This is a genomic window from Mesorhizobium sp. KR1-2 (assembly GCF_040045035.1).
Taxonomy (GTDB): Bacteria; Pseudomonadota; Alphaproteobacteria; order Rhizobiales; family Rhizobiaceae; genus Pseudaminobacter.
In genome coordinates, this window is sequence record NZ_JBDZDS010000013.1 from 1 (window position 1) to 57,671 (window position 57,671).

General features: G+C 61.5%; 45 protein-coding genes and 10 pseudogenes (1 of these 55 running past the window's edge). 34 read left to right on the forward strand and 21 right to left on the reverse strand.

Translation table 11 applies throughout. The features are described 5' to 3' along the window. A pseudogene (locus tag ABLE85_RS21765) lies at positions 1 to 914 on the forward strand (IS5 family transposase); the annotation flags it as partial. A gap of 187 nt (positions 915 to 1,101) precedes the next feature. Here ABLE85_RS21765 and ABLE85_RS21770 read toward each other — a convergent pair. After that, positions 1,102 to 2,592, reverse strand: coding sequence for an FAD-binding oxidoreductase (locus ABLE85_RS21770; protein ID WP_348794811.1), 1,491 nt, complete (start codon positions 2,590 to 2,592; stop codon positions 1,102 to 1,104). Between the two features lie 316 nt (positions 2,593 to 2,908). On the opposite strand from ABLE85_RS21770, the pseudogene ABLE85_RS21775 reads away from it, so the two are divergent. Then, a pseudogene (locus ABLE85_RS21775) lies at positions 2,909 to 3,241 on the forward strand (DDE-type integrase/transposase/recombinase); the annotation flags it as partial. A gap of 239 nt (positions 3,242 to 3,480) precedes the next feature. On the opposite strand, the pseudogene ABLE85_RS21780 reads toward ABLE85_RS21775, so the two are convergent. Continuing rightward, positions 3,481 to 3,786: pseudogene (locus ABLE85_RS21780) on the reverse strand (transposase); the annotation flags it as partial. Positions 3,787 to 3,792: 6 nt separating this feature from the next. Here ABLE85_RS21780 and ABLE85_RS21785 point away from each other — a divergent pair. The 6 genes from ABLE85_RS21785 to ABLE85_RS21810 are packed head-to-tail and all read left to right on the forward strand — an operon-like array spanning position 3,793 to position 9,599. Continuing rightward, positions 3,793 to 4,605: a MurR/RpiR family transcriptional regulator gene (locus ABLE85_RS21785; protein WP_348794812.1), complete on the forward strand. Its 813-nt coding sequence runs from the start codon at positions 3,793 to 3,795 to the stop codon at positions 4,603 to 4,605. Between the two features lie 37 nt (positions 4,606 to 4,642). Next, positions 4,643 to 5,674 (forward strand): amino acid ABC transporter substrate-binding protein, encoded by a 1,032-nt coding sequence (locus tag ABLE85_RS21790; RefSeq protein ID WP_348794813.1) that lies wholly within the window; start codon positions 4,643 to 4,645, stop codon positions 5,672 to 5,674. 19 nt (positions 5,675 to 5,693) lie between these two features. Next, on the forward strand, positions 5,694 to 6,839 hold the full coding sequence (locus ABLE85_RS21795; RefSeq protein ID WP_348794814.1) for an ABC transporter permease subunit: 1,146 nt from the start codon (positions 5,694 to 5,696) through the stop codon (positions 6,837 to 6,839). A gap of 2 nt (positions 6,840 to 6,841) precedes the next feature. Next, positions 6,842 to 7,906 carry an amino acid ABC transporter permease gene (locus ABLE85_RS21800; RefSeq protein WP_348794815.1) on the forward strand — a complete coding sequence of 355 codons (1,065 nt, stop codon included), beginning with the start codon at positions 6,842 to 6,844 and terminating at the stop codon, positions 7,904 to 7,906. Then, the gene (locus tag ABLE85_RS21805; RefSeq protein WP_348794816.1) at positions 7,893 to 8,648 is read left to right on the forward strand and encodes an amino acid ABC transporter ATP-binding protein; all 756 of its coding nucleotides are present in this window, start codon (positions 7,893 to 7,895) and stop codon (positions 8,646 to 8,648) included. The genes ABLE85_RS21800 and ABLE85_RS21805 overlap by 14 nt, the downstream gene beginning before the upstream one ends. A gap of 6 nt (positions 8,649 to 8,654) precedes the next feature. Beyond that, positions 8,655 to 9,599: an isoaspartyl peptidase/L-asparaginase gene (locus tag ABLE85_RS21810; RefSeq protein ID WP_348794817.1), complete on the forward strand. Its 945-nt coding sequence runs from the start codon at positions 8,655 to 8,657 to the stop codon at positions 9,597 to 9,599. Positions 9,600 to 10,081: 482 nt separating this feature from the next. Here ABLE85_RS21810 and ABLE85_RS21815 read toward each other — a convergent pair whose 3' ends face one another. Together ABLE85_RS21815 and ABLE85_RS21820 are read right to left on the reverse strand one after the other, a co-directional pair. Next, positions 10,082 to 10,864, reverse strand: coding sequence for an IS5 family transposase (locus ABLE85_RS21815; RefSeq protein WP_348794818.1), 783 nt, complete (start codon positions 10,862 to 10,864; stop codon positions 10,082 to 10,084). Next, complete coding sequence (locus tag ABLE85_RS21820; RefSeq protein WP_348794819.1) at positions 10,854 to 11,765, reverse strand: phosphotransferase; 912 nt, start codon at positions 11,763 to 11,765, stop codon at positions 10,854 to 10,856. Before ABLE85_RS21820 ends, ABLE85_RS21815 begins: the two co-directional genes overlap by 11 nt. A gap of 83 nt (positions 11,766 to 11,848) precedes the next feature. Here ABLE85_RS21820 and ABLE85_RS21825 point away from each other — a divergent pair, with 83 nt between their 5' ends. Beyond that, on the forward strand, positions 11,849 to 12,163 hold the full coding sequence (locus ABLE85_RS21825) for a hypothetical protein (protein WP_348794820.1): 315 nt from the start codon (positions 11,849 to 11,851) through the stop codon (positions 12,161 to 12,163). Positions 12,164 to 12,436: 273 nt separating this feature from the next. On the opposite strand, the gene ABLE85_RS21830 is transcribed toward ABLE85_RS21825, so the two are convergent. The 3 genes from ABLE85_RS21830 to ABLE85_RS21840 form a co-directional block, all read right to left on the reverse strand. Next, on the reverse strand, positions 12,437 to 14,137 hold the full coding sequence (locus ABLE85_RS21830; protein ID WP_348794821.1) for an ABC transporter ATP-binding protein: 1,701 nt from the start codon (positions 14,135 to 14,137) through the stop codon (positions 12,437 to 12,439). 173 nt (positions 14,138 to 14,310) lie between these two features. After that, a complete protein-coding gene (locus tag ABLE85_RS21835; RefSeq protein WP_348794822.1) occupies positions 14,311 to 15,075 on the reverse strand; it encodes a slipin family protein in 765 nt (254 codons plus the stop codon). Positions 15,076 to 15,080: 5 nt separating this feature from the next. Then, positions 15,081 to 16,481: a nodulation protein NfeD gene (locus tag ABLE85_RS21840; RefSeq protein WP_348794823.1), complete on the reverse strand. Its 1,401-nt coding sequence runs from the start codon at positions 16,479 to 16,481 to the stop codon at positions 15,081 to 15,083. Between the two features lie 288 nt (positions 16,482 to 16,769). Here ABLE85_RS21840 and ABLE85_RS21845 point away from each other — a divergent pair, with 288 nt between their 5' ends. The 3 genes from ABLE85_RS21845 to ABLE85_RS21855 all read left to right on the forward strand — a co-directional run bounded on the left by ABLE85_RS21845 (position 16,770) and on the right by ABLE85_RS21855 (position 17,649). Next, positions 16,770 to 16,988 carry a YadA-like family protein gene (locus ABLE85_RS21845; protein WP_348794824.1) on the forward strand — a complete coding sequence of 73 codons (219 nt, stop codon included), beginning with the start codon at positions 16,770 to 16,772 and terminating at the stop codon, positions 16,986 to 16,988. Positions 16,989 to 17,071: 83 nt separating this feature from the next. Continuing rightward, the gene (locus tag ABLE85_RS21850; protein ID WP_348794825.1) at positions 17,072 to 17,350 is read left to right on the forward strand and encodes a type II toxin-antitoxin system RelE/ParE family toxin; all 279 of its coding nucleotides are present in this window, start codon (positions 17,072 to 17,074) and stop codon (positions 17,348 to 17,350) included. 11 nt (positions 17,351 to 17,361) lie between these two features. After that, positions 17,362 to 17,649 (forward strand): HigA family addiction module antitoxin, encoded by a 288-nt coding sequence (locus ABLE85_RS21855; RefSeq protein ID WP_348794826.1) that lies wholly within the window; start codon positions 17,362 to 17,364, stop codon positions 17,647 to 17,649. Between the two features lie 151 nt (positions 17,650 to 17,800). Here ABLE85_RS21855 and ABLE85_RS21860 read toward each other — a convergent pair. Next, positions 17,801 to 18,498 (reverse strand): IS6 family transposase gene (locus ABLE85_RS21860; RefSeq protein ID WP_348794827.1). Its coding sequence is split into 2 segments (ribosomal slippage): positions 17,801 to 18,249 and positions 18,249 to 18,498, totalling 699 coding nucleotides; the frame shifts between segments, so codons are not numbered across the junction. A gap of 65 nt (positions 18,499 to 18,563) precedes the next feature. Between ABLE85_RS21860 and ABLE85_RS21865 the strand changes: the two are divergent. After that, a pseudogene (locus tag ABLE85_RS21865) lies at positions 18,564 to 19,076 on the forward strand (tyrosine-type recombinase/integrase); the annotation flags it as partial. Positions 19,077 to 19,103: 27 nt separating this feature from the next. Here the strand turns inward: ABLE85_RS21865 and ABLE85_RS21870 are convergent. From ABLE85_RS21870 to ABLE85_RS21895, 6 genes and pseudogenes are all read right to left on the reverse strand, one after another. Next, positions 19,104 to 19,586 (reverse strand): RES family NAD+ phosphorylase, encoded by a 483-nt coding sequence (locus ABLE85_RS21870; protein WP_348794828.1) that lies wholly within the window; start codon positions 19,584 to 19,586, stop codon positions 19,104 to 19,106. Continuing rightward, positions 19,583 to 20,014: a DUF2384 domain-containing protein gene (locus ABLE85_RS21875; protein WP_348794903.1), complete on the reverse strand. Its 432-nt coding sequence runs from the start codon at positions 20,012 to 20,014 to the stop codon at positions 19,583 to 19,585. The genes ABLE85_RS21870 and ABLE85_RS21875 overlap by 4 nt, the downstream gene beginning before the upstream one ends. Positions 20,015 to 20,117: 103 nt before the next feature. Beyond that, entirely contained in the window at positions 20,118 to 21,344 is a 1,227-nt protein-coding gene (repC, locus tag ABLE85_RS21880; protein WP_348794829.1) for a plasmid replication protein RepC, read from the reverse strand. Between the two features lie 33 nt (positions 21,345 to 21,377). Next, positions 21,378 to 22,421, reverse strand: a pseudogene (repB, locus tag ABLE85_RS21885) (plasmid partitioning protein RepB). Continuing rightward, positions 22,421 to 22,840: pseudogene (locus ABLE85_RS21890) on the reverse strand (plasmid partitioning protein RepA); the annotation flags it as partial. The pseudogenes repB and ABLE85_RS21890, both read right to left, overlap by 1 nt. Positions 22,841 to 22,842: 2 nt before the next feature. Then, positions 22,843 to 23,133: pseudogene (locus tag ABLE85_RS21895) on the reverse strand (arylsulfatase); the annotation flags it as partial. Positions 23,134 to 23,658: 525 nt separating this feature from the next. On the opposite strand from ABLE85_RS21895, the gene ABLE85_RS21900 reads away from it, so the two are divergent. Together ABLE85_RS21900 and ABLE85_RS21905 are read left to right on the forward strand one after the other, a co-directional pair. Next, complete coding sequence (locus ABLE85_RS21900) at positions 23,659 to 26,241, forward strand: caspase family protein (RefSeq protein ID WP_348794904.1); 2,583 nt, start codon at positions 23,659 to 23,661, stop codon at positions 26,239 to 26,241. Between the two features lie 422 nt (positions 26,242 to 26,663). Further along, a complete protein-coding gene (locus tag ABLE85_RS21905; RefSeq protein WP_348794830.1) occupies positions 26,664 to 27,902 on the forward strand; it encodes a hypothetical protein in 1,239 nt (412 codons plus the stop codon). Here ABLE85_RS21905 and ABLE85_RS21910 read toward each other — a convergent pair. Beyond that, positions 27,869 to 29,470 carry a hypothetical protein gene (locus tag ABLE85_RS21910; RefSeq protein WP_348794831.1) on the reverse strand — a complete coding sequence of 534 codons (1,602 nt, stop codon included), beginning with the start codon at positions 29,468 to 29,470 and terminating at the stop codon, positions 27,869 to 27,871. The two genes, ABLE85_RS21905 and ABLE85_RS21910, sit on opposite strands and share 34 nt — an antisense overlap. Positions 29,471 to 29,623: 153 nt before the next feature. On the opposite strand from ABLE85_RS21910, the gene ABLE85_RS21915 reads away from it, so the two are divergent. The 6 genes from ABLE85_RS21915 to ABLE85_RS21940 all read left to right on the forward strand — a co-directional run bounded on the left by ABLE85_RS21915 (position 29,624) and on the right by ABLE85_RS21940 (position 39,561). Beyond that, positions 29,624 to 30,214 (forward strand): hypothetical protein, encoded by a 591-nt coding sequence (locus ABLE85_RS21915; protein ID WP_348794832.1) that lies wholly within the window; start codon positions 29,624 to 29,626, stop codon positions 30,212 to 30,214. A 123-nt stretch (positions 30,215 to 30,337) separates the two neighbouring features. Next, entirely contained in the window at positions 30,338 to 30,715 is a 378-nt protein-coding gene (locus ABLE85_RS21920; protein WP_348794905.1) for a hypothetical protein, read from the forward strand. 220 nt (positions 30,716 to 30,935) lie between these two features. Beyond that, positions 30,936 to 32,894: a DUF4384 domain-containing protein gene (locus ABLE85_RS21925; RefSeq protein WP_348794833.1), complete on the forward strand. Its 1,959-nt coding sequence runs from the start codon at positions 30,936 to 30,938 to the stop codon at positions 32,892 to 32,894. A 16-nt stretch (positions 32,895 to 32,910) separates the two neighbouring features. Further along, positions 32,911 to 34,548 carry a caspase family protein gene (locus ABLE85_RS21930; RefSeq protein WP_348794834.1) on the forward strand — a complete coding sequence of 546 codons (1,638 nt, stop codon included), beginning with the start codon at positions 32,911 to 32,913 and terminating at the stop codon, positions 34,546 to 34,548. Further along, the gene (locus tag ABLE85_RS21935; protein ID WP_348794835.1) at positions 34,545 to 37,073 is read left to right on the forward strand and encodes a trypsin-like serine protease; all 2,529 of its coding nucleotides are present in this window, start codon (positions 34,545 to 34,547) and stop codon (positions 37,071 to 37,073) included. The genes ABLE85_RS21930 and ABLE85_RS21935 overlap by 4 nt, the downstream gene beginning before the upstream one ends. Before the next feature lie 91 nt (positions 37,074 to 37,164). Beyond that, positions 37,165 to 39,561, forward strand: coding sequence for a serine/threonine protein kinase (locus tag ABLE85_RS21940; RefSeq protein ID WP_348794836.1), 2,397 nt, complete (start codon positions 37,165 to 37,167; stop codon positions 39,559 to 39,561). Positions 39,562 to 39,647: 86 nt separating this feature from the next. Here ABLE85_RS21940 and ABLE85_RS21945 read toward each other — a convergent pair whose 3' ends face one another. Next, a complete protein-coding gene (locus tag ABLE85_RS21945; RefSeq protein WP_348794906.1) occupies positions 39,648 to 40,355 on the reverse strand; it encodes an IS6 family transposase in 708 nt (235 codons plus the stop codon). 28 nt (positions 40,356 to 40,383) lie between these two features. Here ABLE85_RS21945 and ABLE85_RS21950 point away from each other — a divergent pair. Continuing rightward, positions 40,384 to 40,524: pseudogene (locus ABLE85_RS21950) on the forward strand (IS5/IS1182 family transposase); the annotation flags it as partial. A 438-nt stretch (positions 40,525 to 40,962) separates the two neighbouring features. Here ABLE85_RS21950 and ABLE85_RS21955 read toward each other — a convergent pair. Next, a pseudogene (locus ABLE85_RS21955) lies at positions 40,963 to 42,291 on the reverse strand (ATPase, T2SS/T4P/T4SS family). A 400-nt stretch (positions 42,292 to 42,691) separates the two neighbouring features. On the opposite strand from ABLE85_RS21955, the gene ABLE85_RS21960 reads away from it, so the two are divergent. From ABLE85_RS21960 to ABLE85_RS22015, 12 genes and pseudogenes are all read left to right on the forward strand, one after another. Beyond that, positions 42,692 to 42,895: a hypothetical protein gene (locus tag ABLE85_RS21960; protein WP_348794837.1), complete on the forward strand. Its 204-nt coding sequence runs from the start codon at positions 42,692 to 42,694 to the stop codon at positions 42,893 to 42,895. A gap of 9 nt (positions 42,896 to 42,904) precedes the next feature. After that, the gene (locus ABLE85_RS21965) at positions 42,905 to 43,465 is read left to right on the forward strand and encodes an A24 family peptidase (RefSeq protein ID WP_348794838.1); all 561 of its coding nucleotides are present in this window, start codon (positions 42,905 to 42,907) and stop codon (positions 43,463 to 43,465) included. A gap of 5 nt (positions 43,466 to 43,470) precedes the next feature. Next, complete coding sequence (locus ABLE85_RS21970; protein WP_348794839.1) at positions 43,471 to 44,280, forward strand: TadE/TadG family type IV pilus assembly protein; 810 nt, start codon at positions 43,471 to 43,473, stop codon at positions 44,278 to 44,280. After that, positions 44,277 to 45,908 carry a pilus assembly protein TadG-related protein gene (locus tag ABLE85_RS21975; protein WP_348794840.1) on the forward strand — a complete coding sequence of 544 codons (1,632 nt, stop codon included), beginning with the start codon at positions 44,277 to 44,279 and terminating at the stop codon, positions 45,906 to 45,908. The genes ABLE85_RS21970 and ABLE85_RS21975 overlap by 4 nt, the downstream gene beginning before the upstream one ends. After that, positions 45,880 to 46,551, forward strand: a complete 672-nt coding sequence (locus tag ABLE85_RS21980) for a pilus assembly protein (protein ID WP_348794841.1) — start codon at positions 45,880 to 45,882, stop codon at positions 46,549 to 46,551. The genes ABLE85_RS21975 and ABLE85_RS21980 overlap by 29 nt, the downstream gene beginning before the upstream one ends. A 181-nt stretch (positions 46,552 to 46,732) precedes the next feature. Next, a complete protein-coding gene (locus ABLE85_RS21985) occupies positions 46,733 to 47,479 on the forward strand; it encodes a hypothetical protein (RefSeq protein WP_348794842.1) in 747 nt (248 codons plus the stop codon). Beyond that, on the forward strand, positions 47,476 to 48,384 hold the full coding sequence (locus tag ABLE85_RS21990; RefSeq protein WP_348794843.1) for an RcpC/CpaB family pilus assembly protein: 909 nt from the start codon (positions 47,476 to 47,478) through the stop codon (positions 48,382 to 48,384). Before ABLE85_RS21985 ends, ABLE85_RS21990 begins: the two co-directional genes overlap by 4 nt. Positions 48,385 to 48,404: 20 nt before the next feature. After that, entirely contained in the window at positions 48,405 to 50,303 is a 1,899-nt protein-coding gene (locus tag ABLE85_RS21995; RefSeq protein WP_348794844.1) for an ATPase, T2SS/T4P/T4SS family, read from the forward strand. Between the two features lie 11 nt (positions 50,304 to 50,314). Next, positions 50,315 to 51,178 (forward strand): type II secretion system F family protein, encoded by an 864-nt coding sequence (locus ABLE85_RS22000; protein WP_348794845.1) that lies wholly within the window; start codon positions 50,315 to 50,317, stop codon positions 51,176 to 51,178. Continuing rightward, complete coding sequence (locus tag ABLE85_RS22005) at positions 51,175 to 52,080, forward strand: type II secretion system F family protein (RefSeq protein WP_348794846.1); 906 nt, start codon at positions 51,175 to 51,177, stop codon at positions 52,078 to 52,080. The genes ABLE85_RS22000 and ABLE85_RS22005 overlap by 4 nt, the downstream gene beginning before the upstream one ends. Positions 52,081 to 52,082: 2 nt before the next feature. After that, a complete protein-coding gene (locus ABLE85_RS22010) occupies positions 52,083 to 52,952 on the forward strand; it encodes an FHA domain-containing protein (protein ID WP_348794847.1) in 870 nt (289 codons plus the stop codon). A gap of 193 nt (positions 52,953 to 53,145) precedes the next feature. Continuing rightward, positions 53,146 to 53,256 (forward strand): annotated as a pseudogene (locus ABLE85_RS22015) (IS6 family transposase); the annotation flags it as partial. 159 nt (positions 53,257 to 53,415) lie between these two features. Here the strand turns inward: ABLE85_RS22015 and ABLE85_RS22020 are convergent. From ABLE85_RS22020 to glyA, 4 genes are all read right to left on the reverse strand, one after another. Then, positions 53,416 to 54,738 carry a D-serine ammonia-lyase gene (locus ABLE85_RS22020; protein WP_348794848.1) on the reverse strand — a complete coding sequence of 441 codons (1,323 nt, stop codon included), beginning with the start codon at positions 54,736 to 54,738 and terminating at the stop codon, positions 53,416 to 53,418. Positions 54,739 to 54,755: 17 nt separating this feature from the next. Beyond that, positions 54,756 to 56,006, reverse strand: coding sequence for a D-amino acid dehydrogenase (locus ABLE85_RS22025; protein WP_348794849.1), 1,251 nt, complete (start codon positions 56,004 to 56,006; stop codon positions 54,756 to 54,758). Positions 56,007 to 56,086: 80 nt separating this feature from the next. Continuing rightward, on the reverse strand, positions 56,087 to 56,983 hold the full coding sequence (purU, locus tag ABLE85_RS22030) for a formyltetrahydrofolate deformylase (protein ID WP_348794850.1): 897 nt from the start codon (positions 56,981 to 56,983) through the stop codon (positions 56,087 to 56,089). Between the two features lie 290 nt (positions 56,984 to 57,273). Continuing rightward, positions 57,274 to 57,671, reverse strand: the 3' end of a protein-coding gene (gene glyA / locus ABLE85_RS22035; RefSeq protein WP_348794851.1) for a serine hydroxymethyltransferase. It continues 880 nt past the right edge of the window; 398 of the gene's 1,278 nt are visible here — the last part of the coding sequence; the start codon falls outside the window, past its right edge; it ends in the stop codon at positions 57,274 to 57,276.

The window sequence follows — 57,671 nt, forward strand, 5'->3', positions numbered from 1 at the left end:
CTGAGTACGAGGCAGGCCTTCGCCGACGCGGCAACCTGACGCTGTGAATGACCGCGGAAGCTTTGTCGTCGTGGCAGGCACCGAAGCACGCGCGGCGGCCAGCAGCGCTACTCCGATCTGGCGATCGAGACGGCTCTGACTCTGGGTTTGGTGTTCGGCCTGCGGCTGCGCCAGACGGAGGGCTTGCTGACATCGGTGCTGCAATTGATGGGATTGGACCTCGCCGTCCCCGATCACACGACGTTGAGCCGCCGGGCACGGACGCGCCGATCGTTTGACAGACGGCAATGCGGCTGCGTTTCAGCAGAAGGACCTGTGCACGTCCTCCTCGACAGCACCGGGCTTGAGATTTGCGGCGCGGGCCAGTGGCTGGAAGAAAAGCATGGCGCCAGATCGCGGCGCGGATGGCGGAAACTGCATCTGGCATTGGATGCCGACAGCGGCGAGATCATAGCCCACGTCATGACTGACCAGGATACCGGCGACGCCTCACAGGTGGAGCCGCTACTGGACCAGATCGACGCCCCGATCGGTCAGTTCACGGCCGATGGCGCCTATGACGGAAAGCCGACCTACGACGTCGTCATCAGGCACAGCGCTGATGCCGCCGTTGTCATTCCGCCGCGCGCCAACGCGGTGGAAAGCCGGACACCGACGTCTCCACTCAACGAGATCATCATATCGCGGCGATCAACACGGACGGGCGGATGAAATGGCAAGCTGCGACCGGCTACGGCAAGCGTTCGCTGGCCGAGACCGCGATCGGCAGATACAAGTACATCATCGGACGTCGCCTGCGTGCAAGGTCGTTCAGGGCCCAGCAGACCGAAGTCGCCCTCGGCTGCGCCGTCCTCAATCGCATGCTTGCATGCGCCCGCCCGAAATCCGTCCGCTGCAACGCAGCGACTGCATAAATGGCGGCATCAAAAGATGAGAGCCCGGCAACTTTCCGATCCACGCACCAACGCTGCGCGAATCCCTCAGCACCAGTCAAGTTGATAACGCCTCTCGGAGAAACCTTCATGTAATTGCCAAAGTTGCAGCAGAGTTTGCGACAGGTCCGCTGCTTGGTCTCTAACGATCGGGCACGCACCCGTTCGATCATATGGACTGTGCGTAGCGGAAGAGGTTGTTTGGATCGACGGCCGCCTTTACCGCCATGAGCCGATCGAGATTGGCGCCATAATAGCGCTGGCGCCAATCCACCAGTGCGATGTCGGGAAAGTTCTGAAACGCGCCGACACCGCCCAGATCCCCCAAGCCGGCATAGAACTCGTCCTGCCAAGCGCCCGCGCGCCGTGCGATCTCCGGGCGCGCCACGTCGTCCTCGCTCCAGCTGATCCCGACGACCGAAAGCCATCGGCTGGAGCGATGCACGAAGGCCGTGGCATCCGACGGCACCTCGTTGATACGTCCGCCGGTCTGGAAGAAAAACAGATCGCCGTGGGCGCCCGTCCCCGGCCACCGCTGTAAATGCCCGAAGGCTTTTTTAAGAAATGCCGCATCCGGCGCCGCCGGCAAAAAGGTTGATCGTTCGCGGAAAAGGGCAGGTGCACCCGGCTCGGCGAGGAAATCCTGACCTTCCCAATAACCGAGTTCCCGCACGTCGGCGAAATCGGGCTCGGCGACGGCGACGACGGGAGCAAGGATAGCCCGCAGATCCTGCTCGCTGCCGGCGAACTGGCCCAGAAGCGTCACCGGAACCTGGCGCCCCTGCCGCCCAAGTTCCGATGTGACGCCGCCGAGCGAGATGCGGGTGCCCAGCGCCGTCGGCGCGGCGTCGGCAGCGGCAAAGAGTGCGTGCGCCACCGCCAGCGTGTCTGCGCGCCAGACGATTCTGAAAACTGTGATCCGCTCGTCGCACGGCACCGTCCTAAGCGTGAACTCAGTGCTCACGCCGAAATTGCCGCCGGCGCCGCCTCTGATGGCCCAGAAGAGGTCCGAATCCTGTTTCTCCCCGATGTCGCGGACGCGGCCGTCGGCAGTAACGATCTGGGCCTTGGCGAGAGCATCGCTGCCCATGCCCAGGCGGCGCATGTTGAAACCAATTCCGCCTCCGAGAAGGAAACCCGCGGCCCCCACCGTCGGGCAGCGGCCATGTGTGATCATCCGTCCGGCCCGGCGCAGCGCGTCGTAGACCTGTCCGTTCAGCGCGCCTGCTCCCACGGTGACCTCGCCGCTTTCCTCATCGTAGCGCACCGTGTGCATCTCGCGCATGTCGATGACCAGGTCATGGCTGGAGGAGAACCCGGAATAGGAATGACCTCCTCCCCGGATAGCGAAAGGCACATCATAGTCCTGGCACCAGCCGAGCACCTCGGCAACCATTTGCGCAGAGTTGCAATGGACGACCCCTGCCGGCCGCACGGACCGATAGCGCAAATTGTTGGGCAATGCCGCCTTGTCGTAGCCCGTCTCGCCGGGGCGCACCAGCCGGCCTTGGGTAAGTCGCCGGAGCCTTTCCCAGCTATCAGACGGCCCCAGGAGTGTGGCCGCACCCTCCGCCTTTGCCGGCCCCACAGCCAGTAGTCCAGCGGCGGCCGAACTCCCGAGCAGAAAACTGCGCCGACTAAGATTATGTGGGTCGACCATGGTGCCTCCTCAGCCTGCTTCCGAACATTTCGTTGCCGGAAGCGGCCTCAGCGGCGGACCGCTGCGGCTTTTGCATTTCGGAATTTTGACGAGCAATTCCCTTGGTCAGCCGACGGGTCATGCCGGAAGCCATCCGACACCGACCGAGCATGTCCAGTACGCCAAATCCGGCAAGGCATGTGCTATCCCCCACGCTTCGTCAGCGCGCCCGATGCAATGCCCTTAACTGATTCCCGCTGGCTTCAGCGGCGATTTCGATGAGCTTCCCGACCTATCCACACCCAAAACGGGTACCGTGGCGTCAACGTGAGGCATGCGCGCTCAAGCCCGGATTGGCCGACCTAATCGTGTCGTCATCGACGGCAACCCGACCAACAGGGAGGCTATGATCGCATGTGACGCCGAAAGCCGACTGCGGGATCGATCGCGTCGACCGCTGAAGCCAGTCTGCATCCAGCGGAGCCGCTATCTTAACACCCGGATCGAACAGGACCATCGGCGCGTCAAGCGTCGTGTCGGCTCCATGCTTGGCTTCAAGTCAGAGCCGAACGCAGAAATCATCCTGTCCGAAATGATCCACATGATGCGAAAGCGACAGGCGAGGTATGCCTACAATCCCAATCCGCAGTTTGCGATCCTCGTCGAATAAATCTCGCCGACGCCTCGTTTCATTGCGTTCGCAATAGGAGTTTGCGACAGAATCCGATCTGAGGCGGAAGGCGATGACGCTTGTAGCCGACGGCCGTATCGTCGCCATCATCGCAATCGTGTTGACCGTTCCGAAGCGACAAGCGCAGCCGGCTGGCATTCTGCGGAGATGAAAAATGCGCCGCGATCGCGATCGAGCTTGGTCCACCTGGGCGACATGGGCGCCACCGTCGGCAGTCCCTTTCCCGTCGCTGCGTGCTGGTGAACGCGGACACGGGAACTACGGATCACGATGATCTCGCCGTCGAATGCCTTTGAAACCGCAGCCAGCAGCCGATCCTGGGCCCCGGCTTTGCGTCACCGCACAAACCGTTTGTAGCAGGTGGTATAGGGGCCATAGCGGGCCGGCACATCGGCTCAGGGCGATCGGAAACGCCACAGGATACCGTTGGGCACCTTGCGGTCGTCAACGCCCGCCGCGCCGCGAACCTTGTTCGGCGGAGTATGAATGAAATCATTTGACTTCATCATGATGAATGATATCATTTACGCATGAGCTTGACATTGGAACGCCTTGGGTCAGTCGCCTCCGACACCTCCCCATCATTGATGCGGGTTGGTCAGTGGATATCTGCAAACCCCATCCAGACACTGTCGCAAAGCGCCGAGGAGATCGCCTTGCTGACCGGCACTTCCGTCGCCGCCATCAACCGGTTTTCCAGGGCGGCAGGATATAAAGGCTTTGCCGATCTCAAGGCCCAGTTGGGCGTCGAATTGCAGTCGGCCCTCGAATCCGCCGAGAAGCCAGGAAATCCGCAGGCCGCCTCTGAACTGCCGGCGTTGAGCCGCGCCATCGTGGAAGCCAGCACCGCCCCGCAGATTCCGTTGGTTGCCGGCGAGATCATGAAGGCACGGCGGGTCTGGCTCGTTGGTTTCGGATCGTCGACTTATCTTGCCGGATACGCCTTGCACGCCCTGACGCCCTTTGTGGATTTTGTGACCTCCATTTCCGGCGAAGGCGGAACCGAAGAAGCCACGCTGCGGCTCGCCCGTTGCGGCAAGGGCGATCTGATGATCGCATTTTCGCTGCCGCTCTATTCCAAGGACACAGTTCACTTGGCTCGTTTCGCCAGAACCCGCGGCGTTCGCGTCGTCGCGGTGACGGACTCGGCCAATTCGCCTTTGGCTGAAGTCGCCCAGAGCCTGTTGCTTGTGCCGGCGGCGCATCCCGTCTTGCCGAGTTCTTCACTCGGCATGCTTGCCGTGATCGAAGCCCTCGTCACGAAAGTCGTGAAGCTCAATCCAGATGCCGCGCGGCTGGCTCGTGAACTGACGGACTCAGTCTTGCCGCATCTGACTTTTTGAAGACAGACAGCAAACCAAAACAAACCCGGAGGGGACCATGAAGATATCGACAATGCTTATGTTGGGCGCCAGTGCTCTTTGCGCAATGGCAAGCGCAGGCACGGCACATGCCGGCGCTACACTCGACGCAATAACGAAGAACGGCCTCGTCACCTGTGGCGTCCACACCGGAAATCCGGGCTTTGCAACGGCCGACAGCGCGGGCAATTGGGCGGGCTTCGACGTCGATTACTGCCGCGCCTTGGCGGCGGCCGTGTTCGGTGACGCCAGCAAGGTCAAATATGTCCCCACCAGCGGTCAAACCCGTCTGACTGCCCTGCAGAGCGGCGAGATCGACGTGCTCGCCCGCAACACCACCTGGACCTTCACGCGCGACACCTCGCTGAACCTGCTCTGGGCCGGCGTGAATTTCTATGACGGCCAGGCGTTCATCACGGTGAAGAAGCCGGGCCTGGAAAGCGTCAAGCAACTCGACGGAGCCACGGTTTGCGTGGATTCCGGCTCGACCACCGAGAAGAACCTCGCCGACTACTTCAAAGCCAGGGGCCTGAAGTACACCGCCGTCGTCTTCGATCAGCCGGAGGCGTCCCATCAGGCTTTCCTGAATGGCCGCTGCAACGTCTACACCAACGACTTCACCAGCCTCGCCTCCTTCCTGACCACCGAGGTCACCGACAAGGAAGGCTACCAGATCCTGCCGGAGCTGATTTCCAAGGAGCCGCTCGGACCGGCAGTGCGCCGGGGCGACGACGACTGGTTCGCCATTGCCCGGTGGACACTCAACGTCATGATCGAAGCGGAAGAAGACGGGGTCACCTCGGAAAACATCGACAGCCTCAAGGCCTCGAGCGACGACCCCGCAGTCCTGCGCATTACCGGGGCAGGCGACGACCTTGGCAAGTTCCTCGGTCTCGACCAGAACTGGAGCTACAACGTCATCAAGCAGGTCGGCAATTACGGCGAGGTCTTCGACCGAAATCTGGGCTCGAAGTCATCCTTCAATCTGGCGCGCGGCCGCAACGCGCTCTGGTCCGAAGGCGGCATTCTGTACGCACCGCCGCTGCGCTAAGATGATGTCTGACGTCGAAATGCCTTCAATCGTGGGGACGGCCGGCGCCGTCCCCGCTTTCAAGCGGCAACGCACGGCCTACCGGGCAAGATCTGTCCCGCTGCAGGTCCTGGTCGTGGTGCTGACTGTCTTGTTCGCCGGCTGGATCATCCACAATGCCGCAAACAACCTGGCCGCGCGGCATATCGCATCGGGCTTCGGCTTCCTCACCGATGCTGCCGGATTCGCAATCTCCGAGGGTTTCGTGCCCTATGATGCGCAGAGTTCCTATCTCGTCGCGTTCGCAGCCGGTGCGGCCAATACCCTGCGTGCTGCGGTGCCCGCAATCATCGTCGCCAGTTTGATCGGTCTGACGCTTGGCGTCGCACAGATCAGCCGCCACGCTCTCCTTCGCCTGATCGCCAAATCGGTGGTTGATCTGCTGCGCAACATTCCCCTGCTCGTGCAGCTTCTGGTCTGGTACATCGCGCTGCTCGAGTTCCTTCCCAGGGTCGATAGCGCCTATAGCTGGGCCGGCGTCATCTATCTCAGCAATGGCGGCCTAGCCTTCGCCGCGCCGGTGCTCGATGGCCCGCATCGCATCGGCCTTGTCGTGGCGACTATCGCCCTTTTTGTCGGCGCGCTGTTCGTGCCGAGGCATCGCCTGAAAGCTTCCGCCGCGGCGGCCGCGGTGTCGGCCGCGATATGGCTTTTCATCCCCAGCCAATGGGACGTGCCCCAGGCCGGCTTCTTCGGCATTTCCGGCGGCGCCTCGATCAGCGTCGAGTGGCTGTCGCTGGTTGCCGCGCTGTCGCTCTATTCCGGCGTCTATTGCGCCGAGATCGTCCGCGCCGGCCTGATGGCGGTGCGCCGCGGACAATGGGAGGCGGCCCATGCGCTCAACCTGACGCGCGGCCAGACGCTTCGCAAGATCATCATCCCGCAGAGCCTGAGGGTGATCGTGCCGCCCTACACGAGCCTGGTGATGAACACGCTGAAGAACTCGTCGCTGGCCGTCGCGGTGGGCTATCCCGATATCGTTTCAATCGGAACGACATCGCTCAACCAGACGGGACAGGCGATCGAGTGCATCGCCGTCATCGCCGCCGTCTATTTGTCCCTCAACATCATCACAGCCTCGATCATGGGCGTCATCAACCGGCGCGCCCAATTGCGGGAGCGCTGAAGATGGCCGAGATGCTTCATCCCCCCATGCCGATGTCGATGCCACGTCGGCTATGGACGACACTGTTCAGCGACGCCGGCACCGCGCTGGTCTCCATGCTAATTCTCGCACTTATGGTCTACGCCGGGGTGAATGCATTGCGGTGGGGAGTGTTCGAGTCCGAGACGCTCGGCGATGTCACGGCCTGCCGAGCCGCCGGCGGCGCCTGCTGGGGCGCGCTGGTCGAGAAGGGACGACTGATCCTGCTCGGACGCTACCCGTCGACGGAGCAATGGCGTCCCATCGCCGGCACCCTCATCTTGCTTGTCTGCCTCGGCATTTCAGCCCTGCCGCAAAATTTCGGCCGCAGGGGCGTCGTGCTGGTAGCCTTCGCGCTCGTCTGCTTCGGCGTGCTGCTGCGGGGCGGTGTTTTCGGCCTGACGCCCGTCGACACGGATCTATGGAGCGGCCTGCCGCTGACCCTCCTGCTCAGCGTGGTGGCCTGCCTCTTCGGCATGCCGATCGGCATTCTGATTGCGCTTGCCCGGCGCTCGAAACTGCCCGTGCTGAGGTGGCTGGCGACAGGCTATGTCGAGCTGGTGCGCGGGCTTCCGCTGATCACGCTGCTGTTCTTTGGCGCCTTCGTTCTGCCGATCCTGCTGCCACCTGCGTGGCGGCTGGATCCGATGCTGCGGATCGCCGTCTGCGTGGTTCTGTTCGCGGCGGCCTACCAAGCTGAAGTGGTCAGGGCGGGCCTCCAGGCCATTCCGGCCGGTCAGTTGGAGGCCGCGCACGCCCTCAGCCTCAGCAAATGGCAGACGCTGACGCGCATCGTCCTACCCCAGGCCCTGCGGACCACCATCCCGCCAACGGCGAGCCTGCTGATCGGCACGGTGAAGGACACTTCGCTTGTCGCCATCGTCAATGTTTACGATCTCACGGGCACGCTTCGCCTCGCCCAGGGAGACGCGCAATGGCGCCCCTATTTCCCCGAAATGTATCTCATGGTCAGCGCGATCTATCTCGCGATCGGCCTGTCCATCGCCTCCTATGGCAGATATCTGGAACGCCGCTATGCCCTCAAATGAGTCCAAGGCCACTCCCCTGCTCACCATCGACGGGCTGCACAAGTGGTTCGGTGCCTTTCATGCGCTGGACGACTGCTCGCTCTCCGTCGGGCGGGGGGAGAAAATCGTGATCTGCGGTCCTTCCGGCTCCGGCAAGTCGACGCTCATCCGGTGCATCAACCGCATCGAGAGCTATGACGCAGGTAGCATCGTGTTCAACGACGTGACCATCGACGATTCACGCAGCGCCACCCAGGCCCGAAAGGGGATCGGCATGGTGTTTCAGCAGTTCAACCTTTTCCCGCATCTGTCGGTGCTCGACAACGTCATCCTGGCGCCGACGCTGGTCAAGAAGGAGAGCCATCAGGTCGCGCGCGAGCAAGCGATGAAGCTGCTCGAACGGGTGCGGATCGCCGACCAAAAAGACAAAATGCCGGGGCAGCTCTCAGGCGGGCAGCAGCAGCGCGTGGCGATCGCGCGGGCCCTTGCGATGCGTCCGCAGTTGCTCCTGTTCGATGAACCCACTTCGGCCTTGGATCCCGAGATGGTGGGCGAGGTCCTCGACACCATGCAGGACTTGGCACGCGATGGCATGACGATGATCGTGGTCACCCATGAAATGGGGTTCGCCCGGCAGGTGGCCGACCGCGTGGTGTTCATGGAGGCGGGCCGGATACTTGAAATCCAGCCGCCCAAAATCTTCTTCGATCAACCGCAGAGCGAACGGACACGGGCCTTCCTCAGCAAGATACTTACCCATTGAGACATTATGAAAAATCAATATGTGTTGGTGCTCCACGGGGGCGCCGGAACCATTTCCCCCGAGGAAATCGAGGCTGAGAAGGCCTATCGCGACGGCATGATGGTGGCGCTGAACGCCGGCATCGCAATCCTGGAACGCGGCGGATCGGCCGTGGATGCGGTGGTCGAAACCGTGCGGCAGTTGGAAGATTGCCCATTGTTCAATGCCGGCCACGGCGCCGTATTCAACGAAGACCAGCGCCACGAACTCGATGCGGCGGTCATGGACGGGGCCACCTTGCGCGCGGGCGCAATCGCCTCCGTCGACCGGATCCGCAATCCGGTCCTGACGGCACGCGAAGTCATGGACGGGGGAAGAAGCGTTTTCCTGTCGGCCGATGGGGCCGAACGTTTCGCAACCGAGCGCGGGCTGGAAATGGTCGACCCAGGCTATTTTTCCACGCCCCTGCGCCGGCTACAGCTTGAAGCGGTCAGGAGGCATGACCTGAACAGCCAGATGCTGGACCATGCCCTCGCACCGCGGGACGGAATGCCCGACGGGCGCTTCGGGACGGTGGGAGCAGTCGCACTCGACCGCGCGGGACATCTTGCGGCAGCCACCTCGACCGGCGGCATGACCAACAAGCAGGCCGGCCGCATCGGCGACGCGCCTGTCATCGGGGCCGGCACCTATGCCAATGACAGCACCTGTGCGATTTCCGCGACCGGAACGGGCGAACATTTCATTCGCGCCTGCGCCGCCCACGACATCCACGCGCGCATGAAATACGGCAATCAGCCGCTCGGCCAGGCCATGGCCAGCACCATCTCCGAAACGATCACGCCTCTCGGCGGCGAGGGCGGGCTGATCGGGGTGGACGGCCATGGCAACATTGCCATGCAGTTCAATTCCGTGGGCATGTATCGAGCCTGGGTTTATGAAGGATATCAGCCGGAGGCGGCTATCTTTTGACGTTCGGTCACTGGCCGATAGGAGGGATGCTTTGGATGGCTAACTCGGCTCGAGCACCAACGCTGCCCAAGCGATTGCTTAGGCGTCTGTTGTCCTCACCCCACGCATGCGGACGGGCACTTACAAGGGCTGGTCATGGAAACTGCAGGATGCTTTTGGTAGTATAAAGACGCAGGGGCCCGGCTGCCTTCCTTGTGGCAACTTCACGCGCGCACTCCTTGCCACGCCACAAAGTGGGTGCCGGTCGGGGTTTCCCCTGGTTCTGCTATCGTCGAAGGGGCGCTCGAGGCCGTTTCCGAGCGTAACCTCCATGTCCGCTATCGGGCGTTGGCGAAGCTGTGTTCGACGACCGACTTGGGGCGCATTGCGGACTCGCGGGAAGCGTGGTGACCCAAGCCAGGGCCCTCCCGAAATCGACCAGCTTGCTCGAATAGCAACTGCCACATACCTCGCCTGCACTTCGCTAAGAGGGCGTTTGGAAATTAGCCTGTTGCGAGCCGGTTGAGCATGAGGCGAGTTGTTGCGATGTCGATCATCGTTTCGGATGTCTGGACACGATAATCGTAATCCTTGCTGAGCCGACGATTGCGTCCGAGCCAGGCAAAGCTGCGCTCCACGATCCAGGTCAAACCGGTGATCTTGAAGGCGCGTTGACGCCGCTTGACGATGTGCAACTGCCAACCTTGCTGCTCCGCCAGGGCGCTGGCGAGTATCTCGCTCTCATGCCCGGCATCGGCGATGACGGTGGTGATCGCCGGAAAGATCGCCTTCAGTCCGGCGATCAGTAGGGCTGCGGCGCGCCGGTCCGAAATATCGGCAGCCTCGACGCGATTGGCGATCGGCAGGCCGAGCGTATCGACCAGAATGTGTCGCTTTCGACCCTTCACCCGCTTGAAGGCGTCAAAGCCGCGGGTCCCGCCGACCTCGGTGGTTTTTACCGATTGCCCATCCATGATCACGACGGTTGGGCATTCCGCGCGGCCGGAACGGATGCGTGTCAGCCGGTAGATCTCACGTTGCAGGCGAACCCAGACGCCGCTGCGCTGCCATGACCGGAAATACCAATAGACCCTGTTCCAAGCTGGAAACTCTCTCGGCAATTGCCGCCATTGGCAGCCGGTGCGCAGCAGGTAGAATATCGCGTCGATCACAGCCCGACGGTTGACCCGTCGTCGCCGGCCGCGCCGGCTGGGTGTCGGGAGCAGCGGTTCAACAATCGACCATTGCTCATCTGTCACGTTCGTTGCGTATTGGCTACCGCTCATCCCTTGCCCCCCGTTCCTTGGAAGCAAGGGACACTGCAATTCTTAATTTCCAAACATGCTCTAACGACCGCAGATGCTGGACCGCCACCAGCCAACGCAGCGCTTCGCGCAGCTCGGCAGTGTCCTCGGCCTGGCCATAGCCGGCGAGGAAGGCACGCCACAGCCCTGCCGCTTCATCGCCGGCGGCGAGCTCGAGCCACCAGCCGATGGTGGCCAGATCGAGCCATTGCGGCCCCTGGCCGCAATCATCGAAATCGAACATCACGATCCGGTCGCCCGTCCGGTGCAGGTTAGCCAGCCGGAAATCGCCGTGGCAGAACCCGACAGGCCCGGTTGCGCGGTCCGCCTCCTGCTTGCGCAGATCGGCGATCGCAGCGGCCAGCCTGTCTCGGCCACCCTTCCAGCGGTCGCCGACCTGGGCAATGGTCCGGTCAACCTCGGCCCCGGTCGCCAGCTCGCGACAGGGAGCTAGGCTGGCCAGCCGGGATTGGCCATGCAGTTCGGCCAGGGCAGCGCCTGCAGCCCGAAGATCCTCGGCCCGCTCCCAGACCGGCTCGCCGGTGGCCACCCGGAACACCGCCATCGGCCTCGCCTCGGCGTTGGCCAGCTGCAGCCACGTCAGAAATCGCTGCTGGCGGTTGGCCATAGCGAGGGCCACGTCTAGCCAGGAGCTGGCCACCACCGTGTCAAGCACTGCCAATTCGGCCTCGATGTCGGCATCAGACCTGCCGGCGGGCCGGTACAGGCGACCATAGGCCACAGGTCCCTGTTCCGGCCCTACAGCAAGCGTCCGGTTGACGCCCTGGACGACCCCGTGCGCACCTTCGCCTGCGAGGCAGTAATCGGCCTGCAGGGCCGCCCGGACCGCTTGCTCTACGATCTCCCGCTCACCTGATCCCATGCCAGCCTCGTCCCACGCGGCATTCAAGCACGTCCCTCGCAGTAGCTGGGATGCTGCACCGGCTCCCCCAGGGTGCGCGAGACATGACCCTTCACCAAGAACCCCGTATACCTGGCCATCCGGGAACGCCTACTGCTGAGCCACTGGCCCCCGGAACCGCACTGCGGCCCGCCGAAATCGCCGACACGCTGCGCGTTAGCGTCTCGCCGGAGGCGCTGATCCCCCTCTCAGAACGAGGGCTGGCCAGCAACGCGAGAAGCTGGGATTTGTGGCTGCAATCCGACTCCACCACCAGCGCCAACTACTGCAGGCTGCTGACGCAGCTCTGCCGTGACAGCCTCGGCACTATCGCTCGCGCGGCCGTCACGGCCATCGCGGCCCGCCAATTCACCGACTAGCTGGCTGCGATCGCCCCCGACGACTTTCCGACAAGCAATGCCTGCGCTTTGCCGCGGCCTGCCGCCGCGTGCTACTGGCCGGGCCGTATATGGCCATCGTTGACCACATCGGCGACGTGACCGTTGCCCACGCCTCTGCGACGGTAGGGACCGATGCCTACTACCGTCGCCTTGCGGGGGAATTCAACGACTTCGGCCGCCGCCTCATTCAAGGCGACAGTCGACGCATCCGGACCGGCGTAGAACAGTATTTCGCCCGCAGAGCGGCCGAAATCACGCAGGCAGAGGCTCGCCTTGCAGCGCTTCCGGCTTCGACAGGCTCAGTACCTGGTCGTCGCTCGTGATGACTCCTAATCGGTGCGTCACAGCAATAACCGTGGTCTCTGCGCCGATGGCGCGCAGGTTGGCGAAAATGCCACGCTCGGTGGCTTCGTCCAAGGCTGAACTCGCTTCATCGAGGATGAGTATCTGCGGCCTGGCGATCAGCGCCCGCGCGATCGCCAGTCGCTGACGTTCGCCGCCACTGAGAAGCTGACCGCGTTCCCCGATTACGAAATCCAGACCGTCCTGCAGACTGGCCAGCTTGCCGCCCAGTTGCACCGCTTCAAGCGCCTCTCTCACCTCCAGGTCGGAGAAATCGCGGCCGAACAGCACGTTGTCACGAATGCTGAGGTTCATCAGCATTGGTTCCTGCGGGACATAACCGATTGTCGCCAGATAGGCCTCGATGTTGACGCTGCCGCGCTCGATCCCGGCGACTTTCACAGTGCCGTCATAGGCGTCGTTGATGCCCAGCAGGATCTGCAGCAGGCTCGATTTGCCCGCGCCGGATGGACCGATGATGAAGTTCAGACGGCCCGGCTCGAACCTGGCCGACAGGTCCGACAGGACCGGCCGGTCCTCAGGGGCATAGGCAAAGGACAGGTGCGACAGCTCGACCGCAAGCGGTCGCCCTGCAGGCAACGTCTGGCCGCCGTCCCGCACCCGTGATGCCGGATGCTGGTCCAGCTCCGATTGCAACATGCCCGCCAGAACCTTCGCCATGACAAATTCGCTGATTGCGGCCGCGATCATTTCAAAGGGCCGGTTCAACTGGACGAGAACCATGCTCACGAGCACGACCTGATTGAGAAGGTCCGGTGATTTCAGCGTCAGCACCAGCATGGCCAGGATGCTTGCGTACTGGATAAACACCAATGCGCCCTGGATCGCACCAAAGCGAAGCCGGACACGATAGAACGCAAGCCATTGCATCTGCGCGCCTTTGGCGAAATTCTCATAGAGAGCTTGCACCCAGGGCTGCGCCCGGAAAATCTTGATCGACACGACGTTGGCAACCACATTGCCAAGCAGGTTGGCGCCTTCGTTCGCCTTCTCTGCTGCGCTTTTGTGGTAGGGCTTCGCCGCAGCGCTGGCCCGCATGGTAAGCCAGACCGACGCGACGCCGTAGACGACGACAAATACGGCAACAACCCAGCTGACGTACCCGCCGATGGCGAGAAACGACAAAACCAAATCGACTGTCCCGGCCAATACGACCATTAAAAACATCTGGATGTAGATCGTGTTCGACATGTGCAGGTTGCGCACCAACGTGGTCAATTTCGCCGCGTTGTTGGTGACAAAGATCGAGCCGCCTGCGGACAACAAAGCCGCCAGCGATTTCTTGTTCGTCTCCAGTATTACGTCCTGCTCAATGACGTTCATCAGCACCATGCGCACGTCAGCCAGGAGCCGAGTGCCGGCCATCGCGAGCGCGAAAGCGAGGAAGATCCCAAGGAGCATCCCCGTCGTATAAGAGCCGGCGCCAATGACCTTGACCGCGTGCGCGAAAAGCAGCGGCCCGGCCACTGCGCAAAGTGACGCGAGCAGCGTCACTGCGAGGAACAACGCGATTGTGCCTTTGCGACGCCCGGCAACCGTTCCGAGAATGTCACGCTGTATTTGAGGAAGAAACTGACCCGCCTTGACCATAGAACCCCATCCAATCCGCTATTCCACGAGCCTTAACTAAGGCTTGGGCGCTCTCATGATCAACGCGGCCTTTGATCAGATTGCTTATCTGGACTTTGCAGACTATTTTGAAATGACAAGGAAGGCTGTCCACGAGACTAGGATCAAGGCCTACAAAATCTTCGTAAGTGAACTCACTTCGCGTCGCCACGCGCCTTGTTGAAAAGATCAAACAGGTCGATCGGCAGCGGAAACACTATCGTCGACGAGCGCTCGCCCGAAATGTCGTGCAGCGCCTCGAAATAGCGCAACTGCATGGCCCGCGGCTCCTCGGCCAGCATCTTGCCGGCCTCGACCAGCTTTTGCGCGGCCTGCTGCTCGCCCTCGGCATTGATCACCTTGGCGCGGCGCAGCCGTTCGGCCTCGGCCTGCTTGGCAATCGCCCGGATCATACTCTCGTTGAGGTCGACATGCTTGATCTCGACATTAGTTACCTTGATGCCCCAGGCGTCGGTCTGTTGGTCGAGGATTTCCTGGATGTCGGCGTTGAGCTTGTCGCGTTCGGCCAGCATCTCGTCGAGTTCGTGCTTGCCGAGTACCGAGCGCACCGTCGTCTGCGCAAGCTGGCTGGTCGCGGCCATGTAGTCCTCGACCCGGATTATCGCGCGTTCGGGGTCGACGATACGGAAATAGAGCACCGCATTGACCTTTACCGAGACGTTGTCGCGCGAAATCACGTCCTGTGGCGGCACGTCCTGCACCACGACGCGGAGATCGACCCTTACCATCTGCTGGACGAAGGGGATGAGGATGATCAGCCCCGGCCCCTTCACGCCCGTGAAGCGGCCCAGCGTGAAGACAATGCCACGCTCATATTCCCTCAGGATGCGGATGGTGGCGGAGAGGAACAGGGCAATGACGGCAGCGAGTGCCAGATAGGTCACATAGACAATCATCATCGTCGCTACCCTCCATTGCTTGCTTCTTGTGTCGCTCGACGTCGGACCGTCAGGACGAGGTCCTTGACGCCCACCACCTCGGCGCTGTCTCCAGGCGCGAGAGGCTCGTCGGCTTTCGCCCGCCAGCGCTCGCCTTGCGCGAATACATGGCCCTCATCGCCCGACCAGTCGATGATCTCGACCGGCAATCCGTTCATCGCCTGCGCGCCGACGCGCGACGGACTTCTGCGCGCTGCCCACAGATAGCTGCCCGACAGCAAGGCCAGGCCGAGCGTCAAGGCGGCGGCGATGCCGACGACGAACCACGACAATTCAAATCCCGGCCCTCTCACCCGGAGCAGCATGGCAGCCCCGAGGAGGAACGCCACGACACCTCCGAGGCCAAGCACGACGGTGGGGTTGAAGGCCTCCATGACGAGGAAGGCGATGCCGAGCAGCATCAGCGCCAGACCGGCAAAGTTGATCGGCAAAAGGTCGAGCGCATAGAGCGCGAGCAACAGGGCCAGGGTGCCGATGACACCGGGCGCCACCATGCCGGGGCTCGAAAACTCGAAGACCAGGCCATAGACGCCCACCAGCAGCAGGATGATTGCGACATTCGGGTCGGTGATGATCGACAAAAGCCGGATCAGCCCGCCGGCTTCCAGCGTCTCGATCGTCAGGTCGTTGGTCGCCAGCGCATCCTTCTTGCCGGCGACCTCGACCGTGCGCCCGTTTGCCTGCTGCAGCAGATCGGCAGGATCCCGGGCGATGATCTCGATGACGTGCTGCTGCAGGGCGGCGGTGGCAGAGAGGCTGGCCGCCTCACGAACCGCCTTTTCCGCCCAGTCGGCATTGCGCCCGCGCAGTTCGGCCAGCGAGCGGATGAAGGCAACCGCATCATTGATCACCTTGGCCATCATCGCATCGCCTGGCGGGTGGGCCCCGGTCGCGTTCTTCTGGTCTCCGCCTTCGCCGCCTTTGTTGTCTCCGCCGCCGGGCAAGGGTGACGGCGACCCGCCGAGTTCAACCGGCGTCGCCGCACCCAGATTGGTGCCCGGTGCCATCGCAGCCAGATGGGTTGCATAGAGGATATAAGTGCCGGCACTTGCCGCGTGCGCGCCCGACGGCGCGACATAGCCGATGACGGGAATGGGCGACGCCACGATATCGGCGATCATCTCGCGCATGGAGGTAACCAGCCCGCCCGGCGTGTTCATCTCGAGGATGACCACCTCGGCGTTGCGCTCCACCGCTGTAGCCAGACCTTCTTTTAGCTGCCGTGCGCTGGCCGGGCCGATGGCCCCGTCGACATCGATGATTAGCGCCAGCTTTGCCCGGTCACTCGCCTCTCCGGTTGAGGACAGGGGAGCGAAGGCTGCGACCACGAGAGCCGCAGCAAGAAGGGCCATACGCGCGATTTTCACGCTCAAAGCTCCATTTAATAAGATATGGGCCAGATTTTGCCGGATTCCATGACTGGTCTGCCCGCCAAAGAGCTCACTGGCGAATCGTCGTCTAGAATGAGACGGCGGCAAGCCAGTTGTGAAACTCAACGCGCACGAAGTTGTGCGTCTAAGGTGGTCTGCATAAGGAAAACACGTCGACCGACGTGTCGATCAGAGGGCGAAGTTTGTGTTCATCAAACTTTGGTTTGGTACAATCGCATTTTGGATCTTTATCGATCCTCGTAAAATAGATCCCAGCGAAGCTTGATGGCGGTCCACCAGGAGGGCACAGGTGGTGGACACGTAAACACCTCCGGCCTGCCGGGCGACAATCGCATGGGCGTGGGGGTCGGCTTCCAGGGCGGCAAGCGCGCCCTGTCGGTCGGCTATCAGCGCATGATCCGCCCGAACGCCAGCATTTCCATCCGCGCGGGCTTCTCCGGCAGCGAACGCACCACGGGCATCGGTGCCGGCTTTAACTGGTAAGCTCGATGGGGCACGGGAAAGGGGCGGTCAGGTGCCGCCCCTTTTTTTATTGCATCTTGTAACGATACGCGATACGGATATCTATGATCGTCAGCTTTCGACACAAGGGCCTCGAAGCCTTCTACCGCACCGGGTCAACGAAAGGCATCCAAGCGGCCCATGCCCGAAAGCTCGGGATGATCCTAGCCATGCTCGATGTGGCCAAGGAACCGCAGGACCTGAATCAACCGGGCTTGCGGCTGCATCCCCTGAAAGGCGACCTGAAAGGGCACTGGTCGGTGTGGGTGAACGGCAATTGGCGCATCACCTTCCGCTTTGACGGGGCCGACGTCGAACTGGTCGATTACCAAGACTACCACTGAGGACACGAACCATGATCCATACCCATCCTCATCCGGGTGAAATCCTCAAGGAAACGGTGTTCGAGCCGCTGGAACTGTCCGTGACGGAGGCCGCCGAGCGGCTGGCCATGTCGCGGGTGGCGCTGTCGCGGGTGCTGAACGGCAAGGCCGGCATCAGCCCCGACCTGGCGCTGCGCCTGGAGAAGGCCGGCGTCAGCACGGCGCGCTTCTGGATCAATCTGCAAGCCAACTACGACCTTTGGGTGGCCATGCAGCACGAGCAGCCGCCGGTGCGGCCGCTCCAAAACGCGGCGGCCTGAATGCAACCCGGCGACACCTTGGACCGGGTGCGGTCCGCAATATACGGCCAGCTCGACCCGGGCACGCTGACGGCCGAGGAACGGCGGGACTACTACCGGTTCTGTTGCAAACTTGTGGATCGACGCAGGGTCGCCTGCCTTTTGACGGATTTCAGGCAGCGATTGCCTCAAACTGTTCCTTGAGTGATGGTGCCGGATTGAAGGCGAAACGGCCTTGCCGCTTGCGCATCATGTGAACCATCTCGATGCCGCTGAGGGTCACACTTGCTGTGCCAAATGATTTGAACCCCATCATCGGACGGATCCGCCGCTTGATACGTCGATGATCCTGTTCAATCCGATTGTTGAAGTATTGGCTCTGGCGAACGCAGATTGGTTTTAAGGCTCGTCGTGATCGGTTCAGCAGACGGTTCTCAGCATCGCATGAGATGATAGCTTCCCGATTGGTCTGGCTGCCATCAATGACAACGCGGTCCGGCCGGTCGTGGCGTTCCAGAGCCTTGCGCAGAAAGCGCTTGGCCGCCGGCAGATCGCGATGTTCGCTGAACCAGAATTCAACGGTATCGCCAACGTTGTCGATCGCCCGATAGAGATACATCAGTGGCCTCGGACTTTGATGTAGGTTTCGTCCATATGCCACTTTCCAGTGACGGCGCGCTTGCGCCGATTGAAGCGTCCTGCAAGCAGCGGCGCAAAGTGAACCACCCAGCGATGGATTGTCGAATGATCCACCGCAATCCCTCGCTCGGCCCTCATCTCCTTCAGATCCCGTAGACTCAAACCATATGTCAGGTACCCACGCACGCACAGCAAGATAACTGAACGGTCGAAATGACGGCCCTTGAACATGATGATCCCTCCACGGTGGAGAGAGGCCTTCATGAGGCGGCACCGCTTACCGAACGGTTTGCAACAGAACCCTATTTTCCCTCGTGTGGAACTATGCGCAGCGCGGGCTCGTCCTCGACCGCAAGGCCCCCCACATTGCCACGGTGATGGCCGGTATCCGCAACAGGCCTGCCGCCCTGGCGCGAGGTCGAGATCGGCCGCGGCTCCGCCGATGCCACCTGTCCGGTCGCCGCTCTCGAAACCTGGCTCAAGTTCGCCCGCATTGCACATGGGCCGCTGTTTCGGCGCGTCACCGGCCAGCGCAAATCCGTCGGCCCGCCGCGGCTCAACGACCAGGAGGTGCGCGGCTGGTCAAGAAGACCGCGATCGCCGCTGGCGTGCGCGGCGACCTCTCCGAGGGCGAGCGGGCGCAGAAATTCTCCGGCCATTCCTTGCGCGCCGGCTTGGCCTCCTCGGCCGAGGTCGACGAGCGCTACGTGCAGAGACAGCTTGGTCACGCCAGCGCCGAAATGACCCGCAAGTACCAGCGCCGCCGCGACCGCTTCCGGGTCAATCTCACCAAAGCGGCGGGCCTGTAATATCCACTTTTTCGGGCCCCTGCCCTTCTATGAACCGAACAGTCGCCGGTCCCAATAGACCGGTTCGTGTAAGCTCGTCTGAATCGTCGCGAACTCAGCGTGAGCCGGATTGATCAGAACATTGCGGTCAAGCCGCGCGACAACGCTCGGCACCAGAAGAATTGCGCTGCGCTTCTCCTGGAACCAGCGTTCACCAAACGCCTTGCTGGCCGCCGCGGGCATGCTGTCCCAGCCGGGCAGCGCCGGCGGCGAAAAGACCTCGTAGCTGACGCCGCGCGGAATGGTGATCGCAACATAGTGCTGGTTCGGCGGCAGCCGGCCACTGCCATGCACCAGCTTCTCGAGCAATGCAGTTGAATAGTGCTCGCTAGTGTAGATCAGAGAGCTACCGGGCGTATTCCAACGCCCCGGCGCGATGGTCGAGCCAGTTGCATCGAAGATCGGATAAGCCCCGCTGGGGTCACCGATCCTGAAACTGGTCAGCGTGCGATCAAGAACCTGCGCCGTCACGCAGCGGTGCCATATTTCAGGCGGCCGAGAATATCGAGCACCAACTCGGCCCCGATCTCGTTCTGGATAACGACATCGATCGGGCGCTTGTCCTCCAGCATTGGGTGCGGTCGGAACAGGAAATCCCGCGCCTCGTCCTCGCGCTGCCAAACTTCCAGCGCCAGCCCCCACACCCGCGCCACCCGCGCCAATCGCGTTCCTTCATCCGAGGACAGGCGATGCGTTCCCTTGCGACGTTCATAGGTCGCCTTGGGAACAAGCCGATACTTGAACTGGGCATCGCTTGGCGCCAGAAGGCGAGCAACGCGTTCAAGTGCGCCGAGCGGCAACCCGTCCTCGATGCGGGACATCAACCCGAACGGCGAACGCGCAGCCGCTTCCTTTGCTGGAAGCCCAAGCACATCGGCAACATTCGCAAATGCAAGCATCATTGCCTCCATATCAATTGAGACCAGATTTAGTCTCACGTGATGCCCAGTGCAAGCCCAGGCCGGTGTCACACCGCTATCCGCCAATTTGGGTTCGCCGCGTTCAGGCCGATCGGATGCCAAGGCCGCCCCATCCTGCCATTCTTGCGGGCTCGCCGGTTGTTTTCAGAGCAGCCATCAACATCGGACCGACCGAAAACTCCCCTGCCCTCGCCTTTTCGGTCAGCGCACGCAGATAGCCGCCGGCGGAATTGATATGCTGGGTCCGTTGCAGAATGCAGGCGATGACAATCGCTGCGTTTTCCTGCCCAAGCACGTCAAGCGCATCGGAATAGGCGGACGGTGAAATCCCGAGATAGCCGCGGACTTGGGCCGCGGTCCCCATCAAATCCCGCCAGTTGCCGATGCCCGACACCGCGTAGTCGCCAATATCCGGGCAGGCCTTCAGCACCAACCCAAGTGGGAAGCCTTTCGGCGGCTCGGCGGTTCTGGTTTTTGGCGCAACCGTGACCCCGCTTCGTTCTGAAGCAGGTTCAAGTTCAAAAATGAAGTTGGTATTTGAATTAGATTGCTGCCGTCCACTTTGGGACTCATTGCCGTTCGGATTCTTGACATTCATGTGCGAATTCAACTGGTTGTCCACATCTTCGCGGATTTCCGCCAAATTGCCAACGATCGCCTCGAGTTCTGAGAGCACCGCGCGGCGCGGAATAGCATCCACGACAGCCCTGAACCTCTTCCAGAGGCTCCCCCAATCCCCCGGAACATCCTCCTCGACGGCTGCCTCGACCAGTTTCGAGATATCGCGCCGATAAAGCGTCACCCGCTCGCGCATGAGACGCAGTGCACGGTTTTCTGCCTTCACCTGTTCGGCAGCTGCGGCGAACTCTTCGGCACGAACGAGCAATGGGGCGAGCGAGAAGCCAAACGCCTCTTCGAGTTCCCCTCCCCTCCCCTTACGGGCAAATCTCTTGCCGTTGGTGCTATCCCTACGCAGGATCAGGCCGCAGCTCAGCAGGGCCGCCAGATGCCGCCTGAGCGTGGTATCGGCCATCCCATGAGCACGTAGCGACAACTGCTTGTTGGAGGGAAAGACAATAAGACCGTTTTCCTCGCTCAACTCATTGTCGGGGTAAAAGGACAGCAGAGCAGCCAGGACTGCGAGCGAACGATCGTTCACGCCAACAACCGTCTTCCCCTCGCAGAGGTCGCGATAGACTTGCCATTTGTCGACGGCCTTACCGTCAGGGAGGCTTGCATGGATTTCCCGTTGCGCTGCCAACAAGGCAAGCGACATCGATCGGCTCCCAAAGGGAGTCGTTGCAATCACGGTTCGCCGGTTGGGGCCTTTTTCTTTTGCGGTTTAGTCTCCTGTTCCACGTTTCTCCGATCTCGTGAACTCCTCATAGAGGGTGTCCAATTGACCGGAAATCCAGTCGGCAAAACGAATTCCGTTGACCGCCCCGATGGCAATCGTCGCTGTCTTGCCGCTCTTTTTGAATGTCACGCTGACTGAACTGTCGGTCGAAGCCCAGGCTCTAGGCCGAGCCTTGACCTTCGTGGGTTTTGCCTTGGGTTCTTCGCGATCCAGATGCCGCGTGAGCAGATCCAAGCGTTTGTCACTGCCCGTGGACTGGACCTCCGCAGTCCCAGCAAGTTCCGCCGCTTTCCTGTTCGCATCCTCGTCACGGAACTTGATGGCAAGCTTGCACCAGCGATCCCGGCCACTATTTTTTTGCGGGCCCGATCGCCGCAATCACATAGGCAGGGATGTCTTTTGTAACGGAGATCATCTTGGAGACGACCGTCTTGTCGACGGAAAGTGCCGCCATGATCACTTCGCGGTCGTAGCCATGCTGCTCGAGGTTGCTCGCGAAGACCGCCTTTTCAATGAAGGACAGATCGGCACGGGCGCTGTTCTCCTGGCCCTGGGCGATGACATGACCTCTGCGTCCAGTCTTTTGACCACCGCCTTAACTGGTCGGCCGAGCGCCTTGGCGGCGCGCGCCCTCCTGTGGCCGAACACCGTAATGTACCGGCCTTCCAAAATGGGATGCGGGCGCACCAATATCGGGCTGTCCTGCCCGCGCTGACGGATAGCCTCGACGAGCTCTTCGAAAGCCCGCCCGTCATCGATCATGCGATCAGCAACAAAGGAAGCATCGATGGTGGCGGGGTCGAGTTCAATCACCGTCGCCCCCTCCAGCAGTCGCGCCTCAAATTCCTTTGCGGCCTGCGCCTTCTCCGCGAGCTCATCGATCGACTTCGTGATCGCCCCGGATGCACCGCGGCTACGGTTCCGCTCCATCGCCGGTGTCAGCGACGCCTGACTTTCATCCGCGGTTGCCGAGTTGACTGCGGTCAACTTTCGTTCGGTGAGCGAGGCCAGGAGGTTCTTTCTCGACATCACCGCCCCCATGCCTTGTGGATCAGCCCTACGATCTCGTCGTTCACAAGATGCAGAGATTCCATCGCTCGGTCATAGGTGGCCCTGGTGAACTGAGAACGCTCGACCTCGTAGAGTGTCTGTTTGGTGATACCCGCGTCTGAGATAGCGACCGATTTCAACGCCTCATTCACTAGCACATGCTGTTTAAAGAGCGAGCGCATGAACGCAACCATCTGGCTCTGGGGCCCATCGGTGGGTTCGTAACGGGTAACTAGATAACGCAGCCAATCGAGGCGCATGTTTGCGCCGGCCCGCTTCAGTGTGCCCATGACCTCACCCATCATAAGCAGGAACTGGCACATCGACATGACGTCGAGCATTTGGGGATGCACGGTTATCAAAATGCCCGTCGACGACGACAGTGCAGTCAATGTGAGATCTTGGGGTCGTTGCGGCCGAGGAAGTCGACGCCCTTGCTCGAGATTTCCTCATCCACCGTTTTGGAACGCTCCACGCAGGCCGTTACATTCGGATCAACCGCACCGGGCGGATCAGAGAAGCCGGGCATTGGCGTGTTCTTGCACGGCGGGGTGATGGCCTGCTCAGTCGGGCTCCCGGTGATGTCCGGGACGCTCAGCTGCTGCATGGCATCGAGGTGATAGAGATTACCCCAATACACCGGGAAATCGTGCGCCGTCGGAAGTGATTCGGTGTGGTCGCACAGATGGTTGCACCGACGGCTTTGGACGATTACCTCGAGGACATAGCCATCGGCGTCGACCGCCCGCCCGCGTGAGCGATGATCTCGGCCGGATAGCGGTGACGCTTGTAATGCACGTCGGCAAGATCGTTCGAACCTGTCATCATGCAAATCGACTATCGACCTCAGCTTGATGACCGGTTAAGGCGACGGTGCCAGTGCCATTCGACCTTGTAATCCTTTGACCAGGCAAGGATCGCATTCGACGTGAACTCCGTGCTGTGGTCGGAAGTGCTGAAGACCGCCGGATCACCTTAAGTTTGGGATGTGACGCGACGATTGACTTTCAAATGGAGCGCCGTTCGCAATGCCGCGGTTGACTGCCCGCCCCCCCGGACAATTAAACTTTGCAATGGCAAGCAAACCCAACGTTGCCGCGGAAAGGAACTTGCTTTTCGACAGACGCCGCAATACTTTTTGCATCTAAATCTGGCCTGCAGATCCCGGCAGGTATTCTTGTAGAATTGAAATTATTTCAATCTTGCGGCCAAGATGATGCGACTGCTTCCGGACGTTGCCGAGTTTTTCAAGTCTCTGGTTCTTGCTGCGGTGCTGGCGGCGTCAGTCACCGGCAATGCCCTTTCTGCTCCAGGGCCAGATGCCGGGAAGCGCGTTGCGCTCGTAATCGGCAACTCGGTGTATAAGGCGCTACCGTCGCTACCCAATCCCGCAAACGATGTCCGCGAGGTCGGAGCAACCCTGCGCGCAGCAGGCTTTGACGTGACCATTGGTGTCGATGTGGATCGGCTCGCGCTCGAGGAGACCGTCCGGCGCTTCCTGCGCTCTTCCCAGGATGCCGAGGCCGGCCTTATCTATTATTCCGGCCACGGAATTCAGGTGGGCGGACACAATTTCCTGGTTCCGGTCGATGCGACGCTCGAAACGCCCTATGACGTCGAGACACAGACGATGCCGCTCGACCTCATCTTCAATCATTTGCGACAGACGTCGCGGGTACAGCTCATCTTCCTCGACGCCTGCCGGAACAATCCTTTCAACGCACAGAAATACTGGATAGCGGAGACATTGCAGCCGGTCGGCGCGACGCGCGGCCTCGCTCGCATCGACAGCAACCTCGGCAGCCTCATCGCCTTTTCGACGGAACCCGGCCAAGTGGCGCTGGACGGCACCGGTTCTCTCAGCCCCTACACGCAGTCCTTCGTCAAGCACGTGAACGAACCCGCCAAGGAGATCCGTCAGATCCTGACCGAAGTGAGGCGCGATGTGATCGCCGCGACTGACGGCAAGCAGGTTCCCTGGGAAAATTCGTCGCTGACCGACAGCTTCTATTTTCGTCCAGCGCCGCCCGCGCCGGTGGTCGAGCCGATGCAGCAGGTGAGCGTGCAAGCCGGCGCAACTGCCGTTGGCCTACATATCATTCCGCCCCGTGACGAGACGGGTTCTGACCTAGCGGTGACGATCAATCAGGTTCCCCAGGTCGGCATCCTTCGTCTTGACGGCAAACCCCTGGAGCAGGGGGCTAAAATAAACGGCGGGTCTTTGGCGAGGCTTTCCTACGACGTGACCGGGGTTGCCTCCGGTACGATCGGACTGATCGGCTACACGGTCACGGACGCCTTCGGCCAGACTGCCCAGGGGGTTGTTGCGATCGCCGTTATGGAGGACACAGGCGCCAAGCTCGCCGAAGAAAAGCGCCGGCAGGAGGAGCAACGAGCGGCGGCGGCCGACTATCTGGGCTCGTTGTCGCGCGATGTTTCGGCGACGGTCGGTGTCGGTCCGGTACCTGGCGGTCTGCCGGCTGCGCCGGAAGCGGCGGAAAGGTTGGCGGTCAAAGTAATGGCCCTGCCGGAAAAGGGCATCCTTAGAGCCGGCGACCGGGTAATCGGCCAGGGCCATATTCTTGACGCGGCCGACATACCGCTTCTTTCCTATGAACCGCAGGTCGGCTCCGACGGTGCATCCTACTCGCTGACGCTGGCCGCAGCCAGCGATGACATCGAGCCGGCTACCATCGTCCTCAAGCCAAAGCTCGACCCTTGCGACTTTGCAGCCGCCGCGCCGCTCGATCTGCAGGGTGTGACGGCAGGCAAGCTGCCCAACGAGATCGATCCGGCAGTCGCATTGCCTGCCTGCACGGAGGCGACGAAGACGTATCCCGCGGTCGCGCGCTTCGTCTACCAGCTCGGCCGTACCGAGCTTGCCGACCGCCAGCCGAAAAAGGCATTCGAGACGATCCGCAAGGCTATGGACGCTGGTCATGTGCGGGCGAGCGAGCACCTCGCGAGCCTTTATATGCTCGGCGTCACTGGCCAGCGTGATCCAGCCAGAGCCACAGCGACTGCCCGCCTTGGCGCCGACAAGGGTGATCCTTACGCGCTCTACAGCTTCGGCAAGAACCTCTACTACGGGTACGGTACCGAGGCCGATCCGCAAAAGGGACTGCAGCTAATGCTGCAGGCTGCCGATCTCGGCCATACATATGCGATGAACGAGCTCGGCCACATTTTCCTCAACGGCATCAAGATTGCCGCCGATCCCGAACGGGCGATCCGCTTCTACGAGGCTGGCGTCGAGCGCAACGATATCTATTCCATGAACAATCTTGCGCTCGCCTATCGCAACGGAAAGGGTGTGCCGGCCGACCTCGACAAGGCGGTCGAGCTGTTTACGCGTGCCGCGGAGGGAGGCCAGCCTTATGCGCCGACTAACCTCGGCCGCATGTATCGCGACGGCGTAGGTGTAACGAAAGATCTGGCCGTTGCCGCAAAATGGCTGGAAATGGGAGCCGAACGTGGCGACTACTGGGGCGCTTTCGATCGCGCTCACCTGGCCCTGTCGGACGATACCGGCGAACCGGATTTCGTGACGGCGGCGCGTTTTCTGGCGCTTGCCAGCGCAGTCAACCGGCCAGGCACCGGCGACGCAGACAATCGCGCCCAAAAGGAGCTGGCGAAGCTGCCAGCGCAAGCAAAGAAGAAAGCTGAAGAAGCTCTTTCAGACGAACTCTCCCCGACTGAGAAAAAGACCCTTCCGAAGGCGATATCGGCAGATGAACGGCTTATCCGACTTGCGAAGGCCGGATGGATCAAACGTAACCCCAGATATGACCTGTTTTGAGGCGACAAGCGAGGCATCAAGCATGCATAAGCTTTTCATACGCATCTTGTTATGTTCGGCATTCGCGGCAACCATCACCGCCTCTCTCCAAAGTTGCAGCATGACAAGAGTAGCCATTCCGGTCGTCATGCAGCCCGCTGCGCGGACCACTGTCCATACCGGCGTCGGCGACTCCAGCGCCGGCCGGTCGCAAAACCCGGGAAACAGCAGTTCTTCGAGCGGATCGTCGGGTTCAAGCAGCAGTTCATCGAGTTCCAGTTCGTCCGGCTCGAGCGGCAGTTCATCCAGTTCCAGTTCTTCCAGTTCGAGCGGTAGTTCATCGAGTTCCGGTTCTTCCAGTTCCGGCGACGGCTGGGGCGGCCAATGACCGCTCAATCGCCTGCAGGCAAGCAGCGCGAACTCCCGCGCGCTCCATAGGTGGGATGTTGACGCAGGTCGCAACGCTGGTCGCCGTCGTCGCCAGTATAGCGCTCACCTTTCGTGTTGAGCACGATCCAGGCACGGCCATGATAACAGTGACCGCAAGTGTCCTTGCGGCTTGGCTGTTGGCCGAAGGGGTGCCGACGCTGGTAAGATTACACGGACAGGCGCCCAAGCGCACCGAACCGTGGCAGGCGTTTTGGAAGAGAATCGTCACGAAACTCGTGGGGCTTGGCGCCCTGTCGGGGCTTGTCATCATTGCCTGTTTCTGCTTTCCCTTCTTCGCGAATTCGAGGGCTGTCACATGGCTCACGGAGTCTTTTCCCGGCCTGCTGGTGCCGATGGCGGTTCTAGTGCCGCTTACCGTCGCCTATTTTGTGCTTGCGGATCGCTATTCGGACGACCCTGACGACTATCTCCATCAGGTGGGGCGGGCCGTCCTGATGCGGGAATTCCGCGAAGCCGATATCGGCCTCGCATTGCGCATTCTCGTCATCAAATGCTTCTTCCTGGTCCTGATGTTCTCCAGCGGCATGGCGATCTTTGAGTGGTTCTTCGACAATCCGTTCGCTGGACGCCCCTTCCTCTCAGAGGCCTGGTTCGAGGCGGCGGTCCGGGCTGTCTACCTTGTCGATGTCGTTTTGGCGGCAGGCGGATACTTCGCCACTTTCAAGCTGTTTGGCTGGCATGTGCGCGCCACGGAGACGAGCCTCCGGGGTTGGGTCGCCTGTCTTGTCTGCTACGAGCCATTTTTTCCAGCGCTCTCAAATGGCTTCGTCCCCTATGGGGAAGGACCGGGCTGGGACTCCATGCTGGCGGAGGGATCCGCACTCTTTGTTGTTTGGAGCATCGCGATCCTCTTGTGCCACACAGTCTATGTGTGGGCCACACTGGCGCTGGGACCGCGCTTTTCCAATCTGACGCATCGGGGCATCATCACCAATGGTCCCTACCGCTTCGCCAAGCACCCGGCCTACCTTGCCAAGAACGCGGCCTGGTGGCTCTTCTCGCTTCCCGGCTTCGTCGCCAGCGGTTTTCCGGAGGGGGTCGTTCGGGCCGGGATGCTCGCGATCGTCAGTTTCATCTATGTTCAAAGGGCCATGGCAGAGGAACGTATGCTGAGCACCGATCCCGTCTACAGGGCCTATGCGGACGAAATCGCGGCTCGTAGCCCGTGGCGAGCGGCAAGACGGTTGGCTGTCCTCATTCAGGAATCGATCCCCTTGAAGCGGACGGGCTGATAACCCCGCATCAGAAGACCCACCAGCGGATAGACGTTGCGGCAGACGCGGCCCTTGCAGGCATTGGGCGAGGCTTCCATGACCTCCACCTTGCGGTCGTCGGTAAAGCGCATGAACAACATGACATGCGAGCCGGGCTTGTTCAGCGCGTCGCCCGGCTGCAGCGACCAAGGATTGGAAAGTCGACGTGTGATCTGGGGGATCGCCCGTGTCGCAACATGCGTCTTCAGGCCCCAGGCCTCACTCACGAAGCCAGAGCAATCCACGCCCAGGACGTTGGACTGCGGCGCACTCTTGGTACACACGTTGCCAGCGATACGGCCTTTTTCGATGCCGCTGACGAAATCCTCGAGCGTAGTCTTGCAACCCCAGCAATAGGGAACGCCGGTAACCTCCTGGCCAAGCTTGCCGACGAGGTAACGGGGGCGGCGAAGACGATCGAGGTTGGCGCAGCCGGGGCCGGGATTCTTGCCATAGGCGCTCGGCGTCACTCGCCAGTTGATACCTTCGAAAGCAAACGCGCGTTCGATGATGTCGTTTCGGGTCTTCGGCACAACCGCGAGCTTCGGCGCCTTGCCGGGCTTGCCCTCGCGTATCGGTTGGGCGGGCCGTTCTGCCGCCAGCTTCTGCCCCGGGACCCGACCGGCGAGGCGGAGCACCTGGGCCCTGCCTTGCTCGGAACGCAGGAAAAGCACGTCGCCACGCGGACCGATGGCGACGAATCGGCGCGAGAAAACGGTATCTGGACCGATCGGCAGATCAAAGACACGTTCCACAGTCCCGTCAGGCGTGAAGCGCACAACCATCATGCCGCCTCTTTGCGGCGCACCTGAGGGAATCAACTCCACCAGCGCATAGGGTCTTCCCGTCGCATCGACGTCTAGAATCTCGACCGTTCCCACCTCGTCTTCGGCAGATAGGTCGAGAGATGCGAAATTGACCTCCGACCCGCGCAGGCGCAGCAGGACCCGCACCGAATAGACCGAAGGGATGGAAACTTCGGCAACGATGTCGCCCAGTCCCCGGCTCGGTACATATTGCGTGACAGATGGCCGCGAGCGGTTTTCCGCGCTTCTGCCGATGTCATCCATGATGCTGTTGAGAGGTCCGGCAGGCGAAGAGCCCATCGAGGCGAAAACGGAACGCGCATATTCGTCGGACTCCTCACTTTCCGCGACACGCAGCGTCTGAGAGCGGCCTTCCTCACCCGACCTTTCGAGCGGCACAATGCCATCTGACCAGAGGTAAAGACCATCGTGAATGACGGCGAGGTCCTCGGCTGCCATGTCTTCAGGCAACGGCAGGATCGACGGCTCCGCCTGGGAGCGCTCGGCGTTCACTGCGATGACCCTGTTGTTGTTCTGGTCGAGGATATAGATCGTGCCCTCGTCGCCCACAGTTATCGCGGCGGGGCCGGAGGCCTCCACCTCTTCATTGGCGGGTATGATGCCGACCGAGCGGGCACCACTGCCGCTGCGAAATTCGATGACCGTTTCGTCCTTGGCGAGAACGGGCGTTGCGAACACGACTGCTGCGACAACCGGAAAATGCCAATTGAACCAGCGCATTGTCCTGCCCTCATGGTCAGCCCGATATTATATAAAAGGTAAAATAGATATCGCGCCCCGGCAAGAACAGCGGCTCCAAACAATTTGGAGATCATGGCGTGCAATAGTACAAAGACTTGACGACGCAGAGCTTTCCCGGCAAGGAGGCCGCTCATGCTGGAATGGACAGGTAATGAGCTTGCGCTCGACGTGAGCGTTCTGGAACAGGTCCGTGCGGCGAGGATCGATTTTTCAGATCGCGTTTGCGCTGCTTCGTTTCGCGACGACGAAAAGCACCTGGCCCAGCTCCGCTCGGAGTGCACCTATCTGATGGCCGAGTTTCTCTATTCGATGAAGGTCTTCGGCATCACCACGATCGAGGACGTCGAACGCTTCGTCGATCTGCACAACGACTACATCGTCACGCTTACCCGCGATCCGGCAAAACTGAGGCGGCTTGGCCTTACCGCCGAGCGAGCGCTGGCCGCCATGTTCACCGCCGACACGAAACCCAGGCTCATCCAGAACTGGTCGGAGCGAGCAGGCGCGATCGACCAATCCAATCTTTCGCGCTTTCTCTTCTCGGTCATGTCCAGCGAGACGTGCCGCAAGACGGTGATTGATTTCGAGGCGGCCGGTTTCATGTGCCGCAAACGTTCCCCTTACGGTACCGTAGTCGTCTGGTCGACAGGAAAGATCGAGGAAATTTTTGGCGAAATGCTGCGCGACCTGCGACGTAGTCTGGGGGCGCTCAAGGTTCTATAGATGGGCCGCCATTCGAATTTTCGCCCTCCCAGCGTCTTGGAGGCGGAGCCGTTGCCATCGCTGCCCGCTCTACTTATTGTCGACACGACGCAATCGACGGCCTTGATACGGATTGAAAAACCGATGACCAAGTCCAGACTGCTAGTCTTCACCTCCGGTCTTTGCCTGTCGGTTTGCTGTGCCGGTTTCTCCTATGCCGGTGAGGCCGAGGATGCGCTGTCCGCTCGCAATCCGGCGCTTGCCGAGCTTCGCGGGAAGGACGCGAATGCATTCGCGGCGGCGGCGGCCGTCATAATCGAACAGGAACGTCAGCTTGGTCTCGAGCCGGGCAGCGACCTCCCGCCAGATACGGCTTTAGGCGGCCGTGGCATGGGGGGTGCCCCGGGCCGGGAATTTACCACCGGCAACCCGGATATCCTCTGGCTCTACAATTCCTCGCCCGAGGGCATGAGCGACCTGATCTCGATCCTCAAATCGGCCGGCCAAAAGCCGAAACCATAATTTTAAGCTGACGCCCTCCTGTTTAGTTTTCGCATCGGCGGCTGATTGCCAGAATAGCCGTGACGTAAACGGCCTTTCCTTTTTCTTATTCCTGCGCTTCCAGGCTCCAAGTCAGTTGGAACCTTCCATCTGCCAAGTAGAGCGTCGCCACATCAATTTTGCGAGGAGATGCTATTCTCATCAACGATACAGTGTGAGATTGTTCGAACAGGAGGTTTCCATGCAGAACCGCAAAGCCATCCTAGCAGCAGCCACCTTTCTCTGCCTGTTCCCTCTTGCTCCTGTTTCACTCGCACAGTCCGAAGGCGGCCTGGCAGCAACTTCCGCGCAGGCCGGTCCGGTCACCGTGACCTTCGATCGCGCCGAAGCCAAATATGCCATCGGCGAGATCGTCGGCCTCTTCATCCAGTCGAGCGAAAACGCCTTCGTAACAGTGCTGAACGTGTCGCCGAATGGCAATGTCGTCAAACTGTTTCCCAACAAGTTCCAGCCCGAAAGCCTGGTTCCCGCTGGCGAGCGAGTGCAGGTGCCGGACCCTGCGAGTGGCGCGCAGTTGCAGGTGTCCGGGCCCGTCGGGCAGGAGCAGATCAAGGTCTTCTATTCCAACAAGCCGCTCGACATATTCGCCGATATCGGCGGAGGCAGCGACGGCATGTTCCGTTCGATCGACGGCGGTATGGACGAGGTTTCACGCAGCCTCGATCAGGCACGCAGTCTCGGCGCGAAAATCAAGAGCCGCACGCTCACCCTCACCACGGTCGAAAGCCTGCCCGCCCCCGCCGTGACGGGCACATCGGAACCTGAAACAACGAAAGCGATCGAGGAGACCACGTCGCCCGCGAAGCCCGCCGACGATACCCCAGGCAAGCCGAAACCCTCGCAGACCGCGACGGCGGCCGAGCTTCCGAAGAAGAAGCCTGAAACCAAGCAGGTTGCGAGCAACAAACCGAAACCGAAGGCCTACCACGTCGCGCCCAAGCTGGCCCCCGGCCAGGTTCTCGCCGCTGACGAACTGGAACTCGTAGGCAAGGCACCCAACACCAAGACCATCTTTGCTTCCTCGTCGAAGCCCCACCAGTCGCAGGCGGCACAACAGGCCCCGCAAATGCAGCTTCCGCAGTTCCAGATGCCGCAGATGCAGATGCCCCAAATTCAGATGCCGCAAATCCAGCTACCGCAGCTGCAGTTGCCCGGCGGCATGCAGCTTCAGCTTCCGCAACTTCAGATCCCGACCGGACGCTCCGCCGAGCGGGAGGAGACTGCTGGAACCGCAACGGCGCTGGCGAGCGCGGGAGCGCCCCAGGTCTGCGTCCAAATGCTGGACAAGCTGAACGCCTCCATTACTGCGAAGGACATAGCGACCGCCGCGACCGACGCGGACGCCATTGCGGTAAGCGCCGAATGCGGCCAGTTCCAGATTGTGGCGCAGCGTCGGATCGCCACAATGCGCCTTTCAACTGCCCAAGAAATGATGGCGGACGACCGACCGCTCGCCGACTACGAAGCCCTGCTTATTGAGGCTGGGAGTCCCAGGGTTCTCTGGCAGGCCTCCGCCACGCTGGGGGAAGTCCACTTCGACGAGCGCCGGTTCGCCGATGCAGCCGCCGAATTCCAGCAGGCGATCGAAATCATCAAGAATGAAACTCGCACGCCGAAGGCTCCCTCTGCCGATATCATTAAAGACCTCATCCAGCGTGCCGCGCAGGCGCGAATCCTCGCCGCAAATCCGTCGAACGAAAACCCGCAGGGCACTTTCGTGCCAGTCGAGAAGGACCATCGCAGCGGCATGCTGGGGGGCATCTATTCGCAGGACGTTCGCGGCATCAGGCCGGTCTCCATTCCCGTGCCGATCACCTTCGAGTTCAACGAATCCAAGTTCACGCCGATCGGCTCCGAAGCCGCGCAGGAACTGCTGGAAGCGATAAAGGAGCAGAAACCCGGCCGCGTCGTCCTCGTGGGCCACACAGACCGGCGCGGCGGTGACGACTACAATCAGAAGCTCTCCGTGCGCCGGGCGCAGGCGGTCGCGGATTTCCTGAAAAGCAACGGCATCGAGGCGTCGATCGAGGCCGACGGCCGCGGCGCTTCCGAACCGGTCGACGTGGCGACCACCACCGCCAACCTCACCGATGAGGACATCGACGCTCTGAACCGCCGTGTCGAATGGCGGCACGAGTAGGAAAGCGAGGCCGGCCATGCGCACGCGTGTTCTGATGAGATCCGCCGCGTCGGCCCTGTTTTTCCTGACGGCTGCTGTGGGCCATGCGAAAGAAATCACCGCGCCGGAGCACGGCGTCGTCCGGGCGGTTCTGATCGGCATTGACCTCTACCGCAATGTGCCGCCGTTGCGAGGGGCAGTGGCGGATGCCGAGGATCTTTCGCTCTCGCTGCGCTCCGTCGGCGTCGAAGACATGAGCTTACTGAAAAACGGCGATGCCAGCCGCGACAACATCCTGAAGGCGATCGAGAGTGTCACGCAGAGAACGGGGCCGGGCGATCTTGTGGTGCTCGGCATCGCCGGCCACGGCTCGAGCGAGCCGGAACGGCTGAAAGGCTCGAAACCTAATGGCCGCGACGAGGTCTATGTGCTCGCCGGCTTCGACACGCGCCTACCGGGGTCACGGGAGCGAATTTTCGGCGACGAGTTCAAGGCGCTTATCCGTGGACTGGAGGCGAAGGGAGCCGATGTGCTTTTTGTCGCCGACACCTGCCACGCCGGCGGGATGACCCGCGCGGTCGATCCCCGCAGCGAGGAGATCGTCTGGAGGCAGGTACCGTCCTACAAGATCGAGGAGGACGATCTGGCGCCCATCTCCACGACCGCCGATGCACTCGCGACCAGTTTCGATTTCAAACGGCTGACATTTCTCGCCGCCGTCGATGAGAACTCCAAGTCACCGGAAATTTCCATTCCCGGCGTTTCGCAGAAGCGTGGCGCACTGAGCTACGCCGTCGCACGCGCGTTTCAGGGAGCCGCCGACCGAAACGGCGACGGGAAAGTCACACGCCGTGAGCTTTTCGAATACACGCGCCAGGCCGTCTACCAGTTCACCAACCAGCGGCAGAACATCTTTACCGAAAGCCCGCCGGACGACGATCTCGATCGCTCGATTGTCTTCACTTACGCAGGCGCGATGCCGCAAGGCACGGAGGCCGCGCCGGACGCCGGCCAAACGCAGACGCCGTCCGAAGGAAAGTTGACCGACCACGTTGCGGTCGCGGTTCTCGACGGCCGGCCGGTACTTGAAGGAATTGCTCCGGCCGTGACACCATACGAACTCACGGAAGTCGCCGATGCGCGGCTTGTCTTCGATTCTGCCCGGCGAGAGGCCGTCGCAGACGGAGACGTGATCGCCACCGATGTCGGGCCGGAAGATGTTCCCTTCGTGGTCGACCGTATGGCGGCTCTGGCCGCCTTGAAGCGATTGGGCGGGCAAAATCCGGAAACCGTTCGCGTAACTCCGTCCGACAAGGTTCACCAGGCGGGGGAGCAAGCGGGCATCTCAATGCCGGGCATCGCCGGTCGGCATCTTGTCCTCTTCGACGTGGCGGGTGATGGTACTGTGCAGGTCCTTTATCCCGAGGCGCGCGATCCCACCGGGCCGATGCCTGGAGATTTCAACCTCGACCTCAAGGTCGTCGCCCCCTTCGGGACGGATCTTCTTGTCGCCATTACCTCAGAGGCCCCCATGCCTATGCTGGTGGACTTCCTGCGTCAAAACGACCAGCGCCGCGCCGCCGGCGGCGTTGCTACCCAGCTCGAAAAGCTCCTCCCGCCCGATGCGCGCGTCGGATTCTCCGTTCTCTACACGTCCGCCGGAGCCAGGCCATGATCACCGCAGGAAAGCCGACAAGCAGGATCTCTCTGATTGCCGCCGTCATCGCGTTGCTGGCGGCGCTTCCGGCCCATGCGCAGTCCGGCCAGCCCGATGACGAGGGCGACGGCGGTCGCGTCATCGGGGGCCAGCCAGCAAACAAGGGCAAATGGCCCTGGCAGGTGAAGATACTCGCACCCGATCCCGAGCAGCGCGGTCGGTTCGGCGGCCATTGCGGCGGCTCTCTGATTTCACCACACTGGATACTCACGGCCGCCCATTGCGTCACGGACAGCCGCTCGGGACAGCAGGAGCTTTTCGCCCGCGATCTGCTGATCGTCGAGGGTAAATCCAAGATCGACAAGGTGATATCCGTCGACGGCCCTGACAAGCCCGGCCTGACAGTGGCGGATGTGATCGTCCATCCGGACTTCGACCGTAAGGTCTTTGCCAATGACATCGCGCTGATCAAGCTCAGGGAGCCGGCGGTTTCGAAACCGGTCGCGCTTGCCTCCGAGGCGGAAGGGGATATCGAGGCGCCCGGCCATATGGCGACCGTCACCGGCTGGGGCTACACCAAGGCTGATCACGGCTGGGACGACAAGTACTTGGCGACCGTGCTGCAGGAGGTGGAACTGCCGATCGTTTCGCGCGAGGAATGCCGCGCGGGCTATCGCGACAGTTCGATGCGCATGAATCCGATCGATCAGCGCCATATATGCGCGGGCTACGCCAAAGGCGGCAAGGATGCCTGCCAGGGCGATAGCGGCGGGCCGCTTGTTTCGCAGCGCCCCGACAAATCCTGGGCGCAGATCGGCATTGTGAGCTGGGGTGCTGGCTGCGCCGAAGCACGTCATTACGGGGTCTATACCCGTGTCGCTGCCTATCGCGACTGGATCACAAGAATGACCGCTGGCGACGTGCCGGCCGCTTCGTCCGGGCCCGCGGTTGCGAGCGGGGTCGCGACGACCGGACAGGAACAGGACATCGCCGCGCAGCCATCCGCGCAATCTGGCACCATGACGGCGAACCTGACGCTCAAGACACCAGATGCGGATGGTGCAAGCGTCAAAGGTGAGCCGGCTGACTTCACGCCTGCCGATGAACCCGGCCAGAACACACCCCAGCAGGAGCAGGTTTCAATTGCGGCCCCGGAAGCCCAGAGCTCGCCGGGGGACCGGGCACTGCTGATCGGCATTGACGAATACGACATGAAGGAAATGCGTCTCACCGGCTCTGTCGCTGATGTGAAGGCCTTCCAGGGGTTCCTTGTCGGCAAACTCGGCTTACAGGCGGAGCAGATCCATACGCTGACAAACAAGGAAGCGACCCGCGAAGCGATCTTGGCCGAGATCGACGACTGGCTGGTGCGTGGGTCGCGCCCTGGCAGCCGGGTTTTCCTTTATTTCAGCGGACACGGTTCAGAGGAAACCGGTCCTGAAATGACCGCAAGCCCAACCCTTGTCGCTTCGAATGCGCACGTCGATCGCGCCGCCAACAAGTTTACGGTCACGAACCAGATTCGCGAGACCGAAGTAGCGGCCCGGCTGAACAGCCTCAAGGATCGGCGCGTGACGTTGCTGGTCGATGCCTGTCATGCGGGTCCCGGTAGCCGCAGTGCGGTCGCCGCGCCGGCGGCTATGGTGCGCTGTCTCGGGCCGGCGCTCGCTTCACTCAATCCGCCGACGCTGGACGGCGAGGAGGCGAAATTTTCCTTCGGTGGCGAAACGGCGATGGTGTGGTCCGCAGTGAATTCCGGCCAATGGGCGGTGATAGATCGCGAGGCCAATCCGCCGGTCGGCCTCTTCACGCGAAATTTCATCGAAGGTGTGAGCGAGGGGGTGGCCCGCGCCGGCGGCGCCCCGAATGTCAGCAACGCTGCGCTTCTGGACTATGTTCGCCGCAAGTCCGAGGAATATTGCCGCGCCCATTCCGGTGATTGCCGCTTTTCGCCAGTGCCCCAGTTCTATGGTCAGCCTGACGCGCTCGGGCGCGATGTGATCACTGGCGAAGAGCCGAAAACGCCGGTTGCCGCCGTCGAGAACACGCTGAAAACCGACAATGAAGCCGGAGTGGCTGTCGACATCCTGCCGGGGACGTCCGTCAAGATCGGCGAAAAAGTTGCGATGCGGGTTTCATCGAGAAAGTCTGGCTATCTGATACTCGTCGACATCGATTCCTCGGGCAAGCTGACGCAGCTCTATCCCAACAAGCGTTCAATGGGGCTGAAGCCAACAGCCAAAAGCGGAGACAATCGCCTTGACCCCGCTCATCCAGTCGTCGTTCCGGACGAGCGGAACCCCTACACGGGCTTCGAATATGTGGTTGAAGGGCCGGCCGGTGTCGGCATGGTGGTCGCCATTCTGAGCGACAAGCCGATCGAGGTCCTGGACCTTCCGGACATACCGACGCCTCTGGCCGGTCAGCGAGCAGCCCTCAATTACGTCTACGAGCTCGCACGCAGTCTCAGGATCGTCGGAGAAGATGAGGAGAGCGCCAGGGGCAAGTGGTCGTTCGACTCCAAATTCTATCGCATTCATTAGGCCAGGGAGCTGTCATGCCGAGATCCGGTCGCGCAGCACATTGGCCAAGGCAGCTTTTTGATACGACCACTCGGATGCAGGGGACGGATGCATGAGAAGTGATCTGCTGGCTCGCTACGTGATCGGCGAGCCGAACTACGAGAACGAATTCATCGTCTATCCGGCTGAGGACCAGCGGATGAAGCGCTCGGTCTTCATCGTTGTGCCGGATCTGGCGCTCAAGACGGACAAGGGACGCTTCGAGCGGGTGTGGACCTCGATCAACGAGGCCAAGCAGCTTTCGCCCCTGCGTTTCGTGGAAATAGAGGATCTCATTCCTCCCTCTGCGGAGGACGACAATTTCTACATCGTCGAGCGGCGACCGTCCCGGACCCTGCGTCAGTACCTCGATGAACAGGAAATGATCGACTTCGAAAAGGCAGGGGAGATCGGCCGACACATTTTGGAGGGCTTGGCCACGTTGCACGGTGCGGGCTATGCCCACAACGCCCTGACAGACCAGTGCATCTATGTTTCCGAGGATTATTCCGGCCTTTCGGTGCGCATCGGCAACCTGCACCTGATATCGAAAATCGGCGAGCACATCGTGCCGCCCTACGTCCCGGAATTCGGTGCGCCGGAAATCTATTCGAGCGGTATTTTCAGCGCCTCTCCGACGCTCGACATCTATGCAATGGGCATGATCGCCTACAAGCTGTTCCTGCCGCGGCAGACCTATGCCGACGTCTTTCACAGCGTGCTGATCTGGGAGGACGAACACCAGCGGGAACAGAGCTGGAAGAACGTCCATCTCGATCCCTCCAATGTGTTCCCCCGCCTGGATGTCCTTATCCCCGGCTTCCCCGTCGAGCTCGCGGCCCTGATCGAAAGAATGCAAAGCCGTGATCCGGCGGGACGGCCTCCGACAGCGGCAGATGCGCTGCAGGAGTTTCGCAATGTCACCTTCGGCCGCCACATGGCGCCGCAACCGATCGTTCAGGCCGTCGAACCGAAAAAGAAGGCAAGGAAATGGACAGTCGGCAAGATGGCCATGATTGCCGCCCTAGCGGTGATTTGCACCGGTGTCGGCGTCGTGACGGTGCCGAAAATTCTCGGCCCTGACCCGGAATTGGTGGCGAGCGTCGAAGCCTGGAAAGCCGAAGCCGAAAGCCGGCGGGCAAAGGCAGTCGCCGCCAAAGCGCCCGAGCGGCTGGCACAGGATGAAGCCAAGCGTGCCTTCGACCAAGGAGCCGGCTCGATGACCACCGCTGCCGGATCGGTGGAGAGCAGCGACTACGAGAAGGCGCTTGCACAGTACAAGGAAGCCGCGCTCAGCTTCGGCAGCTCGCTGGTGGCGATCGCCAAGGACGATGCCGCCAAGGCGAAAGCGGCGGCAAGCGAGGTGGGCGCTTCAGGCGCTCCTGCATTCGCCGAGGCAGACAAGGGGATGGCGGCGGCCGCCGACAGCGCTTCAGCTGGAGATCCGGGCGCGGCGATCAAGGCGTATGGCACGTCGACGACGGCGTTCGACGGGCTGGCGGAAGCCTTCAGGGCTCTTGCCGATGCACGAAAGGTCGCAACCGAAAAGCACGATCTTGCTGAGCGCATGGGCGCCGGCGATCTGCCCGATTTCGGCAAGACGCAGACCCGTATGACGGAGGCGCAGGAGCAAGCCGGGCAGTGGCAGGCGGCTGAGGCGGCTAAGGGCTACGGCGATGCCGCCCGGCTTTTCGACGTCATGATCACTGACATTCTGGCGGCAAGGGACGATGCGACAGCTTTGAAGGAGAAGGTCGCCAAGCTCAGCGCGTCTATCGTCGATCGCGGTGGCGGATCGGATCCGGAGTTCGCGGCGATCCAGCCGAAGATCGCCGCGGCTGACGAGAGCTTTGGAAAGGAAGCCTACAAGCTCGCGGCCGCCGCCTATCAGCCAATCGTAACCGATCTCGAAACGCTTTCCGCGCGCGGGTTCTGCCCCGTCTCCACCGAACTAGCCTTCGAGAAAATCGAGGCCGGCAGCTATCCTGTCGGCAATGTCCGGCTGATGACCTCCTCGCTTTCCAAGCTGGGCAGCATGCTGGGCGCTGCGAATGGGGCCATTACCATCGAAAAGCCGTTCTGCATCCAGACGCGCGCCGTCACCCGCGCCGACATGGCTGCCTACTATGCCGCCATCTCCGATGCAGAGGGAATGCGCGACTACAGCGATAACCCGCAGCAACCGGCTGACGACGTGCCCTTGCAGGCGGCTCAGGACTACGCAAAATGGGTTTCAGGCCGGCTCAACACCGTTGTTCACCTGCCGTCGGCGATGGAGTGGATGGCAGGGGCAACCAAGATGGCTGGAGACGTGAAGTCAGACACCGATGATATCCTGCTGCAATGGAGCACGACGCCATGCGAAGCCGGCGGCAATGTCGCGTTCCTCGCCCAGGAGGGTTCAACCTTCGTCGTTTGCTCTGATGCTTCCGCCGGCGGACTGTTCCGCATCGCGGCCGAACTACGCTGACGCTTCCACTCGTGAAATAGCCGGGACCTTCGCCGGCCCAGGCTTTTGGGTTCTGTCGCAAATTCTGCTGGTGGTCACCAGAGGAGCTATGTGCGCAGTGCTCGGGCGGTGAGGATCTCGAATTGCTCGGCGATTGACGGACGTGGATTGTAGGCAAACCTCGCCTGTCGCTTGCGCACCATGTGCACCATGCCGGAGAGAATGATCTCAGCGCTTGCCATCGACTTGAAGCCGAGCATCGGTCGGATGCGGCGCTTGATGCGCCTGTGATCCTGTTCGATCCGATTGTTGAAGTATTTGCCCTTTCGGATGCGGACCGGCCTTAGTGAACGTCGCGACCGATCCCGCAGACGGTTTTCGGCAGCGCAGGAGATGATAGCCTTGTGATTGGTCTCGCTGCCGTCGATGACGATGCGCTCCGGTCGGTCGTGGCGCGCGAATGCCTTCCGGAAAAAGCGTTTGGCTGCCAGCAGGTCACGGTTTTCGCTTAACAAGAACTCGACCGTGTCGCCGACACTGTCGATGGCACGGTAAAGATGCGTCCACTGACCGCGCACCTTGATGTAGGTTTCGTCCATGTGCCACTTGATACCGATCGCACGCTTGCGCCGGTTGAAGCGACCCAGAAGCTGAGGCGAGAAGTGAACGACCCTTGAACATCGAGAACTCCTGGATAAGCCCCGAGCCTTCATACCGGAAATAGATTGCCATTCAGTTTGCGACAGAGCCAGAAATTCGCTCACGTGCTGGCAGAGCAGCAAGGTTGGCGCCTGCTGAGCGTCAGACGACGTCAGCGTGACTTCAAGATCACCGGGCTTGACCTGGATCGTGGAACGCAACTTCGCTTGGCTCGGGCGCAATCGCAGGCTCAGCAAGGACTATGAGTATCGCGTCCAGACGTCCGAGACGATGATCGACATCGCAGCCACCCGGCTCACGCTTAATCGCCTTGCAAAACGTTAATTACCAAACACCCTCTCAGCAGCAGAAGCTCGCGCGCCGCTGCCGCCCAGTCCCTCCAAGGCCGCCTCGCCATCTCCGATGTGCCCGCCGGTGTGGCTGCAAGAACCCTTCTCACTTCTCAAGGCGGATTTTGGATCACTTGGCATGTGGGATATGCGGGCCAACATGGACTGTTGGCGCGGCCAGCCCACGGCACGCCCGGCGGCAAACCGTATGGTATCGGGCCATGCCCATCGTGAGCTCCAGGCGCCATAGCTTCCCGCCCACTACTATTCAAAAGCACCGCAATACCAAGACGGCCAAGCGCCTCTTGATCCGGTTGATGAAGAAGCAGGGAAGTAACAAGCCGCCATGGCCGTCCATCTGCATCGTCTCGATGCGATGGCGTAGTGGCATTCGATCGCCGGTGCCTCCGCCATCGCCGCCTATGCGCCAAACCTATCGGGGGTCGCTGCGAATGCCCAGCCATTCAGGAGCCATGGATGCGATTTCCGGAAGTTCCTCCAGAAGGTCCGCGGCGAAGCTCGGGACAGCGCTGGTCCATGACAGCGCGCCATCCGAGTTGGAGTGGCCGTCTCCTTCAAGCTTGTAGAGACTTTCTATGATGTACTGGCCGCTCTGGTCGAGCCCTTTCACTTCGGAAATCTCGATGACGCGGCGGCGACCTGTTCGCCTGAAGCGTGTAATCTGCACAATGACATCAACAGCGGATGCGATCTGGGAGCGCAGAGGCCTTAGCGGCAGATCGATGTCCGACATCAGCGCGAGGGTTTCCAGGCGGTTCAGTGCGTCATAGGGCGTGTTCGCATGGACCGTCGAAAGGCTCCCGCTGTGGCCGGAAGTCATTGCCTGGATCATGTCCAGCGCCTCGCCCCCGCGGCATTCCCCGACGATGATGCGGTCTGGCCGCATACGCAGGGAGGACCGGAAGAGTTCACGTATTGAAGCGCCGCCACGCCCGAAGCGGTCCGGCTTAGTCACTTCGAGGTACACGACGTGGTCCTTGCGGATTTGCAGTTCATTCGTGTCCTCGATGACGAGGATCCGTTCGTGATCGCCGAAAAACTCCGAAAGAGCGTTCAGCATAGTGGTCTTGCCGGTGCCCGTGCCGCCCGAAATGATCACATTCTTCTGCAGGCAGACGGCGGAGCGAAGCAGCAACAGCGCCTCCAGTGTCAGGCTGCCCTGTGACACAAGATCATTGACGTTGCGATGCTCGCGCAGAAACCGGCGAATGGATATGCATAACCCGCTACGTGCCGCCGGTGGCTGTATCATCTGCACGCGCGAGCCGTCGGGCAGGCGAGCTTCGACGCTCGGTTCCTCCGGGGTCAATCGCTTGCCCGAGAACTGCGCAATGCTGCGTGCGGCCGATTCGAGACTTTCCCGGCTAGCGAAGCGCGTGTCGGCTCGTTCTAGCTTGCCGCGCCTCTCGATGAAGATGTCGGAGAAACCATTTATCAGAATTTCGGAAATGCTCGGATCCTGCAGGTACGGCTGGATCGGCGCCAAAAGCTTGTCGAGCGCCCGACTCAGAACTTGCGTGGTGGCCTGTTCGGCGTCGTCGTCGGAAACCACCTTCATCAGAGGGGCATCCCTGTCAGCGCGGAGCTCATGGTGAAAAGGTGCATCATCATTTCCAGCGCAGTCGGAAAAAAGGTCATCAGCGGAATGAGGATCAATCCGAGTACCAAGACGCTACTCATCGTTTCCATTGTGGCTCTCCGCCAGGATATGCCGTCCGGTCTCGCCCTTTGAGAGGGCCATGGGTGCCAGTATTCGCGCGCCTGATTTGAAAGTCCAGAATTGTTTGAGGAAGGATTAGCGCGCGAGAAGCGTTTGCGGAACATTCATATCTGTATGAATCACAATAAATTCATATGCTTGTCCAGCTGGTCATATCAAAAGGCTTGTCTGTTTGAATAAGCTTCCAAAACAATTGGAACCCTGCATTTAGTTTGCTTGACACAAGGCTGGTTTTAGGTGCGCTCTTGAGTCTTAATGGTTTCGTCAAAAATGAGTGGCCAGCGGAGTAGTCAAACCAAATCACATGTCAGCATAACGCATGTTTGTACGCCTTTTCGGATTGATCAAACGTGCTTTGTGTCGTCTTCGCGAGGTCTTCGAACCAGGTAGTCAACATTCAATTGGCCGAGGAAATACGAACATGCTCGCTAAACTGAATACTTTCACACTTGCGCTGCATCGGAACGAGCGTGGCGACATGGCACAGATCGTGCTCGCCGTTGCTCTGATCGTGATCCCACTGATGCTGATGCTGCTCGCTTTCGGCAAGCAGATCGGTGAGTGGTTCCAGTCCCAGAACAAGGATCTCAGCGGCAAAGCCAAAGACGTGCCGAAGGCCCTTTAGAACAGGGCCATGGAGTTTTCCTATGATCTTTCCGAGACTCCGTCGGCGACGGCACTTGCTGTTGGCTGCGCGCTGGTTGCGGCGGTGCTCGATCACCGCCGCGGCCTGATCCCGAATTCCTTGACCTATCCCTGTCTTTTGGCCGGCCTGACGCTCGCCGCCTTCAGCGGTGGTTTGATCGGTCTGACTATGTCTCTCGCCGGAATGGTGGCCGGGGGGCTGGTTTTCCTCGTCGCCTTCGCAATGGGCAACTGCGGTGGCGGCGATGTGAAACTGATGGCGGCGCTTGGCGCCGTTCTCGGCCTCTGGCCAGCGATCGACGTGACGCTTGCCGCTCTGATGACAGGGGGAGTGCTTGCCCTCTTCTCGATGTCGCGACGGATCGACTTCAGAAGGGTGCTCAGGATCGTCGGCCTTTTTGCGATGCTTCTGCCTATGGATGTCAAGAATGCAGCCAGCGTTTTGGTGCCAAGGGAAAGACATACTGTCCGTTTCGGCGTCGCCGCCGCCGGCGGGCTTTTCTGGTGTCTCTTGCTACCTGATCTCAGTCCATTGTCCTTTCTGAGGTAGTGGTCATGGAAATGCAGCCCGGTTCCTCCTTCCTCGCAGGCGAATTCTGGGGCTCCGTACTGCGCTCGGAAACCTTCTGGGTGCCGCAGGACCACGGCGCGCTCCTTGGAACCCTCGCACTCGCCCTCGCGCTCTTGACGACGATGCTGCTTCTGCCGCGCCTTTCCAGGCATCGCAGACGAATTTCGGAGCTGCATCGCGACCCCGTTGGCAGCGTGACCATGCTGGATTTCGTCATGGTCGCACCGCTCTTCGTCTTCTTCATGTTCGTGGTCTTCCAGTTCGCGATCCTCGCGAAGAACCATCTGTTCACTCACTATGCCGCGTACATGGCCGCGCGCAGTGCCCGGGTCTATCTCTGCCCGCAAATTCCGCTTTCCACCGGCGCGTTTCTCGACGTGCAACTCGACGTGAAGGTCTGCGACAGCGATGCCGCGGCCCAGAAGGCCGATACCGCCGCGCGCATCGCCCTCATTCCGGCAGCGCCTTACAAGACCCTGCCATGCCAAAGCGGCTGCCAGGCACCGGAAGCCGTGCTGAGGAACGTCGCGGAAGCGGCCGGCGTTTCCAAACGCTGGGGCGCAATCCAGCGCCAGGCCCGCTATACGTTCGACAAGCAGAACGTCACGGTGACAATTGGTTTCGCGCCGATGGCGACCTATGCCGCCGCCAAGCGCATTCCGCACATGCCGGTCAAGGCAACCGTCGCGGTGCGCTTTCTACTGCTGGATTATGCCGGCTGGGTCATGGCCGACGGCAAGCGAAAGGACGGTCGCTACTACACCGTTTCCAGGGCGGAGGTCACGCTGTTATGACCTTGTCCGCGCTCGCTCGTCTGCATCGTGATGAACGCGGCTTCCTGTCGCCGATCATCCTCTTCATGACGATCGCGCTTGCCTACATGATCATCTGGATCCTCAACACCGGCCAGATGATCTATGACAAGCAGCGCACGCAGGACACGGCGGACGCGGCGGCCCTGGTGCATGCCGATTGGGGCGCCCGCTACCTCAACATCATGGCCATGAACAACGTCGCCTCCTCGCAGGCGACAGTGATCCTCGCCACCTCGACGGCGTTGGAGCTGGCCACGCTTGAGCTTGCCGCACGCTCTGGTGTCATCCTTGCCGAACTCGCGGATTTCACGAGCGGAAGCGACCTCGGCGGGCCACCTCTGTATCTGCCCAAATGCATGTTCTACGAGCCAATCCCGCTCGTCGGGCCGATCATCTATGCCGCCTGCGCGGGCTTTCAGGCCATCCGCGGCATCGGGGCCGTAAGGGCGGGAGCTTATGCGGTCTATGTCCATGGCAAGTACAATCCTCCCGGGCTCATCGCAAAGTCGAAGGCCATCATAGACGCCATGAACAAGATGAACGACTATCTGGTCGACAGTTACCCGGAACGGGTTGGCAGCGAGGCGCTGAACCTCGTGCGCGTCAACGGCGCCGACCATCTCGTCTTCCACCCGGCCTGCCAGAACGGAGCGACTTGCAGCCGATCCAAGGAGGGTCAGGGCGGCGACCTGCCTGTCGATAAGGGCGGCATCAAGGGGACAGTCGCCTACGCGGAGATGTGCATGGCGATGTCGGACGGAACGACATCCTTCGGCCCCGGACTTTCGATGCGCGCCGAGTATGCCAACCGCGGTTTCCCCAACGGCAAAGGACCGCTGACGGGTGGTGGTGTCGACGGTCGCCATATCCGGGACTACGTCAATGACGAAAGCAGCATGAGCACGGAGCTGCCATTCTTCTACGTCTGGTACGAAGCCTTCGGTCCCGGCTACTGGACCAGCATCCCTGTGAAAGCGCTGATCAAGCAGTTCAATCCGAAGCTCGGATTTTTCGGCGGCCTGCTGATCGACGGCGCGATGGGAGCGTTGAAGTTATTTACTGGCATCGATCTCGGGGCCTTCAATCCCTTCCAATACCCGATCGACAAACCGCCGCGCTACGAAGAGGAACAGACGGCGGAGAAAAACGACTTCACGCGCAAGTTCGACAACATCTGGGGCCAGGTGTGTGGCGCGGGCGGCGGGATCGCATCAGCGATCGGTATCCTGCCGACACCCTACTGGCTGAAGGGGCGGGAAGTTTTCGCTTTCGATCCAATCACCATGCGAAAGACGGGTGACCAGTTGAAGCCGTATCGTGCGCTGGCCGTGGTTTCGCGTTCGCCGCGCGCACGCCTGCAGTCGAAGAAGTTCACCGAAAAGACGCCGGCCTTCGCCTATGCGGAAAGCTGGGTGCACAACTACACGTCCTTCGATCTCTATACGCAGGACTGGCGGGCATCACTCGCGCCGACCAGCCTGGCAGACGACGTTTCCACGCTATCACAGACCATCAAGCGGAGCCCTGCGGCCGACAGCTACAAGGTTCTGACCGGAGCATTCGACAAGGGAGGGGCAGGTGCCTGGTCGGTCGTCAATACGCACTGAACGCATGCCGACCACAGGCATCCTGATGCGGCTGCACGCCGATCGTCGGGGCTTGGCGTCAATGGAGTTCATTCTCGCCGCGCCAGTCATCCTGCTGATCGTGATCTTCGTCAAGCACGCCAATCTCCTCTCGACCCGCAAGATCGACACGATGCGGGAAATCCGCAATGCCGCATTTGCCGAGGCGAACGGCCTCACCTGCGTTCCTGACTTTTCACGGACGATCCCCAATCTTGTCCTGGCGATTCCGGACATACTTCCTCCGGGCGAGGGACCGGAGCGTCTGACCTGCTCCAGCAAGCCGTCGCATGAAAGCAGCGGAGACCGCAAGCGAACCTTCGTCTGGGACGATGTCGATGACAAAGCCAAGAGCGTCACGTCGAGCATCGCAGGCAAGCTCGCGCAAGAGAAGCCGAGGCTCGTAACGGCCAGTGCCACTCGCGTCTACAAGTTCAGCGCAGCGCAGAACCTTGCACCGTTCCGGTGGGGCGACACTTTTACGGTCGACGACGCGACGCTTTTCGTGTCCGCCAACAACGACACCACCCGGCGTGGCTACGATCCGACCCTGCGCGAGGCGATCCGTGGCGTCGCCTCCGGTGCGGGCGAGCTCTTCGACGGCATCTTCCCGGGCGCGAAATGAAATGAAAAAGACACGCTCCAAACCAGCTTCGCTCATTACGGCCGCCGTTCTCGCCGTTGTTCTTGGCGAAAGCCTGACCGCAAGGCCGGCACTCGCGGAGGTCTATCGCTATATGCGGACCAGCCTGGAAACCGTGCTCGCTCGCATCGCGGGGTCGCCTGAGCGCCGCCCGCGCGATCTGGTGATCAACGGGCAGCCGCTGGAATTTACCCCCTATCAAAGCACCCGCAGCGTTGCGGACATCACCGACGAGTGGCTTGAGGCGCTCGATGCCGATACGCGCCTGGCGCATCTTGCGGCTGATCCGATGGCCGTCGAACTTGCCGCTGCGGCCAACCGGCTCGTCGCGCCAAAGGTCAGCCGGGTGGGCGAGGATTTTTCCGTCATTGTCCGCTTCTTCGACGGCAATGGATCCGACGCCCTTTCCTTTCTGCAAGCGGGAGCTGCAAGGCTTCCGACCGACACGGCAGCCGCTGGACCGATACCGGGCGTCACAGTGTCAATTCGCCGGCCACCGGGCTCAAAGATGACAGAAGTGCTGATGACGCGCTTCGACGATGCCGTCGCGAGCCTCGAAGCCTTCGCCTCCGCCGCGGACCCGCGTCGGCTTCCCGCCGCCCTGCGCCCGCCGGCTGGCGTAGAAGTGTTGAGCGACATTGGCGATCACGACAGGAGCCATATCTCGCGTACGGTAATCTCAAGCGGCGCGCTTTCATCGTCGGCCTGGCGGGATACGCGCGCCCATCTGCTGGAGCGCGACGGCTTTGCGGTCGATGGAACTCGACCGGGCAAGAACAGTTCGCTCGCGCTCCATGCGCGGCGCGGCGCCGTTGAGGCCGATGTCCTTTACACGAAAGGCATCAAGGCCGACGAAATCGTGGAAGTGATCGCAATCAGGCAACTGCTTGTCGAAGGAAGAATCCCATGAATTGGAAACTGATCGCCGCCGCCGTCATTGGTTTCATCACGGCGGGGCTCGTCTATCTCTGGACCCAGAACGTCAAGAACGAGCAGACCGCCTATGCCTTCATGCGGCTCCTGCCGGACCAGAAAGTGTCTCGCGGGCAGGCGGTGACGCCCGACATGCTGGATGATCCAGTTCTGCTCCCCTCGAGCTTTGGAAGCCTGCAGAACCTTGCTCTCCCAGCCGCCGATGCCTATGGCGAGTGGCTCAAGGACCGCACCGCCGCCACCGACATTCCGGCCGGGTCCGTCCTGCTCTTCCAATATTTCGATGATAATGACGGCGGGCGCCTGACGACGATGATCGCTCCCGGCAAGCGGGCGCTGACGCTGCCGGTTGATGCTGCGGAAGCCGTGGGCCATTTCGTCGAACCAGGCAGTCGCGTGGACATCCTCGGTACGGTCGACGAGCCGGTGAAACCCGTCGAGCCTGCCGTGGCGTCGCCGGAAAATGGCCAGCAACCGGCTGCTGCGGATTCTGCCAAGCAGCCAACGACAACGCCCCCGGCAGTCGACCAACTCCTGAAGAACTACCTGGCCCAGTATTCCGACGCCACGTTCGATGACCTGCAAATCTACCAGAAGCAGGCGCAGGACTACAAACTCGGCATCGGCTCGCGCACGCGCGTCGTAACTCGGACCTTTCTTCAGAACGTCAAGGTGCTTGCCGTCGGCGCGGCTACCTCCGCGGACGCCGCGGTCAGGACTGCCAATAACTACAGCCACGTAACCGTGGAGGTCACCCCAGCCGAGGCCGAAATGCTGATCTTTGCGCTTGGCCAGTCCAACGGTCGGCTCAACCTCGTCCTGCGCAACCCCGCTGACGACACCGTGGAGGATCTGCCGAGCGTCAACTGGACGCGCATGTAAAAGCCCGGAGGCGATTAGTCATGCAGCTCAAGATTACCTACGAAGACGGCAGCGGCCGCGAGGTGATCTCCCTTTCGGCAGACACCACCTATTTCATCGGCGAGAACGGCGCGCCCGCCTTGCCGGCCGGAGCGGCGGTGGTGCGATTGCGCGGCAGCCATGTTTCTTCGCCGCAATTCGTCATCCGCCGGTCGGGCCAGGGGTGGGCGGTCCAGCATCACGGCCGCAACCCGACCCGCCTCGACGATCAGCAACTGAGGGCGGGAATGCCGGTTGCCATCAAAGCGGGTATGTCGATCTGGGTGCCGAACGTTACGCTTGAGCTGTTCGAGCCGCAAAGCGAGGCCCAGCCGATCACGCTTTTTCCGGAGCAGGAGCGCGTGCTCGCTCTGCAGATGGAAGTCCACGAACGCCTTTTGAAGGATACGCAATACGACCGCTTGATGAAATCCTCCGACTTCGGTCGGGAAGAGACGCGTGCCCGCATTCGAGAACGCCTCGACCTCTTCATCAAGGAGGCACTGGACGGGGCTCCGCCGGACCTTGTCATGCTGCTTGTCAAGAATGCCGTCTATCGTTGGCTTGCCAAGCGAATTGCGCGCACCACACGACGCGACCCCGATGGTGCGGCCGCGGGTTTCGTACGCGGGGAGCAGGACAACCGGCGCCTCTTCGAGGTCGGTAAGGCGCTGATCAGCACGCTCGGATTGAAACTGGATTTCGAATCCACCCGGGCCGATTTTGGGCAGCTGGACAGTCGCTTCGGCGCGGCCTTTCTGGCGCGCCAGAGCCTTTTCAGCGCCGGCGACCGCTACGAAATTGCCCACAACCACCTGCGCTCCAACATCGAGGAGCTGATGTATCGCTGGGGCACGATCTCGGAACTGATGGACCTCGATGTGATCTCCGAAATCATGGTGACGCGTTACGACGAGATTTACGTCGAAAAGTTCGGTCTCCTCGAACGTTATCCCTTCGCATTTGCCAATGAACGACAGTTGATGACCGTGATCGAACGCATCGGTATCGATTCCAAGCGGTCTATCAACGAGAGCGAGGCGATGGCGGATTTCCGTATGCCGGACGGCTCGCGCGTCAACGCAGTCATCCCTCCATTGGCCGTCAAGGGCGCCTGCCTCACCATCCGCAAGTTCGGCGGCAAGTCCCGTCTCGACATAGAAAAGCTGGTGGCGGCCGGGGCCCTGAACGTGCCGATGCGCACCTTTCTCGACGCAGCGGTCAAAGCTCGCAAGAACATCGTGGTTTCCGGGGGCACCGGCTCGGGCAAAACGACGCTGCTCAACAGCCTATCGCAGTTCATCCCGGCGGGCGAACGCGTGGTCGCGGTGGAGGATACGTCCGAACTGCAGCTCGACGGCATTCATGTGGTCTATTTGCAGTCGCGGCCAAAGACGGCCGAATCCGAAAAAGGCGTGACCATTCGCGATCTGGTCCGCAACGCGCTGCGCATGCGTCCGGACCGCATCATCGTGGGTGAATGCCGCGGCGGCGAGGCAATCGACATGCTGCAGGCGATGAACACGGGGCATGCGGGTTCGATGACGACGGCCCATGCCAATACACCGCAAGACATGATGACCCGCCTGGAAGTGATGGTCCTTCAGGGCGAGAGCTCTCTACCCGTTATGGCAATCCGACAGCAAATCGTAGCCGCGGTGGAACTCGTCGTCCAACTGAACCGACTTCCAAATGGCCGGCGCGCCGTGACCGAGGTTTCTGAGGTCATCGGCATCGATCCCGATACCGGTCTCGTCCTCGTCGAGCCGATCTTCCATCTCGTCGGACGCGGCAATGGGGAAGCGACACATGCTTTCACCGGCTATCTGCCGAGTTTCGTGGCCGAACTGGTCGAGATCGGCGGTGATGGCCAAATCGACCGGCTCGACATGTTCGTCTGAAGGGGGCGCCCATGAATTTCGACTTCCTGCAGCTTTCAGTTGCCGCTCTCGGGGGCACGGCCGTAGCGCTTCTCATCTTCGGTGTCCCAGGCCGTTGGCCGGCACCGCTCCTGCGCGCGACTGAGCGGGACACCGCGCTTGCCAGCGAAGCTGCGCAGGTTTTCGGCCGCGATGCGGTGCCGCCCTATGCAATGATCGTCGCATACGGCCTTTCTGCGATGGCGGTCTTCATCTTCGTCTCGCTGCTCTTCGGCCCGATCCTTGGTCTCATAGTGGCGGTTCCGGTAGCCTTCGTCCTGCCGAAGAGCATGATCCAATACTTCTTGAAGCGGCGCTGGCTGCAGATCGAAACACAGCTTCCCTATGCGGTCGACCAGATCGTCGCCGCCGTCAGGACCGGCAAGCCGCTGGCCACAGCCGTCAACGCGGTGGCCGATACCGGGCAGATGCCCGCCTCGCGCGAATTCGAACGCGTCGCCCGCGAGCAGAAGCTCGGCATCAGCCTGATCGACGCCCTGGACCGTCACGGACGCAATGTGCCGAGCCTCCATTTCAAGATGGTCGACGCCGCCCTCGGTCTCTTCGCCCGGCAGGGGGGCGACATAGCCGAGCCGCTGACGGAAATGTCGAAGTCATTCAAGGAGATATGGAAGCTCGACCAGAAGATCGTGACATCTTCGTCGCAGGCGCGCATGAATTTCCGTGTCGTCAACGGCGGCGCCGCGCTGATGGTGCTGATGATTTTCTTCGGTCAGCCCGAACTGATCGAAAAGGTGTTCAGCAGCGTCATCGGCATCGCGATCGCGCTGGCCGGGGTCGTTCTCTACGCAATCGGCTTCTTCTGGATGCGCTCGATGATGAAGGTGTCGGTATGATCGGCTCCGTTCCTATCGCTCCCGCAGTCGTCACACTGGCCGGCGTAACCGCGGCCCTGTTCGTCTGGTGGGTTGGCGATCTGCTGGCGGCAGTGCCGGTCGTCAAGCGCTCGCAGACCGGCGACGGGCCGGCACCCAACATAGTCGACAGGCTCGGATTGCGCACGCCGGTGGAGTTCGTGATCGCCAAGTTCGGAACCTTGCTCACCAATTTTGGCGACCAGCTGGAACGAAAGCTCGTCTTCGCCGGACGCCCTTTTGGCGGCGTTACAGGCATTGAATATGTGGCGCTGTTGCTGGTGTCGAGCGTTTTTGGCGTGGTTGTCCTCGGCGTACTGTTTGGCTTGGCAATGGGCAGCGTTTTGGGTGGTGTGGCCGGCGGTCTCATGATCGGCTTCATTCCCGCCGTCTATTTCTGGGTCGTTGCCGACGACAAGATGCAGAACCGCAAGCTCCAGCTTTCTCGCGAATTTCCCTATTTCCTTGATCTGGTGGTCATGACGCTTCAGGCGCAGGCAACCTTGCCCGAAAGCCTGAAACTCTATGCGGAGGCGGCCCCGGGCACGGTCATGCGGGAAGAAGTGGAGCAGATGCTGAAGGATGTCGCTCTTGGCACCGGCCTCGTCGAGGCTCTCCGTCGACTTGAAAGCCGGATCACGGCCGAGGAAGTGCTGCGCGTCATCCGCGCCATGATCCAGGGCGAGATCGAGGGCAGCAATCGCCTCGAACTTCTGCGCGAACATGCCCGCGATCTGCGTTTCCGCCGTTGGGAAAATGCCGATAGAGCGAGCGAAAAGTTGAGGGCCAAGATCGTGATGCCGGCAATGCTGATCGTCGTGTCGATCCTTCTTCTGGTCCTTGCGCCGGCAATTGTCGAAATGACGACAAGTGGGATGTTCTGACCATGGCCTTTTCCTTCTTTAGCGGAAACAAAGCAGGTCTTCTCCAGACCGGGCCGGAGGGCCAAAGCCGCAAACACGTCCTGAACCAACCGGAAACGACCATAGGTCGCGCCCCCGATTGCGACATCGTGGTGGACGACCCCTATCTGGCACCGATCCATGCGCGCATCGAACGGCAGTCCGACGGCGGCTTCATCATCCGCCGCACGGGGCTCAACGTGATCGCACTCAACGGCGAGGCGCTGCTGCAGACGGCCTCCCTGAAGCCGGGCGACACCTTCCGGCTCGGTAAGGACGTCGAGTTCCAATATGTCATCAAGGCGGCGAAGGAGCCGAAGAAGAAGGAGGCGAAACCGAACGCAGCGACCAAGCCCGGGAAGCCCCTTCTCAAGCGGCCCGAATTCCTCGCTGCAATAGGCGTAGTCTATCTGGGCATGGCTGCGGCCGTGGCGATGACGATCCTCTCGGGCGGAGACAAGGGAGGCGACGCGCCCTCGGCCGCCCGTATCGACGCCGTCGCGTCGGAAATCGTCGCATGCATCAAGAGTGCCCGCCGCATGCGTCAGCTTTCGGAAGCGAGCTTCAACGGCGCAATCAGTGGCCGGGCGGTCGGCCAGCGGATAACTTACGCAACGCTTGCCGCCGCGCCAGAGTCCACCGACGATGCAGCGCTCGCAGAAGCCGCTCAGCCGATCCAGGATGCCTACAAACGCGCCGCCCTGGCAGGGCTCGCCTCCGAGATCCGCGGCAATATGTCGATGGCGCGCCTTCTCTATCAGCAGGCGTTCGACACCGTTCCCGATATCAATTGCTCGGCGGCGAGGTTTGCCATGCAGCGCCGAGCAGCAACCCTGCAGCAAAGCGACGAGTGAACGGTTCCTCAAAAGCCGGTTCTGTCGCAAACTGAATGGCAATCTATTTCCGGTATGAAGGCTCGGGGCTTATCCAGGAGTTCCTGGACCGTCTGCCACAGCTGCTGCAGGTGCTCGCCGAGCAGGTTCTGTTGCAAACCATTCGGTAAGCGGTGCCGCGTCATGAAGGCCAATCCACCGTGGAGGGATCATCATGTTCAAGGGCCGTCATTTCGACCGTTCAGTTATCTTGCTGGGCGTGCGTTGGTACCTGACATATGGTTTGAGTCTACGGGGTCTGAAGGAAATGATGGCCAAAGGCACCGTCGCCTTAACCGGTCATCAAGCTGAGGGGTAACGTCGCCTCAAGTTTGGCGGTTGCGCACATGTCCATGCGACCCGCTGGATCATGCAGCGACGGGCGCAGCGATCTCGCGCCATGTTGCCATTGCGGTCGCTTGAAGTTGGCGATGCTCAGCGGCGGTCATGTGGTTGCTGCTGCCTGGGTCAGGAAGCCCTCGAACTGCTCTTCAGGCACGAAGGAGCCGCCGGTCGTCCAAAGGATATGCGTTGCCTTGGGCAGGTGCTTTTCAATGCCGAGACCCGCGCAGAACTTCTTGCCTTCCGGGTGATTTACGACAAATTCCGGACCCGCGAGAGCGGCGGTCGCCGAGGGCTCGAGGCGCATGCCCAGCACAGAGTGGGCGAGATACAGCCACCGGAACAAGTCATCGTCGGCAACGGTGAAGACGCCAGCCAGCATGTTGCGCATGACGGTTGCCACGAATGCAGACATGCGTGCTACGGCCATGCCGTCGGCTTCGGTCTTGTTCGTCAGCCCGACGTCGTAGACGGAGACCAGGTCTTCCGAGCCGCTCATGAGCTGAACAAGGGCGCAAGGCGACTGTACCGGCTCGACGAAGAAGCAATGGACATTGTCGCCGAACACCATCTTGGCGCCGAAGGCCACGCCGCCCGGCGCGCCGCCGATGCCGCAGGGCAGGTAGAGGAACAGGGGGTGCTCGGCGTCGACCGGGATCTCCCGGGCCCGAAGCTGGTCGGCCAGTTCCAGGGCCGCCACGCTATATCCAAGGAAAAGCTGCTGGGACTGCTCGTCGTCGACGAAGTAGATGCTCGGGTCGTTCTCTGCCACGATCCGGGCGTTCTCGACCGCCGTCGTATAGTCGGCCTGATGCTGGACGACCTGCACGCCGAGGCGGGTCAGGCGTTCAACCTTCCACGCCTTGGCGTCGGACGACATGTGCACGGTCGCCTTGAAGCCGAGCGCGCGCGCGGCGATGCCGACGCTCAAGCCGAGGTTTCCGGTGCTGCCGACCGCGATCGTGTATTGGGAGAAAAACGCGCGCGCATCGCTTTCGGCGAGACGGCGAATGTCGTCGCCCTCCTTCAGCAGCCCTTCCTTCGTGGCCAACTGTTCGGCAAAGGTGAAAACCTCATAGACCCCACCGCGTGCCTTGATCGAACCGGCTACCGGCAGATGGCTATCAGCCTTGATGAATTGCCGTCCGAATTCCTGCCCATCATAACCGAGAGCGGCACTCAGATCCTGAAGCTCGACCAGTTCCGAACGGATCGCGCCTCCGCTGGCCTTTAGCTCCGGGAAACAGGTCTCCAGCAGCGGAGCGAGCCGCCGCCAATTGCGCTGCGCGTCTTCGACCTGTTCCGGCCGGACGGGGAGTTTAGCGTCATTGATGGCGCCCGGGCGGTAAGACGGGTTCGTCCAGAGCGTCGGATGCGCGGCGAGGACATCGGGGCGAATTGGGTGGTTCGGCAACTGGATTGTCATGGGCTGCTCTCCTGATCCTAGGCGTAGCGTGCAATCGCGAGATCGGTTGCGTCGATGTCGGGTTTGCGGCCGCTGACGAGGTCGCTGACCACACGCGCCGAACCGGTGCTCATGGTCCAGCCAAGCGTGCCGTGACCCGTGTTCAGGAACAGGCCGGCGATCTTGGTGGCGCCGATCACCGGCGTTCCGTCCGGCGTCATCGGACGCAGGCCCGACCAGAAGGAAGCCTTCGCCGCATCGCCGCCGGGGAAGAGATCGGTGACGGAATGCTCGAGCGTGCGTCGGCGTGCCAGGCTGAGGTCGTCCGTGTAGCCGGAGATTTCCGCCATGCCGCCGACGCGAATGCGGTCGCCGAGACGCGTGATGGCGATCTTGTAGGTCTCGTCCATCACGGTCGATTCCGGCGCACGCGACGCATCGGTGATCGGAATGGTCAAGGAGTAGCCCTTGACCGGATAGACCGGCAGCCGGATGCCAAAGGACTTGAGGAGGAACGGCGAATAGCTGCCGAGCGCCACAACCACTGCGTCGGCCTTCATCGTCTCACGACCGGTGACGACGCCGCGCACCTTACCGCCTTCGACATCGAGCCTCTTGATCTCAGTGCCGTAGAGGAACTGCACGCCGAGCTCGGCCGCCTTGGCGGCCAGTGCATTGGTGAACTTGAAGCAGTCGCCGGTCTCGTCCTTCGGCGTCAGCAGGCCGCCGACGAATTTGTGGCGCACATGCGCAAGGGCGGGCTCGACGCGGATGCAGCCCTCCCGGTCCAGGACCTCGTAGGGGATGCCGTCGGCGGCAAGCGCCTTCACGTCCTTGGCCGACGCATCAAGCTGCTGCTGGGTGCGGAACAGCTGGAGCGTTCCCTGCATGCGCTCGTCATACGCGATGCCGGTCTCCTCGCGGACAGCGGCAAGCGACAGCCGGCTGTAGTCTGCAAGCCGAAGCATGCGGCTCTTGTTGATGGCATAGCGCTCCGACGTACAGTTGCGCAGCATGCTCATCAGCCAGGAAAGCATGGCCGCATCGGCCTTCGGCCTCAGAATGAGAGGAGCATGCTTCATGAAAGTCCATTTGACGGCCTTCTGCGGAATGCCGGGCGCGGCCCAGGGCGAGCAGTAGCCAAAGGAGACCTCGCCGGCGTTGGCAAAGCTCGTCTCCAGTGCCGGCCCGTCCTGCCGGTCGATGACGGCCACTTCATGGCCTGCCTTGGCGAGCTGGTAAGCGGACGTGACGCCGATGACTCCGGCCCCCAGAACGATGACTTTCATGATTTCCTCGATGGACTGGTCGTGCAGATGGCGGGGGCCAAGGCTTGTCAGGATGCTGAGCCTTGGCCCGGCAGGCGTTGTTAGCCCATGCGCTCGGATGCGTATGAGCCCGGCGACGGCGGGAAGACGACGGTCTTGTCGCCATTCAGGAAAACACGGCCGTGAATATGCGCGTGGATCGCGCGCGCCAGAACCTGGCTTTCCACGTCGCGTCCGAGGCTCACATAGTCATCGGCGCTTTGGGCGTGGGTGACGCGCACCGTGTCCTGCTCGATGATCGGACCTTCGTCGAGATCGGCAGTCACGTAGTGGGAGGTCGCCCCGATCAGCTTCACGCCCCGCTCGAAGGCCTGCTTGTAGGGGTTGGCGCCCTTGAAGCTGGGCAGGAAGGAATGGTGGATGTTGATGATCCGGCCCGACATTTTCCGGCACATCTCGTCCGAAAGAACCTGCATGTACCGGGCGAGCACGATGAGTTCGGCCCCGGTTTCCTCGACGACGCGCATCTGCGCAGCTTCGGCCTCGGCCTTGTTCTCCTTCGTCACCTTGATGCAATGGAACGGAATGTCGTGGTTCACGACAACACGCTGATAGTCCATGTGATTGGAGATCACGCCCACGATGTCGATGGGCAGCGCGCCGATGCGCCAGCGATACAGGAGATCGTTGAGGCAATGTCCGAAGCGCGAGACCATCAGGATCACCTTGCGCTTGGCCATTTCGTCGAAGAATTCGGCTTCCGCCTGATACTTCTGCACGATCGGGGCAAAGCCCTCGCGCAGCTGTTCCAGCGTCCGCCCCTCTTCGGATTGGAAGCTGACGCGCATGAAATAGCGGCCGGTGGCCGCGTCGTCGAACTGAGCGCTGTCGGAGATGTTGCAGCCGTTGTCGGCCAGGTACGAGGCAATCGCGGCAGTGACCCCGCGGATCGACGGGCAAGCGACGCGCAGTGCAAAGCGGGGGGAATGGCTGGACATCACGATATTCCTTATCGGGCCGGTCAGGCACCGGGCACGCGGTGCTGGCGACTGAAAGCTGTCAGGGCGTTGGCCAACGGGCAGGCAATGGTCAGGCCGTTGGCAAACCCTTTGCCAGCGATGATGGCAGCGTGAGGATCACCATCCATTCCAACGCTCCCTTTCGCGCCAAACGGGGGCTAGAGCGATGCGTGCCAACACCGGGATTTGCTCTTCGCCATGGCGTCGAATGCCGCGCGTGTTTTCGGCCCGCGCGGCATTCTTGTTGATCCGGCTACAGTGCGGGACGATCAGTTCCCGTAGATCGGGAACGCCTCGGCAAGCTGAGCAACCTTGACCTTGGAGGCCTCAACCACGGCATCGGCGTTACCGGCCGCTTCCGCCTCGATGAGATCGGCGATGACATTGCCGAGCGTGCGGAACTCGTCTTCCTTCATGCCGCGGGTGGTCGCAGCCGAGACGCCAAGGCGCATGCCGACCCACTCCGGCGGGCGCGGGCTGTCGTTCGGGATCGGGTTCTTGTTGGAGGTGATGTTGGCGCGGGCCAGCACGACTTCCGCCTGCTTTCCGATGAGCCCCTTGGTCGACAGGTCGATCAGGACGATGTGCGTGTCCGTGCCGCCCGACACGATGCGGATTCCGCGGTTGGACAGCGTCTCGGCCAGCACTTTCGCGTTCGCCTTGACCT

Coding starts and splice junctions, on each gene's coding strand:
- ABLE85_RS21920 (WP_348794905.1), top strand. CDS start 30,338: ATGACCAAGTCCAGACTGCTAGTCTTCACCTCCGGTCTTTGCCTGTCG.
- ABLE85_RS22020 (WP_348794848.1), bottom strand. CDS start 54,738: ATGACAATCCAGTTGCCGAACCACCCAATTCGCCCCGATGTCCTCGCC.
- ABLE85_RS21810 (WP_348794817.1), top strand. CDS start 8,655: ATGAAAAATCAATATGTGTTGGTGCTCCACGGGGGCGCCGGAACCATT.
- ABLE85_RS21800 (WP_348794815.1), top strand. CDS start 6,842: ATGGCCGAGATGCTTCATCCCCCCATGCCGATGTCGATGCCACGTCGG.
- ABLE85_RS21935 (WP_348794835.1), top strand. CDS start 34,545: ATGATCACCGCAGGAAAGCCGACAAGCAGGATCTCTCTGATTGCCGCC.
- ABLE85_RS21795 (WP_348794814.1), top strand. CDS start 5,694: ATGCCTTCAATCGTGGGGACGGCCGGCGCCGTCCCCGCTTTCAAGCGG.
- ABLE85_RS21900 (WP_348794904.1), top strand. CDS start 23,659: ATGCGACTGCTTCCGGACGTTGCCGAGTTTTTCAAGTCTCTGGTTCTT.
- ABLE85_RS21910 (WP_348794831.1), bottom strand. CDS start 29,470: ATGCGCTGGTTCAATTGGCATTTTCCGGTTGTCGCAGCAGTCGTGTTC.
- ABLE85_RS21770 (WP_348794811.1), bottom strand. CDS start 2,592: ATGGTCGACCCACATAATCTTAGTCGGCGCAGTTTTCTGCTCGGGAGT.
- ABLE85_RS21875 (WP_348794903.1), bottom strand. CDS start 20,014: ATGCTTGCATTTGCGAATGTTGCCGATGTGCTTGGGCTTCCAGCAAAG.
- ABLE85_RS22000 (WP_348794845.1), top strand. CDS start 50,315: ATGAATTTCGACTTCCTGCAGCTTTCAGTTGCCGCTCTCGGGGGCACG.
- ABLE85_RS21785 (WP_348794812.1), top strand. CDS start 3,793: ATGAGCTTGACATTGGAACGCCTTGGGTCAGTCGCCTCCGACACCTCC.
- ABLE85_RS21905 (WP_348794830.1), top strand. CDS start 26,664: ATGTTGACGCAGGTCGCAACGCTGGTCGCCGTCGTCGCCAGTATAGCG.
- ABLE85_RS21830 (WP_348794821.1), bottom strand. CDS start 14,137: ATGGTCAAGGCGGGTCAGTTTCTTCCTCAAATACAGCGTGACATTCTC.
- ABLE85_RS21970 (WP_348794839.1), top strand. CDS start 43,471: ATGGAAATGCAGCCCGGTTCCTCCTTCCTCGCAGGCGAATTCTGGGGC.
- ABLE85_RS21835 (WP_348794822.1), bottom strand. CDS start 15,075: ATGATGATTGTCTATGTGACCTATCTGGCACTCGCTGCCGTCATTGCC.
- ABLE85_RS22010 (WP_348794847.1), top strand. CDS start 52,083: ATGGCCTTTTCCTTCTTTAGCGGAAACAAAGCAGGTCTTCTCCAGACC.
- ABLE85_RS21820 (WP_348794819.1), bottom strand. CDS start 11,765: ATGGGATCAGGTGAGCGGGAGATCGTAGAGCAAGCGGTCCGGGCGGCC.
- ABLE85_RS21965 (WP_348794838.1), top strand. CDS start 42,905: ATGGAGTTTTCCTATGATCTTTCCGAGACTCCGTCGGCGACGGCACTT.
- ABLE85_RS21915 (WP_348794832.1), top strand. CDS start 29,624: ATGCTGGAATGGACAGGTAATGAGCTTGCGCTCGACGTGAGCGTTCTG.
- ABLE85_RS22025 (WP_348794849.1), bottom strand. CDS start 56,006: ATGAAAGTCATCGTTCTGGGGGCCGGAGTCATCGGCGTCACGTCCGCT.
- ABLE85_RS21990 (WP_348794843.1), top strand. CDS start 47,476: ATGAATTGGAAACTGATCGCCGCCGCCGTCATTGGTTTCATCACGGCG.
- ABLE85_RS21995 (WP_348794844.1), top strand. CDS start 48,405: ATGCAGCTCAAGATTACCTACGAAGACGGCAGCGGCCGCGAGGTGATC.
- ABLE85_RS21845 (WP_348794824.1), top strand. CDS start 16,770: ATGGCGGTCCACCAGGAGGGCACAGGTGGTGGACACGTAAACACCTCC.
- ABLE85_RS21790 (WP_348794813.1), top strand. CDS start 4,643: ATGAAGATATCGACAATGCTTATGTTGGGCGCCAGTGCTCTTTGCGCA.
- ABLE85_RS21825 (WP_348794820.1), top strand. CDS start 11,849: ATGACCCTTCACCAAGAACCCCGTATACCTGGCCATCCGGGAACGCCT.
- purU (WP_348794850.1), bottom strand. CDS start 56,983: ATGTCCAGCCATTCCCCCCGCTTTGCACTGCGCGTCGCTTGCCCGTCG.
- ABLE85_RS21975 (WP_348794840.1), top strand. CDS start 44,277: ATGACCTTGTCCGCGCTCGCTCGTCTGCATCGTGATGAACGCGGCTTC.
- ABLE85_RS21850 (WP_348794825.1), top strand. CDS start 17,072: ATGATCGTCAGCTTTCGACACAAGGGCCTCGAAGCCTTCTACCGCACC.
- ABLE85_RS22005 (WP_348794846.1), top strand. CDS start 51,175: ATGATCGGCTCCGTTCCTATCGCTCCCGCAGTCGTCACACTGGCCGGC.
- ABLE85_RS21855 (WP_348794826.1), top strand. CDS start 17,362: ATGATCCATACCCATCCTCATCCGGGTGAAATCCTCAAGGAAACGGTG.
- ABLE85_RS21930 (WP_348794834.1), top strand. CDS start 32,911: ATGCGCACGCGTGTTCTGATGAGATCCGCCGCGTCGGCCCTGTTTTTC.
- ABLE85_RS21815 (WP_348794818.1), bottom strand. CDS start 10,864: ATGAGCGGTAGCCAATACGCAACGAACGTGACAGATGAGCAATGGTCG.
- ABLE85_RS21960 (WP_348794837.1), top strand. CDS start 42,692: ATGCTCGCTAAACTGAATACTTTCACACTTGCGCTGCATCGGAACGAG.
- ABLE85_RS21925 (WP_348794833.1), top strand. CDS start 30,936: ATGCAGAACCGCAAAGCCATCCTAGCAGCAGCCACCTTTCTCTGCCTG.
- ABLE85_RS21805 (WP_348794816.1), top strand. CDS start 7,893: ATGCCCTCAAATGAGTCCAAGGCCACTCCCCTGCTCACCATCGACGGG.
- ABLE85_RS21940 (WP_348794836.1), top strand. CDS start 37,165: ATGAGAAGTGATCTGCTGGCTCGCTACGTGATCGGCGAGCCGAACTAC.